Annotated in this window: 63 protein-coding genes (2 of these 63 running past the window's edge); 54 read left to right on the top strand and 9 right to left on the bottom strand. The window is 41.9% G+C overall.

Annotated features, from left to right (window positions below):
* On the top strand, positions 1-965 hold the 3' portion of the coding sequence (gene pyc, locus KYJ26_RS19300; RefSeq protein ID WP_219169101.1) for a pyruvate carboxylase. The gene continues 2,476 nt to the left of window position 1, outside the view; only the last 965 of its 3,441 coding nucleotides appear in the window; its start codon lies beyond the left edge, outside the window; its stop codon occupies positions 963-965.
* A gap of 40 nt (positions 966-1,005) precedes the next feature.
* Here pyc and KYJ26_RS19295 read toward each other — a convergent pair whose 3' ends face one another.
* Positions 1,006-1,923 carry a COX15/CtaA family protein gene (locus KYJ26_RS19295; protein ID WP_374939777.1) on the bottom strand — a complete coding sequence of 306 codons (918 nt, stop codon included), beginning with the start codon at positions 1,921-1,923 and terminating at the stop codon, positions 1,006-1,008.
* 479 nt (positions 1,924-2,402) lie between these two features.
* On the opposite strand from KYJ26_RS19295, the gene cyoE reads away from it, so the two are divergent.
* The 7 genes from cyoE (at position 2,403) to KYJ26_RS19260 (ending at position 9,131) form a co-directional block, all read left to right on the top strand.
* Positions 2,403-3,317 (top strand): heme o synthase, encoded by a 915-nt coding sequence (cyoE, locus tag KYJ26_RS19290; RefSeq protein WP_219169099.1) that lies wholly within the window; start codon positions 2,403-2,405, stop codon positions 3,315-3,317.
* Between the two features lie 102 nt (positions 3,318-3,419).
* A complete protein-coding gene (coxB, locus tag KYJ26_RS19285) occupies positions 3,420-4,496 on the top strand; it encodes a cytochrome c oxidase subunit II (RefSeq protein ID WP_219169097.1) in 1,077 nt (358 codons plus the stop codon).
* A gap of 80 nt (positions 4,497-4,576) precedes the next feature.
* Positions 4,577-6,394, top strand: a complete 1,818-nt coding sequence (gene ctaD / locus KYJ26_RS19280; RefSeq protein ID WP_257475149.1) for a cytochrome c oxidase subunit I — start codon at positions 4,577-4,579, stop codon at positions 6,392-6,394.
* Complete coding sequence (locus KYJ26_RS19275) at positions 6,394-7,023, top strand: cytochrome (ubi)quinol oxidase subunit III (RefSeq protein WP_219169095.1); 630 nt, start codon at positions 6,394-6,396, stop codon at positions 7,021-7,023. Before ctaD ends, KYJ26_RS19275 begins: the two co-directional genes overlap by 1 nt.
* A 4-nt stretch (positions 7,024-7,027) precedes the next feature.
* Complete coding sequence (gene ctaF, locus KYJ26_RS19270) at positions 7,028-7,360, top strand: cytochrome c oxidase subunit IVB (protein WP_159361829.1); 333 nt, start codon at positions 7,028-7,030, stop codon at positions 7,358-7,360.
* Positions 7,361-7,648: 288 nt separating this feature from the next.
* Positions 7,649-8,557 carry a cytochrome c oxidase assembly factor CtaG gene (gene ctaG, locus KYJ26_RS19265; protein ID WP_219169093.1) on the top strand — a complete coding sequence of 303 codons (909 nt, stop codon included), beginning with the start codon at positions 7,649-7,651 and terminating at the stop codon, positions 8,555-8,557.
* Between the two features lie 112 nt (positions 8,558-8,669).
* Positions 8,670-9,131, top strand: a complete 462-nt coding sequence (locus tag KYJ26_RS19260; protein WP_219169091.1) for a DUF420 domain-containing protein — start codon at positions 8,670-8,672, stop codon at positions 9,129-9,131.
* A gap of 120 nt (positions 9,132-9,251) precedes the next feature.
* On the opposite strand, the gene ytvI is transcribed toward KYJ26_RS19260, so the two are convergent.
* Positions 9,252-10,310: a sporulation integral membrane protein YtvI gene (gene ytvI, locus KYJ26_RS19255; protein WP_219169089.1), complete on the bottom strand. Its 1,059-nt coding sequence runs from the start codon at positions 10,308-10,310 to the stop codon at positions 9,252-9,254.
* Between the two features lie 192 nt (positions 10,311-10,502).
* Positions 10,503-10,862 carry a YugN family protein gene (locus tag KYJ26_RS19250; protein ID WP_219169088.1) on the bottom strand — a complete coding sequence of 120 codons (360 nt, stop codon included), beginning with the start codon at positions 10,860-10,862 and terminating at the stop codon, positions 10,503-10,505.
* 250 nt (positions 10,863-11,112) lie between these two features.
* Here KYJ26_RS19250 and KYJ26_RS19245 point away from each other — a divergent pair, with 250 nt between their 5' ends.
* Together KYJ26_RS19245 and KYJ26_RS19240 are read left to right on the top strand one after the other, a co-directional pair.
* The gene (locus KYJ26_RS19245; protein ID WP_219169085.1) at positions 11,113-11,547 is read left to right on the top strand and encodes a CBS domain-containing protein; all 435 of its coding nucleotides are present in this window, start codon (positions 11,113-11,115) and stop codon (positions 11,545-11,547) included.
* A 218-nt stretch (positions 11,548-11,765) separates the two neighbouring features.
* On the top strand, positions 11,766-12,809 hold the full coding sequence (locus KYJ26_RS19240; RefSeq protein ID WP_257475126.1) for a CAP domain-containing protein: 1,044 nt from the start codon (positions 11,766-11,768) through the stop codon (positions 12,807-12,809).
* Between the two features lie 48 nt (positions 12,810-12,857).
* Here KYJ26_RS19240 and KYJ26_RS19235 read toward each other — a convergent pair whose 3' ends face one another.
* Positions 12,858-13,355, bottom strand: coding sequence for a PaaI family thioesterase (locus tag KYJ26_RS19235; RefSeq protein WP_219169083.1), 498 nt, complete (start codon positions 13,353-13,355; stop codon positions 12,858-12,860).
* Between the two features lie 162 nt (positions 13,356-13,517).
* Here KYJ26_RS19235 and KYJ26_RS19230 point away from each other — a divergent pair, with 162 nt between their 5' ends.
* The 4 genes from KYJ26_RS19230 (at position 13,518) to KYJ26_RS19215 (ending at position 15,259) form a co-directional block, all read left to right on the top strand.
* Positions 13,518-13,940 carry a YlbD family protein gene (locus tag KYJ26_RS19230; RefSeq protein ID WP_219169081.1) on the top strand — a complete coding sequence of 141 codons (423 nt, stop codon included), beginning with the start codon at positions 13,518-13,520 and terminating at the stop codon, positions 13,938-13,940.
* A gap of 13 nt (positions 13,941-13,953) precedes the next feature.
* On the top strand, positions 13,954-14,196 hold the full coding sequence (locus KYJ26_RS19225) for a YlbE-like family protein (protein WP_219169079.1): 243 nt from the start codon (positions 13,954-13,956) through the stop codon (positions 14,194-14,196).
* Positions 14,197-14,300: 104 nt separating this feature from the next.
* Positions 14,301-14,693 carry a lipoprotein gene (locus tag KYJ26_RS19220; protein ID WP_219169078.1) on the top strand — a complete coding sequence of 131 codons (393 nt, stop codon included), beginning with the start codon at positions 14,301-14,303 and terminating at the stop codon, positions 14,691-14,693.
* 119 nt (positions 14,694-14,812) lie between these two features.
* Positions 14,813-15,259 (top strand): YlbF/YmcA family competence regulator, encoded by a 447-nt coding sequence (locus KYJ26_RS19215; protein ID WP_219169077.1) that lies wholly within the window; start codon positions 14,813-14,815, stop codon positions 15,257-15,259.
* Between the two features lie 59 nt (positions 15,260-15,318).
* Here KYJ26_RS19215 and KYJ26_RS19210 read toward each other — a convergent pair whose 3' ends face one another.
* Positions 15,319-15,633: a hypothetical protein gene (locus tag KYJ26_RS19210; protein WP_219169075.1), complete on the bottom strand. Its 315-nt coding sequence runs from the start codon at positions 15,631-15,633 to the stop codon at positions 15,319-15,321.
* Positions 15,634-15,772: 139 nt separating this feature from the next.
* Between KYJ26_RS19210 and KYJ26_RS19205 the strand changes: the two genes are divergently transcribed.
* The gene (locus KYJ26_RS19205; protein WP_044337505.1) at positions 15,773-16,048 is read left to right on the top strand and encodes a YlbG family protein; all 276 of its coding nucleotides are present in this window, start codon (positions 15,773-15,775) and stop codon (positions 16,046-16,048) included.
* Positions 16,049-16,108: 60 nt separating this feature from the next.
* On the opposite strand, the gene KYJ26_RS19200 is transcribed toward KYJ26_RS19205, so the two are convergent.
* The gene (locus tag KYJ26_RS19200; RefSeq protein WP_219169073.1) at positions 16,109-16,498 is read right to left on the bottom strand and encodes a DUF7147 family protein; all 390 of its coding nucleotides are present in this window, start codon (positions 16,496-16,498) and stop codon (positions 16,109-16,111) included.
* Positions 16,499-16,663: 165 nt separating this feature from the next.
* On the opposite strand from KYJ26_RS19200, the gene KYJ26_RS19195 reads away from it, so the two are divergent.
* The 3 genes from KYJ26_RS19195 (at position 16,664) to coaD (ending at position 19,411) form a co-directional block, all read left to right on the top strand.
* Positions 16,664-18,073: a hypothetical protein gene (locus tag KYJ26_RS19195; RefSeq protein ID WP_219169071.1), complete on the top strand. Its 1,410-nt coding sequence runs from the start codon at positions 16,664-16,666 to the stop codon at positions 18,071-18,073.
* A gap of 264 nt (positions 18,074-18,337) precedes the next feature.
* Positions 18,338-18,907: a 16S rRNA (guanine(966)-N(2))-methyltransferase RsmD gene (gene rsmD, locus KYJ26_RS19190; protein ID WP_219169069.1), complete on the top strand. Its 570-nt coding sequence runs from the start codon at positions 18,338-18,340 to the stop codon at positions 18,905-18,907.
* Between the two features lie 18 nt (positions 18,908-18,925).
* Complete coding sequence (gene coaD / locus KYJ26_RS19185; protein WP_219169067.1) at positions 18,926-19,411, top strand: pantetheine-phosphate adenylyltransferase; 486 nt, start codon at positions 18,926-18,928, stop codon at positions 19,409-19,411.
* A gap of 87 nt (positions 19,412-19,498) precedes the next feature.
* Here coaD and ylbJ read toward each other — a convergent pair whose 3' ends face one another.
* A complete protein-coding gene (ylbJ, locus tag KYJ26_RS19180; RefSeq protein WP_307514104.1) occupies positions 19,499-20,716 on the bottom strand; it encodes a sporulation integral membrane protein YlbJ in 1,218 nt (405 codons plus the stop codon).
* A 175-nt stretch (positions 20,717-20,891) separates the two neighbouring features.
* Between ylbJ and KYJ26_RS19175 the strand changes: the two genes are divergently transcribed.
* Together KYJ26_RS19175 and KYJ26_RS19170 are read left to right on the top strand one after the other, a co-directional pair.
* Positions 20,892-21,671 (top strand): patatin-like phospholipase family protein, encoded by a 780-nt coding sequence (locus KYJ26_RS19175; RefSeq protein WP_219169065.1) that lies wholly within the window; start codon positions 20,892-20,894, stop codon positions 21,669-21,671.
* Positions 21,672-21,676: 5 nt separating this feature from the next.
* On the top strand, positions 21,677-22,720 hold the full coding sequence (locus KYJ26_RS19170; protein ID WP_219169064.1) for a SepM family pheromone-processing serine protease: 1,044 nt from the start codon (positions 21,677-21,679) through the stop codon (positions 22,718-22,720).
* A 54-nt stretch (positions 22,721-22,774) separates the two neighbouring features.
* On the opposite strand, the gene KYJ26_RS19165 is transcribed toward KYJ26_RS19170, so the two are convergent.
* Positions 22,775-23,986, bottom strand: a complete 1,212-nt coding sequence (locus KYJ26_RS19165; protein ID WP_219169063.1) for a nucleotidyltransferase — start codon at positions 23,984-23,986, stop codon at positions 22,775-22,777.
* 237 nt (positions 23,987-24,223) lie between these two features.
* On the opposite strand from KYJ26_RS19165, the gene KYJ26_RS19160 reads away from it, so the two are divergent.
* The 4 genes from KYJ26_RS19160 to KYJ26_RS19145 all read left to right on the top strand — a co-directional run bounded on the left by KYJ26_RS19160 (position 24,224) and on the right by KYJ26_RS19145 (position 26,634).
* Positions 24,224-24,766, top strand: a complete 543-nt coding sequence (locus KYJ26_RS19160; protein ID WP_206851033.1) for a YceD family protein — start codon at positions 24,224-24,226, stop codon at positions 24,764-24,766.
* Between the two features lie 64 nt (positions 24,767-24,830).
* On the top strand, positions 24,831-25,004 hold the full coding sequence (gene rpmF / locus KYJ26_RS19155) for a 50S ribosomal protein L32 (RefSeq protein ID WP_044337494.1): 174 nt from the start codon (positions 24,831-24,833) through the stop codon (positions 25,002-25,004).
* Between the two features lie 130 nt (positions 25,005-25,134).
* The gene (locus KYJ26_RS19150; RefSeq protein WP_219169057.1) at positions 25,135-25,896 is read left to right on the top strand and encodes an enoyl-CoA hydratase/isomerase family protein; all 762 of its coding nucleotides are present in this window, start codon (positions 25,135-25,137) and stop codon (positions 25,894-25,896) included.
* Between the two features lie 126 nt (positions 25,897-26,022).
* A complete protein-coding gene (locus tag KYJ26_RS19145) occupies positions 26,023-26,634 on the top strand; it encodes an RsfA family transcriptional regulator (RefSeq protein ID WP_219169055.1) in 612 nt (203 codons plus the stop codon).
* Between the two features lie 45 nt (positions 26,635-26,679).
* On the opposite strand, the gene KYJ26_RS19140 is transcribed toward KYJ26_RS19145, so the two are convergent.
* Positions 26,680-27,156 carry an N-acetyltransferase gene (locus tag KYJ26_RS19140; RefSeq protein ID WP_219169053.1) on the bottom strand — a complete coding sequence of 159 codons (477 nt, stop codon included), beginning with the start codon at positions 27,154-27,156 and terminating at the stop codon, positions 26,680-26,682.
* Positions 27,157-27,385: 229 nt separating this feature from the next.
* Here KYJ26_RS19140 and KYJ26_RS19135 point away from each other — a divergent pair, with 229 nt between their 5' ends.
* From KYJ26_RS19135 to KYJ26_RS18990, 30 genes are all read left to right on the top strand, one after another.
* Entirely contained in the window at positions 27,386-28,735 is a 1,350-nt protein-coding gene (locus tag KYJ26_RS19135) for an acetyl-CoA carboxylase biotin carboxylase subunit (protein WP_219169052.1), read from the top strand.
* Positions 28,736-28,795: 60 nt separating this feature from the next.
* The gene (locus KYJ26_RS19130; protein ID WP_219169050.1) at positions 28,796-29,011 is read left to right on the top strand and encodes a biotin/lipoyl-binding carrier protein; all 216 of its coding nucleotides are present in this window, start codon (positions 28,796-28,798) and stop codon (positions 29,009-29,011) included.
* Positions 29,012-29,094: 83 nt separating this feature from the next.
* Positions 29,095-30,636, top strand: a complete 1,542-nt coding sequence (locus tag KYJ26_RS19125; RefSeq protein WP_219169048.1) for an acyl-CoA carboxylase subunit beta — start codon at positions 29,095-29,097, stop codon at positions 30,634-30,636.
* 136 nt (positions 30,637-30,772) lie between these two features.
* Positions 30,773-31,669 (top strand): 2-dehydropantoate 2-reductase, encoded by an 897-nt coding sequence (locus KYJ26_RS19120; protein ID WP_219169046.1) that lies wholly within the window; start codon positions 30,773-30,775, stop codon positions 31,667-31,669.
* Between the two features lies 1 nt (position 31,670).
* Positions 31,671-32,057 (top strand): DUF3397 domain-containing protein, encoded by a 387-nt coding sequence (locus KYJ26_RS19115; protein WP_219169044.1) that lies wholly within the window; start codon positions 31,671-31,673, stop codon positions 32,055-32,057.
* A gap of 87 nt (positions 32,058-32,144) precedes the next feature.
* On the top strand, positions 32,145-33,764 hold the full coding sequence (gene bshC / locus KYJ26_RS19110; protein ID WP_219169042.1) for a bacillithiol biosynthesis cysteine-adding enzyme BshC: 1,620 nt from the start codon (positions 32,145-32,147) through the stop codon (positions 33,762-33,764).
* 219 nt (positions 33,765-33,983) lie between these two features.
* Complete coding sequence (mraZ, locus tag KYJ26_RS19105) at positions 33,984-34,415, top strand: division/cell wall cluster transcriptional repressor MraZ (protein WP_219169041.1); 432 nt, start codon at positions 33,984-33,986, stop codon at positions 34,413-34,415.
* 38 nt (positions 34,416-34,453) lie between these two features.
* Positions 34,454-35,389 carry a 16S rRNA (cytosine(1402)-N(4))-methyltransferase RsmH gene (gene rsmH / locus KYJ26_RS19100; RefSeq protein WP_219169040.1) on the top strand — a complete coding sequence of 312 codons (936 nt, stop codon included), beginning with the start codon at positions 34,454-34,456 and terminating at the stop codon, positions 35,387-35,389.
* Between the two features lie 25 nt (positions 35,390-35,414).
* Positions 35,415-35,783, top strand: coding sequence for a cell division protein FtsL (gene ftsL / locus KYJ26_RS19095; protein ID WP_219169039.1), 369 nt, complete (start codon positions 35,415-35,417; stop codon positions 35,781-35,783).
* Positions 35,783-37,978: a penicillin-binding protein gene (locus KYJ26_RS19090; RefSeq protein ID WP_219169038.1), complete on the top strand. Its 2,196-nt coding sequence runs from the start codon at positions 35,783-35,785 to the stop codon at positions 37,976-37,978. The genes ftsL and KYJ26_RS19090 overlap by 1 nt, the downstream gene beginning before the upstream one ends.
* 219 nt (positions 37,979-38,197) lie before the next feature.
* Positions 38,198-40,114, top strand: a complete 1,917-nt coding sequence (locus KYJ26_RS19085; RefSeq protein ID WP_308807574.1) for a stage V sporulation protein D — start codon at positions 38,198-38,200, stop codon at positions 40,112-40,114.
* A 194-nt stretch (positions 40,115-40,308) separates the two neighbouring features.
* Positions 40,309-41,769 carry a UDP-N-acetylmuramoyl-L-alanyl-D-glutamate--2,6-diaminopimelate ligase gene (locus tag KYJ26_RS19080; RefSeq protein ID WP_219169034.1) on the top strand — a complete coding sequence of 487 codons (1,461 nt, stop codon included), beginning with the start codon at positions 40,309-40,311 and terminating at the stop codon, positions 41,767-41,769.
* A 2-nt stretch (positions 41,770-41,771) separates the two neighbouring features.
* The gene (locus KYJ26_RS19075) at positions 41,772-42,197 is read left to right on the top strand and encodes a hypothetical protein (RefSeq protein WP_219169032.1); all 426 of its coding nucleotides are present in this window, start codon (positions 41,772-41,774) and stop codon (positions 42,195-42,197) included.
* Positions 42,198-42,199: 2 nt separating this feature from the next.
* Positions 42,200-43,174 carry a phospho-N-acetylmuramoyl-pentapeptide-transferase gene (gene mraY, locus KYJ26_RS19070; RefSeq protein WP_219169030.1) on the top strand — a complete coding sequence of 325 codons (975 nt, stop codon included), beginning with the start codon at positions 42,200-42,202 and terminating at the stop codon, positions 43,172-43,174.
* Positions 43,175-44,524 (top strand): UDP-N-acetylmuramoyl-L-alanine--D-glutamate ligase, encoded by a 1,350-nt coding sequence (gene murD, locus KYJ26_RS19065; protein ID WP_219169028.1) that lies wholly within the window; start codon positions 43,175-43,177, stop codon positions 44,522-44,524.
* 105 nt (positions 44,525-44,629) lie between these two features.
* The gene (gene spoVE, locus KYJ26_RS19060; protein ID WP_219169026.1) at positions 44,630-45,730 is read left to right on the top strand and encodes a stage V sporulation protein E; all 1,101 of its coding nucleotides are present in this window, start codon (positions 44,630-44,632) and stop codon (positions 45,728-45,730) included.
* Positions 45,731-46,371: 641 nt separating this feature from the next.
* Positions 46,372-47,157, top strand: a complete 786-nt coding sequence (locus KYJ26_RS19055) for a cell division protein FtsQ/DivIB (RefSeq protein ID WP_219169024.1) — start codon at positions 46,372-46,374, stop codon at positions 47,155-47,157.
* Positions 47,141-47,842: a DUF881 domain-containing protein gene (locus KYJ26_RS19050; RefSeq protein ID WP_257475147.1), complete on the top strand. Its 702-nt coding sequence runs from the start codon at positions 47,141-47,143 to the stop codon at positions 47,840-47,842. The genes KYJ26_RS19055 and KYJ26_RS19050 overlap by 17 nt, the downstream gene beginning before the upstream one ends.
* A 72-nt stretch (positions 47,843-47,914) precedes the next feature.
* The gene (locus KYJ26_RS19045) at positions 47,915-48,643 is read left to right on the top strand and encodes a DUF881 domain-containing protein (protein WP_219169020.1); all 729 of its coding nucleotides are present in this window, start codon (positions 47,915-47,917) and stop codon (positions 48,641-48,643) included.
* Between the two features lies 1 nt (position 48,644).
* Positions 48,645-49,007: a small basic family protein gene (locus KYJ26_RS19040; RefSeq protein WP_206851012.1), complete on the top strand. Its 363-nt coding sequence runs from the start codon at positions 48,645-48,647 to the stop codon at positions 49,005-49,007.
* Positions 49,008-49,122: 115 nt separating this feature from the next.
* Complete coding sequence (gene ftsA / locus KYJ26_RS19035) at positions 49,123-50,421, top strand: cell division protein FtsA (protein ID WP_219169018.1); 1,299 nt, start codon at positions 49,123-49,125, stop codon at positions 50,419-50,421.
* Between the two features lie 41 nt (positions 50,422-50,462).
* Entirely contained in the window at positions 50,463-51,626 is a 1,164-nt protein-coding gene (gene ftsZ, locus KYJ26_RS19030) for a cell division protein FtsZ (RefSeq protein WP_219169016.1), read from the top strand.
* Positions 51,627-51,881: 255 nt separating this feature from the next.
* A complete protein-coding gene (gene spoIIGA / locus KYJ26_RS19025; RefSeq protein WP_219169014.1) occupies positions 51,882-52,808 on the top strand; it encodes a sigma-E processing peptidase SpoIIGA in 927 nt (308 codons plus the stop codon).
* A gap of 53 nt (positions 52,809-52,861) precedes the next feature.
* A complete protein-coding gene (sigE, locus tag KYJ26_RS19020; RefSeq protein WP_219169012.1) occupies positions 52,862-53,581 on the top strand; it encodes an RNA polymerase sporulation sigma factor SigE in 720 nt (239 codons plus the stop codon).
* 725 nt (positions 53,582-54,306) lie between these two features.
* Positions 54,307-55,083 carry an RNA polymerase sporulation sigma factor SigG gene (gene sigG, locus KYJ26_RS19015; protein WP_219169010.1) on the top strand — a complete coding sequence of 259 codons (777 nt, stop codon included), beginning with the start codon at positions 54,307-54,309 and terminating at the stop codon, positions 55,081-55,083.
* A gap of 279 nt (positions 55,084-55,362) precedes the next feature.
* Positions 55,363-55,650, top strand: coding sequence for a YlmC/YmxH family sporulation protein (locus tag KYJ26_RS19010; protein WP_219169009.1), 288 nt, complete (start codon positions 55,363-55,365; stop codon positions 55,648-55,650).
* A gap of 51 nt (positions 55,651-55,701) precedes the next feature.
* Entirely contained in the window at positions 55,702-56,523 is an 822-nt protein-coding gene (gene pgeF, locus KYJ26_RS19005) for a peptidoglycan editing factor PgeF (protein ID WP_308807573.1), read from the top strand.
* 1 nt (position 56,524) lies between these two features.
* Positions 56,525-57,199 carry a YggS family pyridoxal phosphate-dependent enzyme gene (locus KYJ26_RS19000; RefSeq protein WP_219169007.1) on the top strand — a complete coding sequence of 225 codons (675 nt, stop codon included), beginning with the start codon at positions 56,525-56,527 and terminating at the stop codon, positions 57,197-57,199.
* Positions 57,200-57,215: 16 nt separating this feature from the next.
* Positions 57,216-57,659 carry a cell division protein SepF gene (locus tag KYJ26_RS18995; protein WP_060669857.1) on the top strand — a complete coding sequence of 148 codons (444 nt, stop codon included), beginning with the start codon at positions 57,216-57,218 and terminating at the stop codon, positions 57,657-57,659.
* 8 nt (positions 57,660-57,667) lie between these two features.
* Positions 57,668-57,671, top strand: partial view of a YggT family protein gene (locus KYJ26_RS18990; protein WP_219169005.1) — the 5' portion only. 260 nt of this gene lie beyond the right edge of the window; 4 of the gene's 264 nt are visible here — the first part of the coding sequence; its start codon is at positions 57,668-57,670; its stop codon lies off the right edge, out of view.

The raw sequence follows: 57,671 nt of genomic DNA, 5'->3' as shown, positions 1-57,671 counted from the left end.
AGGTATACAAGCATGAAATGCCTGGCGGTCAATACAGCAATCTTCAACAGCAGGCTAAAGCCGTTGGACTCGGTAACCGTTGGGAAGAGGTAAAAGAAATGTACGCCAGGGTGAATCACATGTTTGGCGATATCGTCAAGGTGACACCTTCCTCTAAAGTCGTGGGGGACATGGCTTTATTCATGGTTCAGAATGATTTATCCGAAGCGGATGTAATCGAAAAAGGTGAGAAGATCGATTTCCCGGATTCTGTTGTGGAATTATTCGAAGGGTATTTGGGACAACCGCATGGCGGTTTCCCGAAAGATTTACAGAAGGTGATCCTGAAAGGACGAAATCCCCTCACCGTACGTCCGGGAGAGCTGTTGGATGATGTAGACTTCACTGCCTTGAAAGAGAAGCTCTTCGAGGATCTTGAACGCCCTGTAACCAGCTTTGACGCCCTGGGATATGCCTTATATCCTAAAGTGTTCATGGAATATGCAAACACTATGGACCAATTCGGGGATATTTCCGTTCTGGATACTCCGACATTCCTATTCGGAATGAGACTCGGTGAAGAAATAGAAGTGGAAATCGAAACGGGCAAAACCCTCATTGTGAAACTGGTTTCCATAGGTCAGGCACAGGCGGATGGTACGCGGATTGTTTACTTTGAATTGAATGGACAGGCGCGTGAAGTTGTCATCAAAGATGAAAGCATCAAGTCTACTGTGGCTGCAAAAATGAAGGCAGATATGAAAAATGAAAACCATATCGGGGCTTCCATGCCAGGGACCGTCATAAGGGTCATTGCAGAAAAAGGGGAAACGGTTGAAAAGGGAGATCATCTCATGATCACAGAAGCCATGAAAATGGAAACGACCGTTCAAGCGCCTTTCGCAGGAGTGGTTAAGGACATCTATGTTCAGAATGGTGATGCCATTAGTCCAGGAGATTTATTGATTGAAGTGAATAAAGCATAATTAAAAAGGATTCCGGGGATGACCCCTGGAATCCTTTTTTTTATGCTTTCCGCTTGCTCCTTGAAGCAAGTAGGTTGAAGTAACATAATAACCCAAACAGACAAGCGATTATCAAGGCGTGCATTAACGCAATCGCCAGATTCAATCTTGTGAACACTACGAGTGCGCCACTCATCACTTGCAGACAAACGAGGGTGAATGCTATGATCCAGCCCCAGTAAATCACTTTCTGATGCTTATGCTCTTTGATGGCAATATAGGTAATGTATGCAATCCACAAGAAAATAAAACCTGCTGCAGCCCTATGCCCCATCTGGATCCATTCATACATATTCGTTGGCAGACCGGGGGAAGAATTGACACATAGTGGCCAGTCCTTACACACCAAACTCGATTCAGTATGTCGTACGAGAGCTCCCGTATAAACAACAAGATAACTATAAATCGTCACACCAACCGTATGGAATCTCATTCTTTTGTCGATAACCAATGAATTCGCATCGAACTTCTGATCGACTTCAAATATCAGAAGCGTCAATAATAATATGGAAGCAAAGGAAATAAGGGAAATACCGAAATGCAGAGCAAGGACGAAATCAGATTGTCCCCATAGTACAGCTGCAGCTCCGATCAAGCCTTGTAATACCAAGAAAAAGAATGATAGTGCCGCAAGGAATTTTGTTTCACGCTTATATCCAATCGCTTTCCATGACCATATTGATAATGCGAGAACTAATAATCCCACACCGCCGGATACAACGCGATGTGCTAACTCTATAACAAGTTCAAATGTAATATCACTTGGAATTAACTGTCCGTTACAAAGGGGCCAAGATCGCCCGCAGCCCATGCCGGATTCTGTTTTCGTTACCAGGGCACCGCCTAATAGAACAAATAACATACCCAATGTAGTTAAAACGGCAAGCCACTTTAATCCTTTGTGAACACCTTTATGCAATCTATTCACCTTCTTAATTAATAGACTCTACACACTTTCTATAAATAAATATAGTAGAAAAATATATATGCCTCTACGATATTACATAAAAGGGTTGAAAAACTCAACCGATAAAATGTTACAGAATTATGAGCATTTATCTAGGGAGAATAGAGAATAGTAATAGTAGGGAAGGACTAATTTACGTAAAAACAAAATCTGTAAGCGCTTTGACATGATTTGTGGTATGATGGGATTAAAATGTTTGTAGAAATTTGAAGAAACCTGTGTGTGTTTCTTTCTTCACAATTTCTTCACATAATTGTCTAATTCTCCCCCAAAAAGGAAAAAATATATGGTTTAATATAATATTGATAGCATATATACTATTTCTTATCTGTGAATGAATTTACAGAGGAATATAGAAATAGTTAATCATTTCCTATATAGTATAGAGGTGGAAGCAAACCTCTTTGCTTTTTATAGAGAGGAGAGAGAAAATGTCTAACAGTCGAATCATGACAGACGTTGAGAAAGCAGATGTGACAGCTTCAACTGCTTGGAAAGATTTTTTGGCACTCATTAAAATCGGGATCGTTAATTCAAATTTAATTACAACCTTTACAGGTATGTGGTTAGCTTTTTATTTTACGAATACACACTTTCTGAATTCCCTGGATATCATGTTTCTTACGTTGATAGGTTCTTCCCTTATTATTGCGGGGTCCTGCTCCATCAATAATGTGTATGATCGGGATATCGATCACTTGATGGAACGAACGAAAGAAAGACCTACCGTAACAGGTAAGATCAATGGACCAAAAGCATTGACCCTTGGGTTAATCATGATTGCAGTCGGTCTCATCATGTTATTCATGACGACCATCACTGCAGGAGTCATTGGGCTGATCGGGGTATTTAGTTATGTTGTATTATATACAATGTGGTCAAAGAGAAAATATGTGAGTAACACGATTGTAGGAAGTATCTCAGGTGCGGTTCCGCCATTAATCGGTTGGGCTGCTGTTGATGCAAACCTCGATGTGATTGCTTGGGTATTATTCCTGATGATGTTCATCTGGCAGCCTCCCCATTTCTATGCTTTGGCGATGAAGAGAGTGGAGGAATACAGGGCAGCGAATATTCCTATGCTTCCAGTAGTGAAGGGGTTCGCCACTACGAAGCATCATATCGTAGCCTGGGTTGCGGCACTATTACCACTCCCGTTCTTCTTGATGGACCTCGGGATGTTTTTCTTTGTCCTTGCAACAGCCTTTAATATTGGCTGGCTGGCACTTGGATTGGCAGGTTATAAGATGAAAGATGATATTAAGTGGTCAAAGCTTATGTTCGTTTATTCATTAAACTACTTGACTATCTTGTTCGTAGCGATGGTCATCGTTACGGTACTTTAAGATTAGTGGGAATTCTTTCTGATAAGAAATCCAAATAGATATTTTTATGGGTCCTTGTTTTATTCCAAAGTACATTACATGAAAGAGGGGTTTGATTAAGCTATGAAAGCAAGGCTATCTAAGTGGCGCTTATTCTCAATTCTAGCAATGTTAGCGCTGGTTCTTTCTGGCTGTGGAGAGCCATTTCTCTCCACATTGCAGCCAGCCGGTGAAGTTGCACAGACACAATATGATTTGATGATACTTGCAACATTAATTATGGTATTGGTCATCATTGTAGTCATCGCTGTCTATATGGTTGCGATTGTTCGTTTCCGTAGAAAGAAAGGGGATACAAAAATCCCTAAGCAAGTAGAAGGAAGTCACACACTTGAAATCGTGTGGACCGTTATTCCGATCATTCTTCTTATTATCCTGGCCGTCCCTACTGTTACAGCAACATTCGAGTTAGCGGATACAAAGGCAATGGATAAAAAGGATGCAGACGGCAATCGTGATGCATTAGTCGTGAATGTACGTGCCAACCTTTACTGGTGGGAATTCGAATATCCTGATGAAAAGATTATCACATCTCAAGATTTAGTTGTCCCAACAGATCAGAAAGTATATTTCAATGTGACAGCTTCAGATGTAAAACACTCATTCTGGATTCCTGCTGCAGGAGGAAAGATTGATACAAACGTTGATGGTGTGAATACATTCTTCCTTGAGTTTGACGGGGATAAGTCTAAAGAGGCAGGCGGATTATTCTATGGTAAATGTGCGGAGCTTTGCGGTCCTTCACATGCTTTAATGGACTTTAAAGTTAAAGCGCTTCCTAAAGAAGAATTCACAGCATGGGTTGAAGATATGAAAAATGCAGGGGAGCCGAAACCGACTTCTGATGTAGCACAACAAGGACAAGAAATCTTCAACAAAAAATGCTTAAGCTGCCATGCAGTATCACCACAGGATGGAAGACCTGAATCAGCTCGACTGGCACCAAACTTATCTAACTTCGGTGAGCGTTCCCGTATTGCCGGAATATTAGATCATAACGAAGAAGAGTTGAAAAATTGGATTTCCGACCCTGAGCAGTACAAACCAGGCAATAAGATGACAGGTACATATGGAAACCTGCAGGAAGATGAAATCGATGCACTTGCAGAGTATTTAATGGGCTTAAAGGTTCAAGATTAATTGGGGATTAGTAAAAGGGAGGTTTAATCGTGAGTAGCTATGCACAGAAAAAAGGCTTCGGCGCGACTGTATGGGACTACATGACAACAGTGGACCATAAAAAGATCGCCATCCTTTACCTAATGGCAGGAGGATTCTTCTTCCTTGTCGGTGGTTTGGAAGCTCTTATCATTCGTATACAACTTGCAGTTCCTAACAATGATTTTGTTAGTGCGGGTTTATACAACGAACTATTAACCATGCACGGTACAACGATGATATTCTTGGCTGCAATGCCACTAATATTTGCGTTCATGAATGCAGTCGTACCATTGCAGATCGGCGCTCGTGACGTTGCGTTTCCTTTCGTGAACTCATTAGGGTTCTGGTTATTCTTCTTAGGAGGGGTATTCCTGAATCTTTCATGGTTCATGGGAGGAGCACCAGATGCAGGATGGACTTCATATGCATCTCTATCCATGGCATCACCCGGTCACGGAATCGACTTCTATGTACTCGGGTTACAGATAGCCGGTGCAGGTACGCTGATAGGTGGTATCAACTTCCTTGTTACCATCATTAATATGCGTGCTCCAGGAATGACATATATGCGTATGCCATTATTCACTTGGACAGTGTTTGTTACATCTGCACTTATTCTTTTCGCGTTTCCGGCATTAACGGTAGGACTTTTCCTAATGTTATTTGATCGTATGTTCGGAGCGAATTTCTTCGATGTAGCGAATGGAGGGAATACAATTATCTGGGAGCACTTCTTCTGGATCTTTGGTCACCCTGAGGTATACATCCTAGTATTACCGGCATTCGGAATTTTCTCTGAGATCATTCCACATTTCTCTAGAAAACGCTTATTTGGTTACTCATCCATGGTATTTGCGACCGTATTGATCGGTTTCTTAGGATTCATGGTATGGGCTCACCATATGTTCACAGTAGGATTAGGACCAATCGCGAATGCTATTTTCGCTGTAGCGACTATGGCCATCGCCGTCCCAACAGGTATAAAGATCTTTAACTGGGTCCTTACCATGTGGGGAGGAAGTTTAACATTCACGACTCCGATGCTTTATGCTGTAGCTTTCATTCCTACATTCGTAGCGGGTGGGGTAACAGGAATCATGCTGGCTTCTGCAGCGGCAGATTATCAGTTCCATGATACGTATTTTGTAGTAGCCCATTTCCATTACGTTATCGTAGGTGGAGTAGTATTTGCCCTATTGGCAGGTACACACTATTACTGGCCTAAAATGTTTGGAACGATGTTAAATGACTTCTTAGGGAAGATTGCTTTCTGGTTGTTCTTTATCGGATTCCATTTGACTTTCTTCATTCAGCATTTCCTTGGACTTATGGGAATGCCTCGCCGTGTTTGGACGTTCTTGCCTGGTCAAGGATTCGAAACGGCAAACTTAGTAAGTTCCATCGGTGCCGGATTCATGGGCGTAGCCGTCATCGTTTATGTGATTAATATTATTGTCACTCAAGTTAAAGGAGTGAAGGTAGCCAATGACCCTTGGGGAGATGGACGTACCATCGAATGGGCGATCCCGTCACCACCACCATTCTACAACTTTAAGCAAACTCCGCTTATCCGTGGTCTGGACGCTTATTGGTTAGAGAAAATGGAAGGCAACAAAGGATTAACTCCTGCTGAGCCTATCGGTGATATCCATATGCCGAATAACTCCATTCTTCCTTTCTTCATCTCACTTGGATTGTTCATTGCAGCATTCGGTGCAATGTACCACGTTGATGATAAAGCATGGGCACTGCCGGTACTAGTCATCGGTATGTTGATTACATTGGGATCCATGTTCCTGCGTTCTGTATTGGACGATCATGGGTATCATGTACACAAAGAAGATTTAATGGATGACGATAAAGGGGGTAAGGCATAATGCACGCTGAAGAAAAGTTCACGCCAAAGACCTGGCCGGCCTCCCCTGAAAAGGCTACCCTTGAGGGGAAAAATAAATTTATGGGCTTCTGGTTTTTCCTTGGTGGAGAAACAGTACTTTTCGGATCTCTATTCGCAACGTACTTAGCTCTTAAAAATAAAGTTCCAAGTGACAGTCATGCACTTACAACGGATTTATTTGATTTACCGCTATCGTTTTTAGCAACGATGCTTCTTTTAACAAGCTCACTGACAAGTGTGTATGCGATGTATCATATGAAGAACTATAATTTCCAACGGATGCAGGCCTGGTTATTGATTACTGTTCTCCTCGGTGCCGGATTCCTTGGATTGGAGATTTACGAGTTTAATCATTACGTACATGAATACGGGCATACTTTTACTAGTAGTGCATTTGGTTCAGCCTTTTACACTCTTGTAGGTTTCCACGGGGGACACGTTGCTTTCGGTCTTCTATGGATTGTAAGCTTGATGCTTCGTAATGCAAAACGTGGTTTAAATCTATACAATGCTCCGAAGTTCTATTTAGCTTCACTATATTGGCACTTTATCGACGTTGTATGGGTATTTATCTTTACAGTAGTATACTTAATGGGAATGGTGGGATAAACTGATGGCGAATCAACAATCAACTTCAGGTAACCCAAGTGTAGATTACGAATACCGTCGTAAGAAGAATGCAGAAGACATGAGAATGCAGTTAACATCATTCATGTTAATGATTTTCTTAACATTGGTGGCCTTTATTGCAGTGGCAGGGGATTTTGATAAGTACTTCGTGGTACCATTCATTCTCTTACTTGCCGTCGTTCAACTGGTTTTTCAACTTTATTACTTCATGCACATGAGTCATAAAGGTCATGAAGCACCATCATTGTTCCTGTATTCCGGTGCACTTGTTGCATTTATCACAGTGTTAACATTTTTAACAATTGTATGGATCTAAAGAAAAAGTCAGCCTTTTGGCTGGCTTTTTTTCGTGCTTGTCGGGCCAACCCAGTCGGCTCCGCTTTTCATTGTCCAGCTCCGGCGGCTAGTCCCTCGAGGTCATAAGTCAAATCAACCAAAATGGCAAAGAGCGCCATTCCGGTTGATTCGACTTATGCTTGTCGGGCCTGCCCAAGCCGCCTTCGCTTTTCTAATTGTTCATGAACTTGTCATTACCTTAGATTGAAGTGGGGGAGGGTTGTCAGTATAATGGGGGTAGGTGTTAATTGTGAAATGAGGTGAGAAGATGCATTTGGCTATTTTTGGGTTTATGGCGTTATGGAGCCCTTTTTTTCTCATGACGTTGGTGTTTTTGACTGTACTCTACTTTTTGATCACGATCAAGTGGAGGGACAGTTTTAAGGATAATAGAAAATTGACGGGAAAAGAAGCGGCATTTTTTATAGTATCGATGGTTTTGCTTTATGCGATTAAAGGCTCTCCTGTAGAGGTACTTAGTGGGATATTGTTTTCTGCTCATATGACACAGATGGCATTTTTATATCTAGTCTTCACGCCATTATTGATTTTGGGTATACCAACTTGGGTTTGGAAAGCCACGATTGAACTGCCGGTTGTCAAGTCGGTATTCAGCTTTATGACAAAGCCGCTGATCTCCTTATTGTCATTCAACTTGGTTTTTTCCATCTATCATATCCCGTTAGTCTTTGATAACGTACGAACGGATGTGACTCTCCATGGATTGACCACTTTCATATTATTCCTTCTAGCGGTATTTATGTGGTGGCCATTGATCAATCCAGTGGATGAAGATATTGAATTAAGTGGATTAAAACGCATTGGTTATATATTGGGTAGTGCCGTATTATTGACACCGGCATGCGGGTTAATCATTTTTGCGGAAAATCCGATGTATGCAACGTACTATGATCCAAATGAATGGCTTAAAGCGTTGTCTCTTTGTGTACCGGTGAATACACTTGAAGGCCTGACACTGACAGGACCGGAATTATTTACTTCCATGTCAACACTTAATGATCAACAGCTTGGTGGAGTGTTGATGAAAATTGTTCAGGAAATCGTGTTTGGTGTGGTTCTTTTCAATTTATTCTTCCAGTGGTACAAAAAGGACCAGGAGCAGCAGGAGAAGCATTCCTATGAACCTGTAGCAGATTCACCCTTACAGGAGCAATGAAATGATACAGGTGTAGCCCAGGTGAAGTTATGCCTGTACATACATAGCGTTCAACTATCCGGGTTTTAAAATTAACTCATGCTAGCATTTTTTAGAAAAGAGAGGAAAAGAGATGGATTTACCTATATTACCTACAATAAGCACGAGCTTTATCGTGTTAAGTGCTGTCACTGTGGCGATAGGATGGTGGCAGATTAAACAGAGAAAGATTGAACAACATCAGAAAACGATGACACTCGCGGGAATCTTTGCCCTTATCTTTTTCGTTATTTATCTGAGCAGGACGATTTTTGTCGGAAACACATCGTTCGGTGGTCCTGACGACATAAAGCTTTATTATACGGTCTTCCTGGTCTTTCATATTACATTGGCCACGGTTGGCGCCGTATTTGGTATCCTGAGCCTATGGACAGGGTATAAAGACCAGCTTAAAAAGCATCGTAAGCTTGGCCCGATTACAAGCTTCATCTGGTTCTTCACGGCCATCACGGGTGTCGCGGTCTATATGCTTCTTTATGTTTTTTACAAGGGCGGAGAGACGACATCAGTCATCAGAGCCATTCTCGGTTATTAAACCAAAACCTATTATGTGGTTGCACATAGTAGGTTTTTTATTAGGGATATTTGCGTTCGAAGACAGATTCTCCAAGAAGATATAAAAAGGACAAATCCCAGAACCCCGGGATTTGTCCTTTTATAATTTAAAGTTGGTTTTGATGATACCTGCTTCTTTCGCTGAGTTAAACACAATGAGTAATAATGGACCTATGATGAATCCTAATACCCCAAAGAGTTTCAGGCCGAGATACATGGCGATCAGTGTAGCAAGTGGGGATAGTCCGATATGGCTTCCCATCACCTTTGGCTCGACGGTTCTCCTGATGATCAGAAGGATGGCGGCCAAAACGGCCAATTGAGTTCCGAGAGCGATGTTTCCCGTCAACAGATGGAAGATTGCCCAAGGACCCAACACGACGATTGATCCGATCAGTGGGATGAAATCAATTATCCAAATAATGATCGACATGACGATTGCCACGTCAGGAGAAATGAAAAGAAGTCCGATCAAGGATACGATAAAGATGATGATGCTTACCAGAAATTGCGCTTTAAAGAATCCGAAAATGACGTATGTAAGTCTTGACGTCATAAAGGTAACTTTTTCAGCAGTTCGTTCTGTCAAATGACCATAAATGGATCTCTTGATCCGGGGTAAGTCCAGCATGAATAGAAATAGAGCGATCAAATAGACGAGAAAGCTTACAAGATAATTCGGGATATACGATAAAAAAAGGCTGATTCTTTCAATATTGAAAGAATTAAGGATTTTCGTTTTCCCGCTGTTTAGAAAGCTTTGGACGTCTTCACTAAAGCTCTTGACGAGTTCATCGGGAAGATCTTCTGTTGCATTCAGCAATCGGTCTTCATAATCGAGCCATATATCGCTTAATTGATTAACGTATTTGGGTGCATCTTCGATAAGCTTGATTCCTTCTCCAACCACTTTAGTGGTGACGAAAAATGAGGAAACGCTAATGAGGAGCAAAAATAGAATAAAAACGGAAAGAACCGCGAACCTCCGTTTAGTTGAAAATCGTCTTTGAATAAAGCCCACAGCAGGCTCGAGAAATAGTGCGGTGATGATCGCAGTAATCAAAGTTACGGAAACCGGAAGTATAAAAAAGGCGATTAATGCTATCAGTAAGATGATCAAGGTGATCATTAATACTTTTTTAGTGAAAAACTTGGACAATTGTGTACCCCTTTCTAACAGGAACCTCTTACTTATCATTATATTAGAGTCAGAGAAGAATGAACAGTGGGAAGAAAGTGAAATTTTGAAGGTTTTGTAACCATTCTTCAAGTTTGATGGATGGTTGAGGAACATGATAAAGAGAAGACAATAAAGAAAAGACTGTCTGCAGGACAGACAGTCTAAAGCAAATTACCATGCGAAGTTCGTTGCATCTTTCTTAACATCTGCTAATAGCTTTTCACATGTAGTGACAAGATGTTTAGGGAATTCTTCACCTTCACCATATTCCACTCCATGTGGGTAGTAATGTTTACCAAGCAGAGGTGTCATTAATTGAATAACGGCGTCATGCTTCCCCACATCGCCTTCCACTGCCAGTCCCTGGATGCGTAAATAAAAGATGCCTTCTCTTATTTCGAATTTGCGATCATAAGTCACGCGCTCATAGTCCCACTGTCCTGCACGGACCAATCCATGAGATTCCATGATTTCATCTAATCGGTTTAAATCGACTTTTAAGCTTTCAAATTCAGTTGCTTCAAAACGCATAATCTTTTCCTCCTATATTGGCTTGCATGAAGAATCCTCCTCATGCTTTCCGTATGGTAGAAGCATTTATATCGGTGTATGTACATTGATACTAAATGCAGTATTTCTCATTCTTTATAATAGTGGAAAAATCTTTATCTTGCAATGTCTTGAATCATTTGAATAGGGTGATTTTTTTTAAGGTGAATATCTTCTTACAGAAAGTATAAAAATAGAAGAGCAAATGTTCATGTGTAGGAGGATGATGAATTTGAGTAAAATCAAGGATATAATGACCAAAGAAGTTGAAACCTGTACGTTACTCGATAATGTGTTTGAAGTTGCTCTTAAAATGAAAGAACACAATATTGGATCCATTCCCATCGTGGATGGAGAGAAAATCGTGGGAGTGATGACCGACAGGGATATCGTCCTCAGGTGCATTGCAGAAAAGCATCCGGCTTCCTCAAAGGTGGAAGATATTATGAGCACACATTTAATTGTTGCAGGACCTGAGACATCAGCAGATGAAGCTGCACACATCATGGCTGAAAATCAGATCAGGAGGCTTCCCGTCGTTGAAGGGGAACGATTAGTGGGAATGATTTCTCTTGGTGATCTGGCCATTAGGGAATCGTTAGGGAAACAGGCATATGTGGCATTAGAGAATATTTCTGAGTCCAACTTCAGGAATAAGCCATTTTAACTGCGGGGGTGGTCATGTTATAAACATGGTCATCCCTTTAATCGTTTACAAGAAAGGATTGAAGAGTGCGCAGTTTTAGAACGATGGGAAATATGCTATTCTTGATTGTAGATATTTCGAACTTCAACTTTAATGGTATACTGTTCCTAGGAGCGACAGCATATAACGTAAAGAGAAAGTAGAGAGGAGGGAAAATTCTGAGAACGGTTTTACGTATTTTGATCATTCTTGTCATTATTTTAATTATTGGTATTTATCAGGGTCAAAAGCAGGAAAACGAACCATTAAAAGGTCCAGAAACCCAAACTCTAAAGGAAAACAAAGACAATCAGCTGAATCAAACGATCGAGACACCAGGGGAAAGACCATCATCAGGCTTATCTGTATGGATAGGCAAGGACACGAAAAAAGTAAAAGAAGCATTCGGTGAACCTGAAAGAGTAGAGCCGAGTTCCTATGGGTATGAATGGTGGGTGTATCCGATTTCAAATAAACAATACATACAAATGGGCGTTGTCAATCATAAAGTAGTCACCCTCTATGCAATCGGAAACCAGGTAGATGTTGCCCCCTACAAGCTTGGTCAGCGTTTGGAGGACATCTACCGTTTTACAATCGTCGATTCTGAAATCGTGGTGAACGATGAGTCAGGTTCCTATCAATTTGAATTGAACGAAGAAGACCTGAACACACGTCTGCTCGTCCCACTTGGAAATATTTATGCTCAGCTTTATCTGGATAAATTCACTGGCAGGCTGACGAGCATCCGCTTTCTGGACAGTCCGACATTGATTGAGATGCATCCTTATGAAATGATGTATCGTGGTGAACTGGCGGAGGAAATGGAACCGAGTGAAGATGAATGGGATAAAGTTAACGCTGCCAGTGAACAGCAGATTTTTGAAATTACAAATGTTATCAGGAATCAGTTTGAACAAGGTACCCTTCTGTGGGATGAGGAAACGGCCAAGGTAGCGAGAGGACACAGCAAAGAGATGTATGACGAAGATTATTTCTCACATGATTCACCCACCCTGGGTGATCTGACGCATCGCCTGGAAGAGAAAGATGTGCGGTTTAAGGCAGCAGGAGAAAATATTGCCTCGCAATATACTGATGCCCCTGAAGCTGTGCACGGATGGCTCAATTCAGAAGGCCACCGTAAAATCTTGTTGGAGCAAAATTTTACGCATCTAGGTGTAGGAGTATACAAAAGGTTTTATACCCAGAATTTTATTGAGAAAGTCGAAGACGAAGATTAAAATAGGTGGGTTCCCAAGTTTGACATGGGAACCCACCTATTCTTTTTTTTATACTTTTTCCTGCTGCTTTTTAAAGATAAAAAAGGAACCAGTCGAGTGTGCCACGATTTTTCCTTCTGAACTGACAACTTTTCCGTCCACTACAATGGTTTTGCTTCCTTGATGAACGATTGTCGCATGGGCAGATAGTCGTTCTCCTACACCAGGTGCCAGGTAATGCACGTTTAAGTTCGTTGTGACAGCACCATATCCTTCAGGAAGCATCATATTCGCCAAGGTTCCCATAGCCGTATCAACTAAAGTGGCCGTCACACCTCCATGAACAATCTCCAATGAATTATATGTAACCGGTGTGATCGGGATGCTTATCTCGAGGTTTCCGGCTTCCATTTCCCTATCCATAGCGAAAATCCCGCCGATGATTGATTCATTTTCGTTATTTTGTTTTCGTTGCACGCCTTCTAGGAGCTGTTTAATGATTAGGAGATCTTCATCAGAAGCTCTTAAAAGGCATTCATTGAATAAATTTTCTACTTGTTCTTTCATGATCATACATCCTTTTTAAGTATTCACGGGGCAATGGTGACTGTTAAGTAAATAAATGCCCAATATACATGTAAATATTACTACAAAAAGGAATGTATCACCATTCTTTTCATTTCTTCATAAAGTGTAATAGGTAGATGCCTGTAATGGAGGTGTTCATAGATGGGTAAATCATTACACCCTAAAGTCAAAGAATTTAAAGGATTTGTGAAAAGGCACCCGAAAATCGTTAAAGATGTCCGGAACGGCGATGCTAATTGGCAAGATCTATTTGAAGACTGGTATTTGCTTGGGGAAGATGACACAAGATGGGATAAGTATAAGAGTGAAGCGGAAAAAGAAAATGAAAGGCCATCTACAAATGCGGAAAGCAAAGGGGGATGGATGGACCAAGTGGGAGAAATGGTGAAGAAAATGGACGCCAATCAGCTGCAGCAACATATTAACAGCTTGAGTGAAGCACTTGGGACGGTTCAGGGTGTGCTCAGTCAATTCCAATCAAGTAACAGCAGGGGATCAGGAACAGCGACTAAATCAGAAGCCCCCGCCAAACCTTCACACCCATTCTCCTTCAGAAAAGATTAGGAGGTAAACGAAGATGAGGCCTGACATCATTGAATATATTTATGCTAAAGAAGATCTGAAGTTATTCTTGAGGGATCAACCCATGTGGTACCGCACACTTTCCCGAAATCCAAATGAATTAGAGAAGTTCGAGATTGCGTCTATTAATCATTTCCAAAAAACGATTCCACACCGCGTTCAAAAATTCTCTAATGGAGTCCAAATGGCTTCCATGATGATCAGTATGTTTCAATCAATGAATAGTGCCGATGCTTAAGGTACTATTTTTTTTGCCGTAAAGCAGTAAAAGCGGACCTTTCATTATTTTGAGTAAAAAAGGAAGCGGTTGGGCAAGGCTAAAGGTAAGGAGTGGTGTAGACAATGAAAAAAATCATTTTTACCGTCGGATTGGTAATTATATTAAGCGGCTGTAAGGAAAAAATGCCTGAACCGGAAAGTTTCTCTTTCACACAGAAAGTTGAAGCTGCCAATCCTGAGCAAAAGGCCCTGTCCGTTAAACATATGGTCCAAGGAAATCAGGTGTATATAGAATGTATCGTGCCGGGTGTTACCTTTACTGCAGATAAAAAAGGTGCAAAAAAAGGGAAAATTGTCGTCCGTTCTACTGCGGGGAATTTGTATAAAGAATACCATACGGCTGCCTTTGTCGTTAAAGGGTTACCAAAAGGTGTGCATCTTCTCAATATTGAAATTGTAGGAAAGAATAACAAATCATTGGGAATGAAAGAGCAGTTCTATGTAACGATTCAATAAAATGCGTATTTCCTCAAATTCCTGGGTACAGGCAAATGGGGTAGGAAATAAAAAAATGAGTAAGCCTATTCGCTTCCATCCGTTAAACATGTTAAAATACTGTTACGGAGGTGGGCATTATGCTTGCTACTATAGAAAGAATGGAAATATTGGATTCAGCTGACGAATTATCTCAGTGGATATTAGAGTCTGATGTGGCAGAAAATTATCGTAAGTCTTTATATAAACTGCGTAATAACTCTGAAACTCAACGGAAGGTACAAACCTTTTCCCGCATGAAAGAGAGTTACGAAGAAGTCCAGAGATTTGGCCGTTATCATCCTGATTACAAATCGATCATGAAAGAAATCAGGGAAGTAAAAAGAGAAATGGATCTTGATGATAATGTGGCGGAATTCCGCAGAGCTGAAAATGAGTTACAAGATCTCCTTGATCAAGTAAGCTTGTTAATTGGCCATTCTGTATCTAAAAATGTAAAGGTCCCTTCAGGTAATCCTTTCTTCAGCGGAGGAGGATCTTGTGGGGGAGGATGCGGTTCAGGCGGAAGCTGTGGCTGTTCGGCGTAAACCATATAAAAAGAGCGGACATGCGTGTCTGCTCTTTTTCATGTTTTAGCATGAAGAAACTACTGCTTTAATCGAACACAATCCACGCAGAGATTTCCGCAGCAGAACATTTTTTCCTGGGGAACATAGAATCGGTGCCGATAGACATATAATGATTCTTTTTCTCTGAAGAAAATGGTATCAGAATGCAGTCTCTTTCCCCTCATGGCCTTAGCCGACCATTTTTTAATGGAGTACTCAATATCACTTTTCCCTTTATTGGAATGGACATAGATGAAGGGGATTCCAGCGCTCCGTTTAACATAAGCCCCATCAATCCCGTCCTCCTCATTCAGGTGTTCAATGAAAAAGTCCCATATCACATTCAAGTCCATGGTGGCCCTCCGTTCTTTACTTCATTAGGTAGTATTCACTGTAAGCTCTATTTAATGAAAGTTCATACCATTACGTATTGCTTACCCCTGCATGATTATGCTAGACTTATAAAAAAGTGATTCCTAGAGGGGAAACTATATGTTAACAGAAAGACAAGGTTTAGTGGTTTGGTTACATAGTTTGAAGCATGCCAAGTCCCTAAGGCGATTCGGAAATGTCCACTATGTATCCAAGAAAATGAAATATGTTGTGCTGTATTGTAATCAGGATGAAATTGACTCTGTGATGGAGAGAATATCTACGTATTCTTATGTGAAAAAAGTAGATCCTTCCTTTAAGCCATTTATCAAGTCCGTTTTTGAAAATTCCCGACCGGATAAAGCGAAGGAATATGATTACAAAATGGGATTTTAGTGATTGCTGCCAAAGACAAATGTTTGGCAGCTTTTTTCATTGGTGAAGGGCAATTCACATCTACTGTAACGGCAGGATATAATGATTTAATCGCAGAATCGCAATAAGGTGTTGATAATACAATACGTTTTCCGGAAAAAGAGTCGAGGGCTTCACATCCATCTGGATAATAACTTTATCAAGCGAAGCGGCGGTTTCCTCGAATAAAGAGTAGCGCTGGTTTGGTTTAATATGAGGGTTTGGTATCCCTTCTCTACATATATAAATCGCTTGGAATTTCCCTTCCTCTGTAGGTTTCATCGCAAGAGCGATAGAGGTTACCTCACGGTTATTCACAACGGTATGGAAAGCGAGCATATGCTGTAAACGCTCTTTATTCGCTTTTGCAAGCTCCAAAAGCTCATAAATATCTGAATAGCCTTCTCCTAATTCAATAAATCGTTGAATCATTATCTCATTCCCCTTTTCTTCCCTGGTTAATCAATTTCTTATTATTTCAGACATCCAGTCATAAGTAAAGATGTGTATTTCACTTATAGAATTCATAAATTTGTAGCACCATTTTCCATTCATATCTGCTATTCTTTAAGTAGCTTACACGGTAAGGGGTAGAGTATGAAGCGGTTTTTAATTACATTGTGTTCCATCATGATTCTGACTAGTTCAGGGATTCTCTTCTTTCAATGGATGGGCTTTAGTACTGAAAGTGCCGGAGATTCCGGTATTGTAAAAGTCAATCAATCTTACTCCATTATTCATAATGAAGGCAAATTTGAGATAACCCAAACCATTCATTTTCCGCCGGGAATATCTGATCCCATTCCGATATTATGGCCGGAGAGGGCAGGGAATTTCACGTGCAAAGATACAGAAGGAAAGAATTGTCTGACGAAAGAAAACGGAGTATTTCAATTAAGGGTACCTAAACAGGTTCCACAGGAAATCATCATTACGTATTCTATAAACCAATCCCCCGATGCGGGTTATCTATTATTAGGGAACTGGTTTCCTGTACTTTCTGATGTTTCGACTTCCAGTACCTCAATTCAGTTATCCGAAAAGAGCCTTAGAACTGGAAAATGGGTAGCAGGGTATTCATCTGCAAACGTTAAAAAAATGAATTATATCGATTATTATTCCTTCAGTGGTAAAGGTGGTCCCTCAGCCTTACTGTGGACAAAAGAAGCCTGGAAAGCAAAAGACTATTCATCTGTAAGGGTGTTGGGGAAGGACATTGACCGATCCGGCTTAACCGATCAACTGGCTTCTTTCGACTCCGATAATGGTTTTGTCACCGTCATCTTATCGAAGAATATCAAACCCTTTTTCTCTTCTAACCTGATCATCATGGATGATGCATCTGGAGGAGAAGCCGTGAGAAATATCAGGAGAAGTTTGTTATATCAAACATTAAATGCGGGAGACGACATGATTTGGTTAAGGGAATTGGTAGTAGGCCTTCTTCTAAACGAGGTTCCCCCCGCTGGTGAATCTGCCTGGGCATATAAACAGTTAAAAGACGGTTTAAGTCTGTCTGAATGGAATGATCTCAGGCGAATGGTCAAAAATCAAACAGTTGAACCTTCAATCCTGGATAATGCCCTCAGCAGAGTGACAGGGCTTACGACCACATTTTTTGAAGAAAATGTGAACAGAGATGAGAAGCAACCTTTCTTCCTGAAAGGAAATAAAACGATCTTGATGAATCAGGAACCGAAACAACTCTCGTATGTAGCATATAAACAAAAAGAGTTCATTCAGTTCACCGAAACCATTAACGATTTAGGAATCGAGTTGAAAGAAGTGGAGCCCGGTGAGTATTTCACATCATTAAGTGGAAATACATTAAGGTTCTATGTGAATGAAGACTTTTTCATATACAATGAAGAAATCTACGGTGCTCACGAGAATCCGGTTCAAAAGATAGGGAGTTCAGTTTATATAGATATCGATTGGTTGGAGAAGTTGTTCAAGGTGAATGTGTCGGAAGAAAAGAATGTTATCAACATTTCGAATGGAACATAAAAAAAGCCCTGCAGAATATTCTGCAGGGTCCTTCTATATCCATCACTGGAAAGAAGGCAAAGGGAGAGGAGAAACCGGAGGAAGAACTTATGGGGAATCGTAAGTCTTCTCCGCGGTTGGCAACAACATCAGTTAGGATGCTGTTACTTTCATTATCACCTATCAAAATGATTTTATACATTTTTCAAGCAAATTTAGAATGTGGCGATATGTGTCGAGATATGATAGGATAGTGAAGAAAAAATACATATATGGTGGATGATTATGAGAGTCATATCAGGTACGTTAAAGGGCAGACCGCTGAAGGCTGTACCAGGAAGTGGGACAAGGCCCACAACAGATAAGGTAAAAGAGTCAATATTTAATATGTTAGGACCCTATTTCGATGGAGGGACCGGACTGGATTTGTTTGCTGGTAGCGGTGGACTGGGAATCGAGGCGTTAAGTCGAGGACTTGATTCCGTTATCTTTGTGGACCGTGATGCAAAAGCATTTCAAACCATCAAGGCCAATCTTGAGGATTGCCAATTATTGGATCAGAGTGAACTGTATCGTAACGAGGCAACAAGAGCGTTAAAGGCAATCGTAAAAAGAGAAATTGTCTTTGATTATATATTTCTGGATCCTCCATACAAACAGCAAAAGCTTCAACAACTCCTCGAATTCATCGATGAACACAACCTTCTAAATGAAAGCGGTTACGTCATGTGTGAGCATGGCTCTGAAATTACTCTGGATGAAAGTACGGGCAGGTTGAGAAAGGTGAGGGAAGAAACGTATGGGATCATACGGATTTCTATTTTTTCAAGAGGAATGAATGAAGAAAGTCATTAATAGACAGGAGGCAGTGATATGCCAAGCATAGCAGTTTGTCCGGGGAGCTTCGATCCTATTACGTACGGACATTTAGATATTATTACAAGAGGGGCTAAGGTCTTCGATCAAATCTATGTAGTAGTATTGAATAATTCTTCAAAAAAACCACTATTTTCTGTTGAGGAAAGAATTGAGTTAATTAGGGAAGTCACCAGGGACATCCCTAATGTGGTAGTCGATTCATTTCAAGGATTATTGGTAGACTACGCTAAGAATGTAAACGCCAAAGCAATCATCAGAGGGTTACGGGCGGTTTCGGACTTTGAATACGAAATGCAGATTACGTCTATGAACCGGGTCCTTGATGATGAAATCGAGACGTTCTTTATTATGACAAATAACCAGTATTCTTTCTTAAGCTCAAGTATTGTGAAAGAAGTGGCCAAATACGGTGGCGATATCTCTGAACTGGTACCTAAACGAGTGGAAGAATCATTAAAGAAGAAATATGAGAGCAAATAATCAACCAGGGTTGTTTCTCGCTATGGACCTCGAACTTCCACACAAGGTGGCAAGATGGTGGGTCAATGTGGAACAACCCTATTTTCTTTAGGTACTTCTTGTCTTTAGACAAAGGATGATATATACAATTAAGCTTAGGATGGTAATGACAGGACCGACTGACTTCAACCAGTAAAGCATGTCGGTCCAAAATGCGTCATTATGTCTGGCGAAAACCGGTATGGCATTGGAAAGCTGGTCATCTGAGAACCTGCCATAAATCGGCTTCCATAGGAGGATGGTAGCCATCGATGCCGCGAGCCCGTGAATAAATCTTGCGTAGAAGAACGGCTTGAACCGTATATCCGTCTCTGCCAGGATGCTTGCCACCTGAGCCTGGACACTAAATCCTGAGAACCCCAAAATGAAACTCGTTATAATCGCCTGTTGTAGCAGAGTTGCCTCTGTAATTCCACTGGTGAGCTTGGATCCCAAAGTGATTTCAAATAGTCCTGAGATAAAAGGTATGCTTAACAGTTCAGGTAATTGCAGCAGGATAAATAAAGCCGATAACCCTTCTGCAAAAAAGGTCGTGATGTGAAGGTGATACAGCATTTTATTAATAACCGAGAATAAGATGATAAAACCGCCTATCATCAATAAAGTTTGGATGGATGAAGTGACAGAATCACCGAGGAGTTTCCCGATTGGCCGTTTATCCTCAATCCTGGTTTGATGAAGTGCCGAGAATGCTTCCTTGATGATGAATCCTTTTTTCTTCGTTTTGCTCCTTATCATCTCTTGGTCCTCTTTCCTTCCATAGAACCTCATGACGACCCCGACGCATATATTCCCAATATAATGAGCAGCGGCTAACACAATTCCAAGGGTCGCATTTTGAAAGAATCCAACAGAAACAGCACCGAATATAAATAGCGGATTGGAAGAGTTCGTGAAGGAAACGAGTCTTTCCCCTTCAAGTTTTGTAATCTGATCCTCTTGACGCAAACGGGCAGTCAATTTAGCCCCTGCGGGAAAGCCTGATGCCATTCCCATCGCCCACACAAATCCGCCCACTCCCGGGACCCGGAAGATTGGCCTCATCAAGGGTTCGAGCATGACTCCTATAAATCGGACAACACCAAACCCGATTAACATCTCCGATACAATGAAAAACGGTAATAGAGAGGGAAAGACGATCTCCCACCACATATCAAGACCCCTGATGGATGCCTCGAGAGATTCCCCGGGCATCAAGATGAGAGAAGCTGCAAATATCGTCACACCTATGGATAAAGCCAAGGTTTTCATTTTAGATTTGTACAACCGGACTTCCTCCCCTAAGAATATAGTTCCTTCTATTTCAATCCCTTGTGAAACAGGAAAAGAATGATAAAATGAGATTAATTCAACTTGTCCTCATATTATTCAATATACTCATACATAATTGAAATAGACCATATGATGACTATACCGATAGCTCGGGAAAAGGGGGAAGGGCATGGATAGACCAAAAATCGGATTGGCCCTTGGCTCGGGTGGAGCAAGGGGATTTGCTCATTTAGGTGTTTTAAAGGCATTTGATGATGCGAAAATACCGATCGATATGATTGCAGGAAGCAGCATGGGGGCTCTTGTTGGCTGCTTCTATGGGGTGGGGCATAAGATGGAGGATCTATACAAGCTTTCCACCACCTTCAGAAGGAAGTATTATATAGACTTTACCGTGCCCAAGATGGGGTTTATTTCAGGGAAAAGAATAAAAGAATTCATTCAACTATTTACTCATAATAAGAATATTGAAGATTTGAATATTCCGGTCAGCGTGGTGGCAACGGATATAACAAACGGTGAGAAGGTTGTGTTCACAACAGGCCCCATTTCAAGTGCTGTCAGGGCGAGCATTGCCATACCTGGAATCTTTGTACCTGAAAAGATAAATGGCCGTTTATTGGTGGACGGAGGCGTCATCGATCGGGTTCCGGTCTCGGTTGTAAAAGAAATGGGAGCGGATATCGTCATAGGGGTGGATGTATCACACGTAAAACGAAATGCAGAAATCACTACCATTTATGACGTCATCATGCAAAGCATTGATATCCTACAATTAGAAATCGTCGCCCACCGGGAATTTGCTTCTGATTTCATGATCAGACCCCATGTCGAAATGTATAGCACCAGGGCTTTTAAAAACATTGAGGAAATCATCGATATGGGAGAAGAAGAAGCAAAGAAGGTTATTCCTTCAATTCAGGAAGCTTTAGACAATTGGAAGGAGTAAAGAGTATGAAAACGAAAACGTTAATAAGAACACTCGTCATCATGACCATTATCATGGTTGCCAGTTCCTTTTACTATCTCCCTTATTATGTGACAAAACCCGGCAGTGCTCATGAACTTGATCCAATTGTTCATGTGGAGAATGGGTATCAGGATGACGGAGAATTGATGCTGACAACAGTGCGGATGGGAAGAGCGAATATTTATGCTTATTTGATGGCCAGCATAAGAAAATATGAATATATCTTTCCTGTCGACGAGATCAGAAGTCCTCATGAAAGTGATGAGGAATATAATTTACGTCAACTGCAACTCATGAACAACTCGCAAAGCCATGCGATTGAAGTAGCATATAAAAAAGCCGGGAAACCTTATAAATATAACTATAAAGGGATTTATGTATTGAACATATACCCATCCATGCCTGCTGAAGATGTCCTGAAACCAGGGGACCATATCACGGCCATCGATGGTCAAACGTTTCAGTCATCTCAGGAATTCATCGACTACGTAAGCGGTAAGGCGAAAGGGGATAAGGTGGAAATCACATACGTTCGGAATAAGAACAAAAAGGTTGAAACGATCCCATTGGAAGCATTTCCCGATGTACCTGATAAGGTGGGTCTCGGCATCACGTTAAGCGATGATAAAGAAATTGTGACAGACCCCCCTGTAAAGCTGGAGACTGAGGAAATAGGAGGACCCTCTGCCGGTTTGATGTTCAGTTTGGAAATTTATGACCAGCTAACGGAGGATGATCTGCCTAAAGGTCATAGAATCGCAGGCACCGGGACTATTTCTGAGGATGGGAAGGTCGGGCGCATCGGCGGCATCGAACAAAAAATAATCGCCGCTGACAAAGCTGGAGCGGAATATTTCCTTGCCCCCGATGAAACGATCACAAAAGAAATGAAGGAAAAGTACCCTGATCTTGAGTCGAACTATGTTGCAGCTAAAAGGACCGCAGAAGATATTGGAACAGATATGAAAGTGGTTCCGGTTAGGTCATTTGAGGAGGCCCTGGCCTTCCTGCAAACAATCGATAAATAATGAAAGAGACTGCCCTTCCGGGGGCAGTCTCTTTCGCAATTATAAGATGGTCGTCTAAATCATGATTGGTGGTTGTGACCACTCCTGATAGAGGAGTTTTTTTCTAGCGGACGAATTCTGTAGCCCCAATGAATAAATTTCTGCTGCCTTGACGTCCAAACTTATGGCTTGTTGATCGGCGCTTGAAAGTTTACTGATCAGTGGAAGAGACAAACTCTTTTTCTGTTGGTGGATGAATTCCCTGCCTTTCTTATTCATCCCCAAGAGGCGGATATACTCCGGGGTGGCGTGCCTATTCCTCATATTCTCTTTATGTGTATCGGTCAATATGTGAAGAAGCATTCTTTGCAGACGTGTCCATGTATAGCGCTTCGTCTTTAGATTAGACATGAAGTCTTCAAAGTACATAGAGGATTTGGCGTATTCTACCATTCGATTCTCGATCCCTTCTTCTACTTCATATATATCCTGAAGCTCGGCTTTTGAAGAAGAAAGAATTTTGTATTGGAGAAGGGTCCAGTAATTCTCCCACCTGTGAAAACTCCCGTACTCTTCTTTATAGCTATAGAGTTCTTGGACGGAACTGTCAGGTAGATAAGAATTGATTGCGTGATTTTCGCCGTCGCCGAATATACTTTTTCGGATGCTGGTCGCACTGGCGATTGAAGGTGATGCGAAATGTTCATCATGGTACCCGGCCGATTCACGTGTAATGGTATATGCCTTCAAGGATGAAGAGAGTCGATTTCTCGCCTCAACATAATGGAATCCCAGAATATTATTAGGCTTACTTAGATCGATCAGGGATCCCTCCTTCTCTAATTTTTGATATGCGCCTGCAAGGGCAGAAGGGTAGCTCATCCCTTCCTGAATAAAGTCCCGTATGTACTTATCATATTGCTCTTGATTGGTATGGATAAATTGAATCGTTTTGTCAAAGGCGTGAATATCCCCATCTTCGCTACCAAAACAAAAGCTCTCACACCCAATCCTGTCAAAGAGCGTAATGGCTCCTTTTGAAAATATTTCAGCATGCTGTGTGGCAAAGCTGTATGGAAGCTCGATCACCACGTCCACCCCGGCCTCCAAAGCCATTTTGGTGCGGGACCATTTCGAAACGAGTGCCGGTTCTCCACGTTGGAGGAAGTGACCGCTCATCACTGCCACTACAATATCAGCCCCCGTTGCTATCCGAGTCTCCCTTAAATGATGTAAATGCCCGTTATGAAAGGGATTGTATTCTACAACCACACCTGTCGCTTTCATAATTCTCCCACATCCTTTCTAATCTTCATACGTGCCTCTGATGTTCATTATATAAGGAAATAATCCAAATACTCCGCTTTTTTGGAAGAATCATAACGAATTTAATAAAATATTTGAAAGACCTTATATTTAAACGTTATAATTACTACACTATGGTTGTAAAGAGTGTAAAGAAAAAATATTGACAAACGGTATTATGAAAGCTATAATTACTTTTGTTGCCTTGAGGTGATGACATTGAAATGGTCAATAATACAATTACAAAAATTTAGAGACAAGGGACTTTCCATAGACGAAACGATTAATTTGGATGAACTTAAAGAAGTAGATCCCCAAATTATAGAAGTCTCTCCTATCCGAGTGTCTGGAAAGGCAGATATCGGTTCAAACCGTGTCACTTTCCATCTTCATATAGAAGGGAAGTTAGTATTACCTTGCTCAAGAACCCTTGTGGATGTTGATTTACCAGTTGACATTCATACGATTGAGACGTATCTTCTAAATGAGGCTGATTATGATCAGTATGAGGAAGAGGAAGTACATCGTATACAAGGTGATGTTATTGATTTAAAACCAGCTATCAGAGAATTGCTGTTACTTGAGATTCCGATGCAAGTGATCAGTGATGAAGCGAGAGAACAAGATGAGATGCCTTCTGGTAAGAACTGGGAAGTGATGACAGAGGAACAAGCTTATCAAGTCGAAGAAGAGGAAGAGAAGAAAGTAGACCCTCGACTCGCTGACTTAGCAAAACTTCTTGATCAAAACAAGAACTCTTAAAAGCGAAGTACCAGTCCGACTGGCTTCATAATGAGTATGAATCTCTTTTAAGGAGGTGGGAAGAATGGCAGTACCTTTTAGAAGAACTTCTAAAACAGCAAAAAGACAACGTCGTACACACTTCAAACTACGTGTACCTGGTATGGTAGCATGCCCAAACTGTGGTGAAATGAAATTGGCACACCGTGTTTGTAAAGAGTGCGGAACGTATAAAGGAAAAGAAGTTGTAAACAAATAATCGTTTACACCGCATAAAAGCGTGAAGAGACCATGGCTCTTCACGCTTTTTTTGATCGTTTTGGAAGAAAGGCCTGTTCATCCCGATCAGAACACCATACACTATAAGTAAGATATTAGGGGGGGTTCTTTTGGGAGAATATTTAATACATATGAATGAAGAAGGAATATTGACATTTACCATCAATCGACCTGAAAAACGAAATGCAATAAGCTATGAAGTGATGAATGGGCTGGAGGTGGCCATGGAAGAGAGCGCTCACAATAACCAGGTGAAAGCTTTGGTTATAACTGGGAGTGGGGATTCTGCTTTTTGTTCCGGCGGGGATTTATCACAGTTCCATAACCTTAAAACAGAAAGTGAAAGTTATGGGATGCTAAGTCGTATGGGTGGCATCCTTACAAGGCTCGCCTTTTTACCGAAGCCTACAATTGCTTTCATCAATGGCACTGCGATTGGAGGAGGATGTGAGATCGCCACCGCATGTGACTTCAGAGTGGCGAAGAGAACCGCTAGGATGGGGTTCGTTCAAGGGAATCTTGCCATTACCACCGGGTGGGGAGGAGGCACATTGCTCCTTGAGAGACTTCCTGCGTCCCTTGCCCTTTCGCTCTTGATGACTGCAAGGCTGGAAACAGCGGAGGCCTTATATGTAAGTGGTTTTATTGACGAAGTAGTGGATGATAGTGTGCCTTTGCAGGATATTCAGCTCATCAATATGATCTCATCGAAATCTGGGGGAGTATTAGAAGCTTATAAGCATCAACTTCTAGCCAAGTGGGATAAAGAAAGAATAAAAGACAATATTTTAGAGGAAATAAAAAGATGCTCGGTACTATGGGCGCGTGATGAGCACCATGAAGCAGTAGACAAGTTTTTTAACAAGGAATAGAATATGGCAAGAGGGAACAGGCAGAAGCCTGTTCTTTTTTTTGTGGATTTAAAATAGTGATGATGATTCTATCTTCTCTAGTAAGAGCATATGTATGGAGAAACTGATTAAACAGGGGGGATTCAAATGTCTTCAAATAGACAGGATGCCTGGAGCCAGGATGAAGATGTATTGTTAGCCGAAGTGGTACTGCGTCATATCCGTGAAGGGGGCACACAGCTGCAGGCGTTTGATGAAGTAGGAAAAAAACTATCGAGGACTTCCGCGGCATGTGGCTTTAGATGGAACTCGTTTGTACGTAAACAGTATAAGTCAGGTATCGAACTCGCCAAAAAACAAAGAAAGCATTCCAAGAAGCACTCAGCATTATCTAAGACGCTTGAAGGAAAGCCGGAAACCCCCAAGGCAGTGAGCACGCAGGATGCCCCTGAAGCATTCTCAATGGGGAGTATGATCCAATATCTCCAAAAAGCGGAAGAAGCCGTTAGGAATGAAGAGAGAGTCAGGAATGAAAACAGTCAGCTTACTGAACAAATCTCACAGCTTCAGGATAAACTTCAAGGAGCAGAAGAAGAGTTAAGAGAATATGAAGAGAAGTACACCCTCCTCGAAGAAGATCATAAATCTTTATTGGCGATCTTTGAGAAAGCGAGAAAAATGGCTCTCCTCCAAGGAAATGAAGATAAGGTGAAGTTTCAAATGGATAAGAATGGGAATCTGCAAAGGCTGAATAAATGAAGAGAAAAAAGGCTGACTCAAAAATTTGAGCAAGCCTTTTTTGTGTTAACTGATTTTCTGTTCTTTGACACCTGCAGGGAACCAGACATAAGGATTTTCTCCTAGATCTCTTTCCACCTCGTATGTTACAGCTTCAAAGCCCATTTTCTCCCAGAAACCCTGTGATTTGATACGGGAGTTTGTCTTGATCGGTAAGCCAAACTCCTTGGCGAACTCCACCAATGCTTTTCCGTAGCTTTTGTTCTGGTATTTTGGCAATACTTCAAGTTTCCACAACTCCAAATAATTTTGTGGAGGATCGAAATATTGATCAAAACGGGCATTCCGTTGATATAAGCTCATTCTAGCAATTAGGGTATCACCGAAGTAAATTCCATAAAAAGGAGATTCACTATCGTTTTCGATTATATTTGCCTGTAAGTCTTCGAGCATGGAAAGTTCCTGAACACCATATTCTTTAAATTTCTTAAACTCTTCCAGAGTTTTATAATTTACTTTTAGTTTTTCTACTTTAACTGCCATAGTACAACCTCCTATAATGCTTAAAAAATCTGCGGATACGTGACATATCATGTATCCGTTTGCAATGACTCTAAACGTAGAGCACATATTTATTATTATTATATAACAAAAATACAAAAAATTCTGCACTTATTTTAGAAAACGTTTACAATGGAGAAGAAGGAATTCGACGATTTTTGTAGAATTCGTATATTGAACAGATGTGTTCTGTGAAGAAAGGGGAGAGATTGTGCAGAAGATACTAATTGCAAACAGGGGAGAAATCGCTTCGAGGATCATCAAAACATGTAAACAATTAAATATTCAAACAGTCGCGGTTTATTCAGATGCAGATCAGGATATGCCCTTTGTAAAAGACGCGGATGTTGCATACCGCATAGGTGAATCACAAGTGAATCGTTCATACTTGGTAGTGGACAATATACTGGAAATCGCAAAGAAGGAAAAGGTGGATGGCATTCATCCCGGATATGGTCTCTTGTCTGAAAACGCGGACTTTGCCCGTAGGGTGACTGAAGAAGGGATCACCTTTATTGGTCCCGCTCACGACATCATTGACAAGATGGGAGATAAGGTCGAGGCGAGGAAGGTGATGCAGGAAGCATCTGTTCCGGTAGTACCGGGAAGTGCCGGTGGAGTGGAAACGATTGATGCAGCCAAAGCCGTTGCGCTCGAAATAGGCTATCCTGTCATGTTGAAAGCGAGTGGTGGAGGCGGTGGAATCGGTATGATTCGCTGTGAAAATGAGCAAGCGCTCGTTCAAAGCTTTGACTCTACTAAAAACCGTGCTAAAGCTTATTTCGGAAAAGAGGAAGTCTTCCTTGAAAAATGTATTGAGAATGGGAGACACGTAGAGGTGCAAATCTTCGGAGATCACCATGGGAATCTGGTTCATCTTTACGAGCGTAACTGTTCCGTTCAGCGAAGAAATCAGAAAGTGATTGAAGAGTCACCTTCTCCTTCATTATCTCAAGAAACCAAGGAGAAAATGTTTGCATCAGCCGTACAAGCCGGTAAGGCAGTTGGATATACCAATGCAGGAACGGTGGAGTTTATCGTTGACGAAGACGAGAATTTTTATTTCCTTGAAATGAATACACGTCTCCAGGTGGAACATCCCGTCACTGAATCGGTCACCGGACTGGATCTTGTGAAATGGCAGCTGCTCGTGGCGGAAGGGAAACCTCTCCCGTTATGCAAACAGGAGGAAATCCAGAACAACGGCCATGCCATTGAGTTTAGAGTATATGCAGAGGACCCGAAAACCTTCTATCCTTCCCCAGGCCAATTAACAACACTGCAATGGGCAGAGGGTGAGGGGATCCGTATCGACAGCGGATATGAAGAGGGCAACAAGGTTACCCCGTTCTATGATCCGATGATCTCCAAATGTATCATTATGGGTAATGACCGATCGGATGCATTGAATAAAGCAAAGATCTTCTTTGATGGCGTAAAGATTGAAGGGGTCAAGACGAATGTCAGCCTATTCAAGGATATTATTGAAGACAAAGGATTTATTGAAGGATCTTATACCACAAAATGGTTGCAGGACTTTTTAACAGCCAACCACACATAATGAGGGGCGAAATGCTCCATAATCAATTCATACTTAAGAGGAAAACTGGAGGAATCAATCATGAAAGAAATCACATCAACAATGGCCGGAACTGTATTAAATGTATTAGTGGAACAAGGTGGGGAAGTGTCAACCGGTGATACTGTTCTTATGCTTGAATCGATGAAAATGGAGATTCCCGTTGAAGCCGAAGCGGCAGGGAAAGTAACCGAAATAAAAGTGAATATCGGTGACTTTGTTAACGAAGGCGATGTATTACTCGTTATCGAAGGATAAGCGTTTCAACAAGTCAGAAGATCTATTGATCCTCTGACTTTATCGATTTTTATACATTTACATAAAACGACGGAGGGGATATTATGTCGACATCCAAAACGATCATCAATACTCTTGAAGAAACTAGAGACAGAATTGCGTCTGGCGGTCAGCCTAAATATCATGAGAAATTAAAAGAACAGAACAAAATGTTTGTTCGTGATCGTCTTCAACAATTGTTTGATAATGGGGATTATCAAGAAGATGGGATGTTTGCCAACAATAAGGCGGAAGATTTACCTGCCGATGGGGTTGTCACCGCCATCGGGAAAGTGGGAGGGCAGACTGTTTGCGTCATGGCCAATGATTCCACTGTAAAGGCTGGTTCCTGGGGTGCGAGAACGGTAGAGAAAATCATACGGATCCAAGAGACTGCTCTTAACTTAAAGGTACCTATCTTCTATTTGGTGGACTCTGCGGGGGCGCGTATCACCGATCAATTGGATATGTTCCCGAATCGACGCGGTGCAGGAAAAATATTTCATAATCAAGTTAAGATGTCCGGAATGGTTCCACAAATCTGTGTCCTGTTCGGACCATCTGCTGCCGGTGGGGCGTACATTCCTGCTTTCTGTGATATCGTCATCATGGTGGATGGCAATGCGTCCATGTATCTTGGATCCCCGCGGATGGCAGAAAAAGTAATCGGTGAGAAAGTGACACTCGAAGAAATGGGTGGTGCAAGAATGCATTGTACCGTCAGTGGTTGCGGGGACCTTCTTGCAGCGTCCGAAGAAGAAGCGATCGAGGAAGCGAAGAGATACTTAAGTTATTTCCCGGCGAATTATCAGCACAAGCCACAGGTGGTAGATGGAGTTGCTCCTAAACATGAAAAACTGTTGGAAGATATCATCCCGGAACATCAAAATGCGCCATTCAACATGTATGATTGCATCGACACTTTGATTGATGAAGGAAGCTTCTTTGAGATGAAGAAACTCTTCGCTCCCGAACTGATCACAGGTTTCGGACGAATGGACGGGAAGGTAGTAGGGATCATTGCCAACCAACCGAAAGTGAAAGGTGGGGTCCTTTTCCATGACTCGGCCGACAAGGGCGCTAAATTCATCCAATTATGTGACGCGTTCCATATACCGTTACTATTCCTCGCTGATGTGCCCGGGTTCATGATCGGGACAAAAGTGGAAAGAGCGGGGATTATCAGACATGGTGCCAAGCTGATAGCCGCCATGAGCTCCGCAACCGTTACGAAAATTTCTGTCATTGTCAGAAAGGCTTATGGAGCCGGTTTATATGCCATGGCTGGCCCGGCATTCGACCCTGACGTGTGCATCGCCCTCCCGACTGCACAAATCGCTGTAATGGGACCTGAAGCAGCGGTGAATGCTGTTTACTCCAATAAGATTCAGGCCATTGAAGATCCTAAGGAAAGAATTCAGTATGTCCAGGAGAAACAGAAAGAATATAAAGAGCATATAGACATATACAAGTTGGCATCTGAATTAATAGTAGATGAAATTACAGCTCCGAATGAATTACGTTCTGTATTGATTCAGCGTTATAAACTTTATGAATCAAAGGATGTACGTTTCAGTGAAAGGAAACATCCTGTATATCCTGTCTAATGTAGTGAAAGAAAGGGTCCGTTCTTTTTGGAACGGGCCCTTTTTATAAAGGTGATTGATTCTTTTAGCCTATACGTTTTCTTCATGAGGGAAATTTGGTAAAATGTTCATAAATGAAGCAGGAGAAGGGGTCTTTATGAGAATAGGAATCTTAGGAGGAGGAGCGGTTGGTCTTTTGATTGCCGGGTATTTGGGCCAATCATTCGATGTCACCCTTATTGTGAGGAGAGAATCACAGGCTCGCTCGCTGAATCATAACGGAGTAACTATACTTAAAAATGGATCTACCATCAATACCAGGGTCACTTCGGTCAATCAGATCGAGTCAGTTCAGGAATTTGACCTTGGGATTGTAGCTGTTAAGGGGTATGATCTCTTCTCACTTAGAGAGACTCTCTTCAAATTTAGTGCAGAACGTCCCCTTATGTTTGTCCAAAATGGGATAGGACATATCGAGTGGGTGAAATCATTACCCCATCATCATTTGATAGCGGGTTCGGTCGAGCATGGGGCAATGAAAGAAAATGATGTCACTGTACATCATTTAGGGGAAGCAGGGATTAATATTGCATTAATTAGAGGGAATTGGGGTGTGATGCAAGAAGTAGTATCACAGAGTGTCCATTCATTTCCCTTTTCAATCCAACCTGACTTCGAAAAAATGCTCCTGACCAAATTATTCGTCAATGTATGTATCAATCCATTGACAGCCCTGACCGGTGTAACGAACGGTAAACTGGTCGAAAATTCATTTTTTCAGCATTTACAAAGGGATGTATTCAAAGAGTTGATGCTCTTGTTCCCTCAAATGGACGAAGTCATATCGTTTAATAAAGTAGTCGATATCTGCAGGAATACATATTTGAATAAATCTTCCATGTTGAAGGATATTGAGTCGGGAAGAGAAACGGAAATCGAATCGATCTTAGGCGTACTTCTGGATAAAGCAGAAGAAGAACACCATTTTGTACCCAACATGAATGTACTTTACAGATTAGTTAAAGGAATAGAAAGAGAAGGTCTGGGGGGATAAAATGGCGTCCGTTTTTTCTACAATCATAGCCATTTTCGTTATGATTCCATTTTTGGGATATTTCATTAGTTTTATTCTTGCAAAGGAGATCATGAAGAGTCATCGGAAAGCGGTGCATATCGCCATCGATATAACCACCTTTCTATTAATTGTCTCTGTTCACTTTATTGTCATAGCCATTTGGCAGACATCGTACCTGTGGCTCATTTTTATAGTGGTTTGTTCCATCGGGGTACTGTTTGCCCTTATGTATTGGAAGGCAAAAGGTGAGATACATTATCCCAAAGTATTGAGAGGCTTCTGGAGAGTCAACTTCCTCTTGTTTTTCACTGCGTATATCACATTGATGATCACCGGCCTCATCCTTAGAATTCTTGAATTGAATTAAAATTAACAGGCAGGATTTTTCCTTTTCCTTATGTGGAATGATATACTCATCGTTAGGATATAAAGAGCTAGAAAAGGAGTCAATCACATGGATTTGGAAAGCTTAAACATTCCTGCAATCAATCTGTTTGCATCTAAATATTTAAACCAAGAAGAGCCTGTCACTTCTTTTTTTCACTATAATATCAACATGCCCTCAGTTTACCAGGACCGTATGAAAGACCTTCAATCGCGACAATTCCCTAGAGAAGGACTGACAACCTGTATTTCCTCTTATATGGAAGGGTTGCCTACGTCCGATAAAGTGGAAGAATCCCTTGGGAAATTGAGGGATGATGCAGTTACCGTCGTAGCCGGGCAACAGGCTGGCCTTATGAGCGGTCCCCTCTACACGATACATAAAATCATTTCAGTCATTCAATTAGCGAGGCAGCAGGAAGCAGAATTAAAACATCCGGTTGTCCCGGTTTTTTGGATTGCCGGAGAAGATCACGATTATCAAGAAGTGAATCATATATTCGTTGAAAAAGGAACGAAGCTTGAGAAGGTTGGGTATCCTGAAAGGGTACTGGAAAAAAAGATGACCTCTCACATCACGTATACAAAGTCGGTGATGAAGGATTGGGCTGGTGACATCATGACCGTTCTAGGTGAGACGGAGTATTCAAAAGAAATGCTGAAAGAACTCAATAAGATGATAGACGAGGAACAAACGATCGTTCGCTTTTTTGCGCATTTTGTCATGAGTTTATTTAAAGATTTCGGACTGCTGGTCATTGATTCGTCTTATCCTCCCCTCAGAAGACTTGAAGGGTCGCATTTTCATCATTTGATTGAAAGCAGTAAGTCAATAACAGATGCTGTACTGGAACAACAAAGAGTCATTCAGGAGAGTGGATTCGGCACTCAATTGGAAATATCCCCTGATGCCGCCAATCTTTTTCTACAGATTCAGAACGAAAGGGCGCTGCTGGATAGAGATGGTGAAGTGTTCATTGAGAAAAGTAGCAATAAGATATTTTCTTCAGCCGAGTTGCTGACCATTCTAGAGAATAATCCTGAATCATTTAGTAATAATGTCGTTACAAGGCCATTGATGCAGGAGTGGTTATTCCCGAGTCTCGCATTTATTGCAGGTCCGGGCGAAATTGCATACTGGGGGGAATTGAAGAAGGCATTTGAACATGTGGATTTAAAGATGCCTCCTGTTGTGCCCCGATTAAACATCACGATAGTGGAAAGGGACATCCAAAAAAGGATGCAGGAACTCCAGTTGACGCTTGAAGGAGTCCTTACAGAAGGAGTAACGACTGCCAGGGATGCTTTTTGGAAGACTCTTGAACGTCCGGGACTTGAGAAGGAAATGAACGAAATCCAGGAGGAACTCACTCGTAAATATGAGGAAATCTTGAAACAATCCATTTCGATTGATCAAGGGCTGGCCCCCATTATCGAAAAGAATCTGGAGTTCCATCATAATCAGTTCAATTATTTACGCAAAAAGATAGAGAAAGCGCTGAAAGATAAGCACTCATTAACGTTCTCTCAATTTATGAAAGTAGAAAACAGTATCAGGCCCAATGAAGGACCTCAGGAAAGAACCTGGAATATCCTCTATTTCTTAAATAAGTACGGCCCAGATTTCGTGAAAGATCTGACTCTTCAAGATTTTACGTTTGATGGAGCGCATAAAGTGATATATATATGATCCATTAATATAAAAAAGGACCCAATTCGTTGTAAAGTGCGAATTAGGTCCTTTTTCTGTTGGATATTGACAAATTATTCAACCGGAAAATTGTCTGGAAAAGCAGGAAAAAGACTAATGAAAAAAAGAGGGAATATTATGCAAGAAAAGAATATAGAAAAGAGTGGAGAAAAGTGGGGGGATGTGGTACATTTGTGTTAGAAAGTGGGGGCAGTGCATATGTTCATGGGCGAATATCAACATAACATTGATAATAAAGGCCGTTTAATTGTACCTGCCAAGTTCCGTGAACACCTCGGTGATTCATTTGTCATCACCAGGGGGCTTGACCAGTGCTTGTTTGGTTACCCTATGGATGAATGGCGTTCATTAGAGGAAAAGCTTAAAGCCCTGCCACTGACTAAGAAAGATGCCCGTGCCTTCACCAGATTTTTCTTCTCGGGAGCAACAGAGAGTGAACTGGATAAAACGGGCAGGGTGAATATTCCTGCTACACTTGTGAATTATGCACATTTGGATAAAGAATGCATTATTTTAGGAGTTTCCAATCGAATTGAGATTTGGAGTAAATCATTATGGGAAGACTATTTCACACAATCTGAAGATTCATTCGCTGAACTTGCAGAGAATATGGTAGGGTTCGATATTTAGCCCGCCACAAAACGTTCGATTGGAAAGGTGAATTCAACATGTTTAAACATACAACTGTATTATTGAAAGAGACCGTAGACGGTCTGGATATTAAAAAAGATGGAGTATATGTAGATTGTACGCTAGGCGGTGCAGGGCACAGTGAATATCTTGTCAGTCAGCTATCGCCAGAAGGTCGTCTGTATTGCTTTGATCAGGATGAAACAGCCATCAACCATGCGAAAGAAAAACTTTCTGCTTATCAGGACAGAGTGACATTCGTCCAATCAAATTTCAGGCATATCAAAGAAGAACTTGAACAACTCGGAGTACATAGTGTGGATGGGATTTTATACGATCTTGGTGTTTCATCACCTCAACTGGATACTCCAGAAAGAGGGTTTAGTTATCACCATGATGCGCCTCTTGACATGAGGATGGATTTACAAGGGGAAGTAACGGCCTTTGATGTGGTTAATCATTGGTCCTTTGAGGATTTGGTCCGGATCTTTTATCGATATGGAGAAGAAAAGTTCTCGAAGCAAATCGCCAGAAAGATCGAAGCGGCCCGTGAAGTGAAAGCGATTGAAACCACTGGGGAACTTGTGGAATTGATCAAGGATGGGATTCCGGCACCCGCTAGGCGAAAGGGTGGCCATCCAGCCAAGAGAGTGTTTCAAGCAATCCGTATTGCCGTGAATGATGAGCTTGGAGCTTTCGAAGATTCCTTGGAGCAGGCAATAGGGCTTCTGCATAAGGGTGGAAGGGTGAGTGTCATTACGTTCCATTCCCTGGAAGACAGGATTTGTAAGACGATGTTCAAGGAGAAAGCGTCAGGACCTGACCTGCCTCCAGGTTTACCTATTATTCCTGAGGGTTATGAAGCGGAACTTAAACTGATTACGAGAAAACCGATCCTGCCTGGCGAAGAAGAATTAGAAGAAAATAATCGTGCCAGGTCAGCTAAATTGAGAATCGCAGAAAAAAATATATAAAAAGAAGGAAACAGGAGGGAGAATTTTGAGTAACTTAGCCAGAAATTACGAGCAGCAAAAAGTGGAGAAATCTTATCAGTCCGTTCAAGCCAAACCACAAAGACTGAATGAGGGAAGAAGGTCCGTTGTCACACCGGGTGAAAAAATCCTTGTGGCCATATTCGCCATGGTGTTTTGTTTCTTGGCCGTTCAAATCGTATCGACACAGGCCGCCATCTATGATGTCAACAAAGAGGTTCAGCACGTTGAAACCACCATTGAAAAACAGGAAAAGGCCAACAATGACCTGAAACTTCAAGTGAGTGAATTGAGTACGTATGAACGTATTCTTGAAAAGGCGAAGGAACTTGGACTTAACTTGAAAGAAAAGAATGTTAAGGTTGTTGAACAATAATGAAAAAGAGACCAAGTATGAACATAGGGGCAGCCATCCTTTTCGGGATTTTCGGCTTGCTCTTTTTTGTATTAATGGTCCGCTTTGTCACCATTCAGGTCACTGGGGAAGCGGAAGGAAAAGTCCTGGCATCACAGGCGGCAAAAAAATATATTAAAAGTCATATTCTAGAAGCGCATAGAGGAACAATCTTTGACGGTAAAGGGGAGGTCATTGCAGAGGATACATCTGCGTATACCCTGGTTGCTATACTTGACCCAAGCATCACGAGTGATCCGAAAAAACCGAAGCACGTGACCGACCCGGAAAAAACGGCCAAAGTTCTCGCTGAATATCTTGATATGAAGGAGAGCGAGATTTATGACCGTTTAAATAAAAAAGGACCTTATCAAGTAGAATTCGGTGCTCCCGGGAGAGACCTATCACATCAGAAAATGCTTGAAATCAAGGAAGAAGATCTTCCAGGTGTAACGTTCAGGAAGGAAGCGAAACGATTTTATCCTAACGGCTCTTTTGCTTCACATCTGATCGGATTCGCACAAAAAACGACGGACGATGACGGTGATTCCACAACAATTGGGAAAATGGGAGTCGAAGCAAGCTTCAATGATGTGTTAAAAGGGAAAGATGGTTCTGTTGCATATAAGAGTGATGTATGGGGATATCTCCTGCCGAATGCAGATGAACATGTGACTCCACCCGAGGATGGGGATGACCTTTATCTGACCATCGATAAGAAGATTCAAACATTTCTTGAAGAGGCAATGAATGAAGTCCAAAAAAAATATAAGCCGAAGAAAATGTTTGCGATCGTATCCGACCCGAAGACGGGAAAGATTCTCGCTATGTCACAAAGACCTACTTTTCACCCGGACACAAGAGAGGGACTCTTGGATAACTGGACCAATATCATCGTTGAAGACACCTATGAGCCCGGGTCGACGATGAAATCCTTCTCTCTGGCTGCAGCGGTGAATGAAGGAAAGTTCAATCCCAATGAAACCTATGAATCTGGTAAGTTCTATGTGGAAAATGTTCCAAATCCAATCCGGGATCACAATGGCGGAGAAGGGTGGGGGACAATTTCGTACTTGGAAGGCGTCCAAAGGTCCTCCAATGTTGCATTTGCGAATCTCCTTGATAAAATCGGCTTTAAAAAATATGAGGATTACCTACATGATTTTGGATTCGGTGAGGCGACGGATGTAGGGTTACCAAACGAAGCTTCAGGTTCTATCCTTTATCATTATCCGATTGAAAAATACACGACCATCTTTGGTCAGGGAACAACTGTGACACCTCTTCAAATGGTACAGGCTGAGTCAGCGATTGCGAATAATGGGAAAATGATGAAACCTTATGTCATTTCCAAAATCGTGGATCCCAATACGAAAAAAGTGATCAAAGAAACAAAGCCCGAAGTTTCCGGAAGTCCCATTTCGAAAGAAACAGCGATCAAGACGAGGGAATACCTGGAGACGACTGTCACATCTGAACATGGTACAGGGCAAAAGTTTGCGATAGAAGGATATCGAGTTGGTGGAAAATCGGGATCAGGACAAATCCCTGATCCCGCAAATGGCAGGTATATGGTGGGTAAAGAAAATTATCTCTTCTCCTTTATGGGGATGGCTCCCATCGATGATCCTCAGTTAATTGTTTACGTAGGGGTACAGCAGCCTGAGTTGGAGCCGACTGAAATCGGCTCTGATCCGGTATCGGCGGTTTTCAATCCTGTCATGCAAAACAGCTTAAAGTACCTGAATATCAAACCTCAGGAAAAAGTGAGCCTGAAAAAACAGTCACTGCCTGATACGAGGGAAATGAGCCTGGAAGAAGCGAAAAAAGATCTTGAAAAAGCAGGGGTCACTCCTATCGTAGTCGGGAATGGTTCCCAGGTGGTCAAACAGCTGCCTCAAGGTGGAAACGCCATCCTTGAAGGCGAAAGGGTCGTCATTAAAACAGACGGCGACATGACCATTCCGGATATGAAAGGGTGGTCTGTGAGAGATGTCTTCAAGGTAGCCAATATCGCCGGTTTAAAGATGAATATGGTCGGAAATGGTTTTGCTGTCAGTCAAAACATTCAGCCTGGGGCAAAGGTTAAGAAAAATGAGCCCCTTGTCATCAACTTCAAGACTCCTGAAGAAGAATCTGCCCAGGTAGCGGATGATGAACAGCCAGTAAACGAATAATGAAGGGATGACTAATGCATGAGACATCCCCCACCTTAGCTGCGTGCATAATTGAGGCTAGGGATATGGGGGTTGCTCATCAAAGTCACCCTTTTATTTTTTCTTCTCTCCCCGCAAGTAGAACTGCCTACACCATCACGAGTCTTTCATTGATTTCAAACATACCCCAATAAGTCCAAGCATATAATGGAACGAGCCATAGAAGGGGAGGTTCCATTTGTGAAAAGAGTATCCAATGTAACGGTAAGGAAAAGGTTGGCTGCAGCGCTTATAGTAGGAGTCCTTGTTTTCTCCATCATAGATATAAGGCTTGGGTATGTTCAGTTTTTTAAAGGGGACTGGCTTACCGGCTTAGCGAAAGACTCTTGGAGTCGAAATATCCCATTTCAACCTGAACGGGGAAAAATAGTAGACCGTAATGGAGTTGAGCTTGCCGGGAATCAAAGTGCACCGACGATCTTTGTCGTTCCACGGCAGATCACAGACCCACAAGGGACAGCAGATAAACTGGCGGCCGTCCTTAATATTTCAGTAGAATCTGCATATAAATATGTAACACAGAAAGCCAATATGGTGTTGATTAAGGAAGCCAGAAAGATTTCATATGATAAAGCAAAAGAAGTAAGGGACCTCAATCTAAAGGGAGTCTATTTAGGAGAGGATTCTAAGCGTTATTATCCTTACGGAAGCTATTTATCCCATGTCCTTGGATTCGCAGGGATTGATAATCAGGGACTGATGGGACTTGAACTTTCATACGATGAAGAGCTTAGTGGAGATAAAGGGTATGTTAAATTTTTCTCAGACGCAAAAGGAAAGAGAATGCCAGATATGGCGGATGACTTTGAAAAACCTGAAAATGGATTGGATCTGAAATTAACGATTGATACCAAAGTGCAAACCATCGTGGAGCGGGAATTGGACATCGCCGAGGCGACTTATAATCCCGATGGCATCATCGCCATCGCCATGAATCCAAACAATGGTGAAATACTGGCCATGTCGAGCAGGCCGACGTTTGACCCGGCTAACTTTCGAAATGTCCCCCAAGAGATTTATAACCGGAATCTGCCGATTTGGAGTACCTATGAGCCGGGCTCCACGTTCAAGATCATTACTCTGGCAGCGGCGCTGGAAGAGAAGAAGGTCGACCTCTATAAAGAAACGTTCCATGATCCTGGTCACATTGAAGTGGCTGGATCGACCCTTCACTGCTGGAAGCGCGGTGGGCACGGCACGCAAACATTTCTGGAAGTCGTACAGAATTCATGTAACCCGGGATTTGTCGAACTGGGACAGAGGCTAGGGAAAGAGAAACTCTTCGAATATATCCATAATTTTGGATTTGGTGAAAAGACGGGCATCGATCTTCAAGGAGAGGGAAAGGGTATTCTGTTCAATCTTGATCGGGTGGGACCAGTAGAGCAAGCGACGACAGCATTTGGTCAAGGTGTGGCTGTTACCCCGATTCAGCAAGTAGCAGCGGTATCTGCAGCTGTAAACGGAGGCGTATTGTATCAGCCTTACATTGCAAAAGAGCTAATTGATCCTGCAACGGGAGAAGTTGTGATGAGAAAGACACCGCAAATCAAGGATAGGGTCATTTCAGAAGAGACTTCCAAGCAGATCCGCGAAGCGCTGGAAAGTGTCGTTGCCAAAGGCAGCGGTAAGAAAGCATATGTAGATGGTTACCGGGTAGGGGGAAAGACAGGAACAGCCCAGAAAGCCAAAGATGGTAAATATCTTGAAAATAATCACATCGTTTCCTTTATGGGAGTAGCACCTATGGATGATCCAGAAATTGTCGTGTACGTAGCAGTGGATAATCCGAAGGGGACGATTCAATTCGGTGGTGTCGTCGCCGCCCCGATTGGTGGAAGTATCATTGGTGATAGTCTGGAAGCAATGGGAGTACCGAAACGAAAAGGTCAAATTGAAAAAGAAATGACGTGGACGGACACTCCTCTGATTGAAACACCTGATTTGGTGGGGTTGACGAAAAATGAACTTCAGGAGCAACTCGTTAACCTTGACCTGGATGTAAGCGGAAACGGGGAAAAAGTGGTAAGTCAGTCTCCCGATCCCGGGGTGAAAATCAAACAAGGATCCAAAGTGAGGGTTTATCTTTCAGAATAGTCATGCGGAAAATCTACATGTGCTACCCTTGTCATCTATCCCGGGGATTTGATTTGAAAATGTCCCCGGGAACTTATAAGGCAAGTACGTAAATCAATAAAGTTATCGAACTAAGTTAAAAGGTTGATAGCTTTCATACGTATTTTTTTGTAAAATATAAAAAGGTTGCTTTCTACCTGTGAGGAGTTGAAAAGATGAGATTGCACACTTTGCTGGAAGTACTACCGTTTTTCTCAGTACAGGGTGAAGGGAATCCAGCTATTTCAAACATCGCGAACCACCATAAAAAAGTGAAGAATGGTGATTTATTTATCTGTATCAATGGATTAGAGGTTGATAGCCACTCGCTTTCCGGGGTGGCCGAAAAAAATGGTGCAGCAGCCATCCTTGCAGAGAGGACACTTGATGCAGACATTCCCGTCATTATTGTTCCTGATACGAAGAAAGCGATGGCCATATTAGCAGACTATTTCTATAAACAACCCTCCCACCAGCTTCTCTTGGTCGGGGTGACAGGAACAAACGGAAAAACCACGACCACCCATCTAATTGATCAGGTTTTCACCCAGAGCGGGATGAAGACCGGTTTAATCGGAACCATGCATATTAAAGTGGGTGATGAGTTGGAAGTCAGCCATAACACGACTCCTGACAGTTTAACCCTTCAACGGACATTTAGGCGATTTTGTGATAAAGGGGTGCGATCCGCCATCATGGAGGTTTCTTCCCATGCACTGGATCAAGGGCGTGTACACGGCTGCGACTATGATATCGCAGTGTTTACAAACCTCTCCCAGGATCACCTGGATTATCACAAGTCCATGGATGATTATCGGAACGCGAAAGGCTTATTGTTTTCCCAATTAGGGAATACTTATTTTAAGAAATCCCCTAAATACGCCATTATTAATAAGGATGACGAAGCAGCAGATTACTTTATCCGGTCCACAGCCGCCCACGTACTTACATATGGTCTCCATTCTTCGGCTGACTTTTTTGCTAAGGATTTGGTGCTCGGGGCAACCGAGTCCGTATTCACACTTGTGTCCCCATTCGGGGAATGGGAGATGGTTTTAAAGTATGCTGGGAAATTCAATGTTTACAATGCACTTGCTGCCTTAGCTACAGCGTTCGCTGCGGGCATACCGATCGAAGATAGTATAAGGAGCCTTGAGAAGGCAAAAGGGGTCAGGGGGCGATTTGAAACGGTTTCTGAGGGTCAGCCTTTTTCAGTCATCATTGATTATGCACATACCCCGGATGGATTGAAAAACGTACTCGAAACCACCCGGACGATCACAAACGGCAAAGTGATAGTAGTCGTCGGTTGTGGAGGGGACAGGGATAGGATCAAAAGGCCTATTATGGCGGAAATCGCGTGTGATTACGGAGATTATGCGATTTTCACCTCTGATAATCCCAGGACAGAGGATCCCGTGAGTATATTAAAAGATATGGAATCGGGAGTGTTCGGTAAACAATACCAATTGATCATTGATCGTAAAGAAGCGATCAAGGAAGCGTTGAATCTTGCACAACCTGGAGATGTGGTGTTGATTGCCGGGAAGGGTCATGAAACGTATCAGATCATAGGAAACGATGTGTTCGATTTTGATGATCGGGAAGTTGCGAGAAACTTCATCAAGGGGATGTGAAAATGCTTTTTTATGATGAAGTGAAGAGATTGTTTCCAGATACCAAAGGAATTCACTTGCCGGGATTTACGTTTTTAATAGTTTCTAATTCAACTAGTATGACGATGGAGAAGGGACTTTATGTCCCTTTTAGTGATGAAATCGATCTTTTAAAGAGTATTGAAATGGGTGCGATCGCTTCCCTATGGCGGAAAGATGATCCCATTCCATCTTATGTTCCGAATCACTTTCCATTATTTATGGTTGATGATGTATACCTGGCTTATGTACACTTACTAGAGAATTACAAACAAAATTACAATCAAGAAAAGTGGGAAATTATGACGAAGTTTATATTTACTAATGAATCTAATTATCAAGCAGTGGATTTATCCTTGAACGAATCCTCTCATGAGCTGGATACGACAAAAGAAAAAGGAGGGGAATAGCCATGATGGAACAAGTGATACTTTTTACGATAATCATGTCATTTTTAATAACCGTACTGCTTGCCCCTGTGTTTATTCCTTTCCTCAGAAGATTGAAGTTTGGACAAAGCATCCGGGATGAAGGTCCGCAGTCACACCAGAAAAAGACCGGAACACCGACGATGGGCGGGATCGCGTTCCTGGTTTCGATTGTCATTACAACATTTGTCATGACTGGGAAATACTCTGATCCTGGCCCCGAGACATATTTAATGATCATGGTCACCGTAGGTTTCGGATTATTGGGATTTTTGGACGACTTTATTAAAGTCGTGATGAAACGGAATTTGGGATTGACTTCCAAGCAGAAACTGCTCGGTCAAATTATTATTTCGGTTATTTTTTATCTCATCTTTAAGCAGAATGACTTTCCGACCACGGTGTCGATTCCATTAACGGATTTTTCCATTGAATTAGGATGGTTTTACTGTGTATTTATCATCTTTTGGCTGGTCGGATTCTCAAACGCTGTCAACTTGACGGATGGTCTGGACGGACTCGTATCCGGAACGAGTGCGATTGCCTTTGGAGCACTGGCCGTGCTTGCATGGAGCCAATCGCAATATGATGTTGCCATCTTCGGTGTGGCGGTTGTGGGAGCGGTCCTGGGCTTTCTCGTATTTAATGCCCATCCTGCCAAAGTATTCATGGGGGATACTGGATCTCTTGCACTGGGTGGGGCGATCGCAGCGATTGCCATCCTGACCAAGCTTGAAATCATTCTAATCCTTATTGGAGGGGTTTTCGTAATCGAAACTCTTTCCGTGATCTTACAGGTCGCATCCTTTAAAACAACAGGAAAGCGGATCTTCAAGATGAGCCCTTTGCATCATCATTATGAATTGGTCGGATGGAGTGAGTGGCGTGTCGTCGTTACTTTTTGGACGGTGGGATTGCTGTTTGCCGTATTGGGAATCTATATCGAGGTGTGGTTATAAATGAAAAATACAACGAAATTCAAACATAAAAAAGTATTGGTATTAGGATTGGCAAAAAGTGGGGTAAGTGCTGCCTCTCTCCTACATAAGTTAGAAGCATTTGTAACGGTGAATGACCAAAAGCCTTTGTCAGAGAACCCTGAGGCGCAGGGACTCCTGCAGGAAGGGATCAAAGTCATATGTGGAAGTCACCCCATAGAGCTGATGGATGAGGGGTTTCAATATGTAATCAAGAATCCTGGAATCCCATACCATAATCCATTGATAAAAAAAGCAATGGAAAAGAATATTCCTATCTTAACCGAGGTGGAACTCGCTTATTTGATTTCTGAAGCAGAAATGATCGGGATCACGGGGACAAATGGAAAAACGACAACGACCACTCTCCTATTCGAAATGTTGAGGGAGGATAACCAAAAGCCACTAATAGCAGGGAATATTGGTACCGTCGCTTCTGAGGTTGCACAGAAAGCAAAAAAAGACGAGAAAATGGTAGTTGAACTTTCTTCCTTCCAACTGATGGGGATAGAGGAATTCGCTCCTCATATTGCGATTATTACAAATCTCTATGATGCTCATCTTGATTATCATGGGGACTTGACAGAATATTGGAAAGCGAAATCCAATATTACAAAAAATCAAACCGAAAATGATTATCTGATCATCAATGGGGACCAGGAGCATGTACATAAAGCGATAAGCTTTACAAAAGCTCAGGTGATACTCTTCTCAACACAAAAAGTAGTACAAGGAGGAGCCTATATTAAAGATCGGGCGATTTATTTCAAGGAGGAACGTGTCGTTGAACTGGACTCAATCGTCCTGCCTGGCGCTCATAACCTTGAAAATATCCTTTGTGCCGTTGTGGCTTGTAAAATCTATGGTGTATCCAATGACAGTATCAAGAAGGTACTGAGTACGTTTGGAGGAGTGAAACACCGCACCCAATTCGTCAAGGAAGTAAAGGGGATTAAATTCTATAATGATTCTAAAGCAACGAACAGCCTGGCGACGAAAAGCGCCCTTGATGCATTTAACTCTCCTACCATATTGCTGGCGGGAGGGTTGGACCGGGGGAATGAATTCGATGACCTGATACCTTACCTGTCCAATGTTAAAACGTTGATCACCTTTGGGGAAACGTCAGCTAAGCTCGTGAAGACAGGAGAAGCAGCAGGGATACAAACCATCATTCCTGTCGATAATGTTGAAAAGGCAGTTCCGGTTGCTTATGAGCACGCAAAGGAAGGGGATATCGTATTGTTATCCCCGGCATGTGCGAGTTGGGATCAATATCGTACTTTTGAACAACGTGGTGACATTTTTATCGAGGCCGTGCATAAGCTTTAAAGAGGGCTTGTCTATATAGAGCATCGATACTTAACCATTTTAGACATCAGGATTAGATTTCATTGCTCGAACGGCTCTAAATTTGTCAATTCGAGGTGTTTACGCTTGCCTTTAAAAAAATCGACTCCCGATTTTATTCTCATTATGGTTACACTCACTTTACTTGCCATTGGTTTGATCATGGTGTACAGTGCCAGCGCCGTTTGGGCCGATTACAAATTCGATGATTCCTTTTTCTTTGCAAAAAGGCAGGTGCTCTTTGCTGGTGTGGGATTAGTTGCCATGTTCTTCATCATGAACGTAGAGTACTGGACATGGAGAAAATGGTCAAAAGTCATTATTATCGTTTGTTTCGTTCTTCTTGTCCTGGTATTAATACCCGGTATAGGCGTATTGAGGAATGGTTCAAGAAGCTGGATAGGGGTCGGTGCCTTTTCAATTCAGCCTTCCGAGTTCATGAAACTGGCCATGATTGCTTTCCTGTCAAAGTATTTATCTGAGAATCAAAAGTACATTACTTCTTTTAGAAAAGGAGTCCTGCCTGCACTGTTGCTCGTCTTTACAGCTTTTGGAATGATTATGCTGCAGCCGGATTTAGGAACAGGTACTGTAATGGTCGGGACTTCCGTTGTAATGATTTTTATATCAGGGGCAAGGATAAAACATTTCGTAGGCCTTGGAATGATCGGTTTGTTGGGGTTTGTGGGGCTCGTCATTTCTGCACCCTACAGGATTAAACGGATAACCTCCTTCTTGGACCCCTGGCAGGACCCGTTAAACAGTGGATTCCAAATTATTCAATCCTTATATGCAATAGGGCCGGGAGGTTTATTCGGCTTAGGACTGGGTCAGAGCAGACAGAAGTTTTTCTACTTACCGGAACCACAAAATGACTTTATATTTGCCATTCTGGCAGAGGAACTCGGATTTATTGGGGGAACTTTGGTACTGATCCTATTTTCATTAATCTTATGGAGGGGTATCAGGATCGCGTTGGGTGCACCCGACTTGTTTGGAAGCTTTCTCGCTTTAGGAATCGTATCCATGATTGCCATACAGGTGATGATCAATGTAGGGGTAGTAACAGGGCTGATGCCCGTGACGGGAATCACATTGCCATTCCTTAGCTACGGGGGATCATCTTTGACGCTTATGCTCATGGCTGTTGGAGTCCTGTTAAATATCAGCCGCTACACGAGGAATTAACGTTTCATAATAGAGATTGACGAGAGAAACAGAATGGTAGAAGTGGAGAGCGATCCATAAAGATCGTTTTCTTGCTCCTCCCGTTGTACTCGTCGGTCTCTATTTTTCTGATTGTGAAATAAAACAAATAAATTCCAAGTATTTAAAGAAATAACGATAGGATATTCAAAGAAGGGATGTTACAATAAATTACATATACGTAATTCATAATAATCATACCTTTTCAAAATAAAGGAGAGTTTGTTACTTTTGTTAACCAAAACTTTTACAATTCAATGACATGCATTCATAATGCTTCAATTGTTGTTTAAAATAGGGTCCAAGAGTGAATTACATAAGGTGGCCATCTTTTTAGAAAGTGAATAAACGTACATATGCTAAAAGTGGTATGAACAATCCATCTTAGCGAATCCTGTCATCAGAGGATAAGAAGACTTGTTGTCACCGGGTAACACTTATTAACAATTATTCTGTTTCAAACAAAGGTTTATGGCAGAAAACGTTCTGTTCCTCTTTCAACAAGTGATGCCTTCGTATAAAATAGGGGGTATCCCAATATAAAGAGTACTTTCATTATAAGACGAGATGAGTATATCTTATCCATGACATAATGAATCAAAAGTGAAATTGAGGAGAACGAAATGAAAAAAGAAAATGTTGTTTCCATTGAAGATCGAATTCCTAAATTAAAACAACACCGAAAAAAGAAGGCAAATCGCAGACTTATGTTATTACTTTCTTTATTCTTCCTGATGATTTTGTCGGTTGTTTATTTTCAATCGCCCCTTAGTCATGTGAAGACGGTGGATGTTAATGGGAATGAACTGATTTCTAATAAGAAAGTTCTTCAAGAAAGTGGAATTGACAGTGGCATGAATGTTTGGAGTGTAAACAAAGATAAGACCGTGGAACAATTAAAGAAGCTGCCCGAAGTGAAGGATGCGAAGGTTGAACTGACATTCCCGAATTCTTACGAAATAACCATTCATGAATATGATAAGAAAGCGTACCTCTCTAAGGGGAACAAATTCTTTGTCATATTATCGAATGGAAAGGTCCTGGATAAAGGGACCGGGGCGGTACCCGTCGATGCTCCCCTATTAAGGGGATTCGAAGAAGATAAAGTCCTGGTCAAAATGGTGAAGGAATTAGGCGAGCTACCAGATGAAGTTCAACATCTCATTTCAGAGATCAATCTCGTCCCTAAGAAAACAGATCAATATCATTTGACTCTATTTATGAACGATGGGTTCGAAGTGAGTGCAACCATTCGAAGTTTCTCTGAGAAAATGGTGCATTATCCTTCGATTGTCAGTCAATTAGATCCTGAAGTTAAAGGGGTCATTGATTTAGAGGTTGGTTCTTATTTCAGAGCATACGAAACGGAAGGTGAACAAAGCAATGAAGAGGATGAGGGTGAGAGGTAAGCACGTGATCCTCTCTCTTGTGTGTCTGGTTTTGGGTTTCATCCTTGCTTTTTCATTCAGTCTGGCAAACACAGAACAAGCAGAACTTGGGAATCGGACGAATGGTCAATGGAAACAGGAAGAAGCATTAAGAGATCAAATCCTGGAGTATCAGCAGAAGAACAATCAGCTGCAGGAAAAGCTTTATGAGAAACAGGAGAAGATCGGGAATATGGAGAAAGAATTTTCTAAAGAGAAACAAATTTATTTTAATTTGGCAGAAGATGCCGAGAAGTATCGAATGTACCTGGGCAAGACGAAAGTGAAAGGTCCGGGTGTAACCGTTACTTTATCAGATGCCCAGTATGATCCTGAAGAAGAGAACGCCAATAATTATATTGTGCATGAACACCATGTATTCAAGGTCATTAACGAATTATATATAGCAGGGGCTTCTGTGGTTGCCATTAATGGGCAAAGGCTGAAGCATGATTCATACATACTTTGTAATGGTCCAGTCATACAGATTGATGGGATCGATTACCCTGCTCCGTTCAAAATCACGGCAATCGGTGATCCGGACGTACTATCCTCTGCCATGAATATCAATGGCGGAGTGAAAGATCAGCTAGTGAATGATAATATCATCTTTGAAATGAAAAAAGAGAATACGGTCATCCTGGAACCTACGATTGGTGAATCGTAATCCTGCTTGCATAAAAGCGGATGATAGACTTTATTCAGGATGAGGGTCAGTTTTGAAAGTAAGGTGCACTAAATGGATAACAAACTGAAAATCAGCTTTACAGTCATTACGGTGATAATCGGATTTATGGTCGCCATTCAGTTTCAGACTGTAAAAGAGCCGGTGGTCCGGGATACACGGGATATTTGGGAGCTGAGGGAAGCTCTTTTGAAAGAGAAGGAAGTTAACTCCAATTTATTGTCTGAAACGCGTTCCGTAGAAGCAAAGCTTGAACAATACAAGACAGAGCAACAATCAAGTCCCGAACAGGCACTGAAGCAGACGCTGGAGGAATTAAAGACTGAAATGGGACTGACTGAAAAGACTGGCCCCGGACTCATCCTGACCATTGAGCCTTCAATGGAGGAAATCCTTCTCGGAGAAAAGGTTCAGAACGTTTCCCCGGAACTTTTGGAAAGGCTTGTAAATGAACTGAATCAGTATGATGCTGTTGATATTGCGATTGATGGTCATCGATTGATCAACACTTCAGTCATAAGGGATATTAACGGAGATACGAAGGTAGATGGCAATACGATAAAAAAAATCCCGTTCGAGGTACGAGTGCTGACCAAAGATGTAAAAGCAGCCAAGGATTTGTATAACCGCATGCAGGTTTCCAGGTCAGTGGAAGATTTCTTTATCGATAACCTTCGGGTGAACATTTCAAAACCTTTAGAAAAGCTGGTGCTTCCGGAATATAAGGATACAATCCGGGTCCGTTTCATGGAACCGGTTAAGGAAAGAGGAGGGAACGAGTAATATGTGGCTTCCCGTTTTAGGGTTGCTAGTAGGGGTCTTCCTTGGGCTTCTCACAGATATTAGGATTCCAGAAGAATATTCCAATTATTTATCGATTGCGGTTTTGGCAGCCTTGGATACATTATTTGGCGGTATTCGTGCCCACCTCCAAAATATTTATGATGATAAGGTCTTTGTTTCTGGATTCTTTTTTAATATTTTACTAGCAGCAAGTTTAGCTTTTCTGGGGGTACATCTTGGTGTAGACTTATATTTGGCGGCTGTTTTTGCTTTTGGAGTAAGATTATTCCAGAACATAGCAGTGATTAGACGAATAATGATTAGCAATTGGTCAAATAATCAAGAAAAAAGAGAAAAAAATTAGAATTTTAAAAGGGAATCGTTTTTGTTACGACGAATATCATATTAAGATATACTTAGAATCATGTTTTTCTAGGATTGTTGTTCCAAATAAACATTCTTTAAGGAGGTGCCATAGAGTGAACAGCAATGAAATTTACGTTAGCCTAGACATCGGTACATCCACAGTGAAAGTAATCATTGGTGAAATGACGAATGATTCCTTAAACATAATCGGTGTAGGAAATGTGAACTCAGAAGGAATCAGAAAAGGTTCCATCGTAGATATAGACGAAACTGTTCATACAATCAAGAAGGCAGTTGAACAAGCTGAAAGGATGGTCGGTTTATCAATAAGTCAGGTCATCGTAGGCATTACAGGAAATCATGTTTCACTTCAATCCTGTCATGGAGTTGTGGCAGTATCGAGTGACAACAGGGAGATTGGCGATGAAGACGTTCTGAGAGTGATGGATGCAGCCCAGGTTGTTTCGATACCTCCAGAAAGGGAAATCATCAATGTGATCCCAAGACAATTCATTGTTGATGGGTTGGATGAGATTACAGATCCACGTGGAATGATCGGTGTTCGGCTGGAAATGGAAGGGACCATCATTACTGGATCTAAGACGATTTTACATAATACTCTCAGGTGTGTAGAGAAGGCTGGACTTGAAATTGTCGATATCGTCCTTCAGCCACTAGCTGCAGGTACGGTTGCTTTATCCAAGGATGAAAAGAACCTTGGGGCTGCCTTGATCGATATCGGTGGCGGTTCTACAACCATCGCTGTTTTTGAACAGGGGCACCTGAAGGCTACGACTGTGCTTCCCGTTGGCGGAGAGCATATCACAAAAGATTTGTCGATCGGTTTACGGACATCGACGGACGATGCGGAAAAAATCAAAACGAAATATGGACATGCTTTTTATGACCACGCGTCAGAAGATGAAGTGTTCAGTGTGCCAATTATTGGCAGTGATCAACATCAGCAATTTAATCAATTAGAAATTTCTGATATCATAGAAGCAAGGCTGGAAGAGATCCTGGACCTCATAAGCCATGAGTTGAAGCGATTGGGAATCAGGGATCTGCCAGGTGGATATGTACTGACTGGTGGTGTAGCAAATCTTCCAGGTGTGTTAGAATTAGCACAAATCGTTTTCCAAAATCGTGTACGCGTGGCAATTCCTGATTATATCGGAGTAAGGGAACCCCAGTATACGACAGCAGTTGGATTGATCAAATATGCTCAGAAGAATGCTAGATTGCAAGGAAGATCTGTAAGCGCAGAACCGGTGCCCGTAGAGGCCGCCGAGAAGCGTCAATCAAAACCCGCTAATAAAAAGCCAAAGCCTGCAAAGGTAAAAGAAGAAGAACATGAAGATGAAAAGGCCATGTCAAAAGTGAAAAAGTTCTTTGGATACTTCTTTGAATAAATAAAGGAATCCATAGATTCGACGAGTTAGGAGGATTTGTCATGTTGGAGTTTGATACAAATTTAGATTCATTAGCGACAATAAAAGTTATTGGTGTCGGTGGCGGAGGAAACAACGCCGTAAACCGCATGATCGAACATGGTGTTCAAGGTGTTGAATTTATCGCAGTCAATACGGATGCACAGGCTTTGAATCTATCTAAAGCTGAAATAAAGATGCAAATCGGTGGCAAATTAACCAGGGGATTAGGTGCAGGTGCCAATCCTGAAGTTGGTAAAAAGGCTGCTGAAGAAAGTAAAGAGCAGATCGAAGAGGCCCTTAGAGGGGCGGACATGGTCTTTGTTACGGCCGGAATGGGCGGAGGAACAGGTACTGGTGCAGCACCGGTAATCGCTCAAATCGCCCGTGAAATTGGCGCGTTAACAGTCGGTGTCGTGACACGACCATTTACATTTGAAGGCAGAAAGCGTTCAAACCAAGCAAGCGGTGGTATCGCGGCCATGAAGGAAGGCGTAGATACCCTTATCGTCATTCCAAACGATCGCCTGCTAGAAATCGTGGACAAGAGCACTCCAATGCTTGAAGCTTTCCGTGAAGCTGATAATGTTTTACGTCAGGGTGTGCAAGGTATCTCGGATCTCATCGCTACACCTGGTCTGATCAACCTGGATTTTGCAGATGTTAAGACGATCATGTCTAACAAAGGATCAGCGCTAATGGGTATCGGAGCAGCATCAGGTGAAAACCGTGCCACTGAAGCAGCGAAAAAAGCAGTCTCAAGTCCATTGCTTGAGACATCCATCGACGGTGCTCAAGGTGTCCTGATGAACATTACAGGAGGAACGTCATTGAGCCTATACGAAGTTCAGGAGGCGGCTGACATCGTAGCATCTGCTTCAGATCAAGAAGTAAACATGATCTTCGGTTCAGTCATCAATGAAGATTTAAAAGATGATATTGTCGTTACCGTCATCGCAACAGGTTTCAATGAAGAGGTCATCCAGCCTCCAAAACAAACACGACCAACATTTGGTGGAATGAAACCAAATCAAAGTCCAAACCCAAGCCCATCGGTTAAAAGGGAACAGCCTAAACGGGAAGAGCAGCCTCAACAACAAGAGCCTGTGAGAACTTCTTCCAATCAAGGTGCTGAAGAAACATTGGACATCCCAACATTCCTTCGCAACCGTAACCGTCGGAGATAATTACCGATTATAAACAAAAACCCCCAAGGTATCTTACCTTGGGGGTTTTTGCTTTCGCTTTCATTATTCCCCTCTAAAATCATAGCGAGAATCCCCTTATATTTAATGACATTTTTCGTTTATATCTCCGAAAAGTTTTCCTTCTAAGCATACAAAAAATGACAACCTTTAAAAGGTATGTACGATATACTTCTGATAAGTCATTCCTCTGGTGACTTTTAGCTGCTGGGTGAAATGTGAAAAGGAGGGTAGAGATTGACTTTATATTTGGATGTCATCTGGTTGTTGAATCTGTTAGTAGACTTTTTCCTTCTATGGTTAACAGGGATCATCTTAAAGAGACAATATGCCCTCTGGAGAATCGGGGTCGGCAGTTTGATAGGCTCTATCATTATTCTCCTGGCTTTTTCACCATTTGCTCATTTTACTGGGAACCCTTTTGTAAAATTATTATTTTCCGTTGTCATGGTATTTTCAGCTTTTGGTTATAGAAGATTGCGCTATTACTTATCTAATCTTTTTATGTTCTATTTCGTCACCTTCTTTACCGGTGGAATTTTAATAGGGACTCATTATTTTATAAGCTTTGATCCAAGCAGGGAATCATCCATGCTGCTTGCAAGCATACGCGGATTTGGTGACCCGATAAGCTGGGTATTTGTAATGCTCGCACTGCCGCTTGCCTGGTATTTTTCAAAAGGCAGGGTGGAGAGCATTGAGCATGTGAAGCTTCAATATGATCAGCTCCTGGAAGTGAGTATTAAGATTGAAGATTTTCATTGTACGGTCTCAGGACTTGTAGACAGCGGAAACCAGCTTCAGGACCCAATCTCCAAAAACCCTGTCATGATCTTATCCATTGCAGGAATCGAGGGTGATATCCCTCATGATATGCGAGCACTTTGCCATGAAGTTGAAGAGATTTTTTCTGGTGAGAAAGAAATCGGCGCCTGCTGGTCTGACAGGATGCGTATAATACCGGCACAATCGGTAGGAAGGAAAAGTCAGCTTCTCGCTGCCATAAAGCCTGATTCATTAGTATTGAAAGATCATGAATCTGAATGGGCCATACCCAATGGATTGATTGCTTTTAGGGAAGAGCCTCTTTCAGCAGACGGGAATTTTCAAGCGATCGTCCATCCGAAAATGGCTTCACGGAAACCGGTACTCAATGTTTCTTGATTCAATTATTACTACTATACTCACAATTTAAAGAAATAGAAGGGGGAGCAACAATGAAAAAATTCAAATTCAAATTTTTATACTACTGGTACAAACTGTTAATCAAACTTGGACTGAAAACAGATGAAATTTACTACATAGGTGGTAGCGAAGCGCTTCCTCCTCCATTGTCGAAAGAAGAGGAAGAGGTACTACTCAATAAATTGCCCAATGGAGATAAGGCAGCAAGATCATTATTAATTGAACGAAACTTAAGATTAGTCGTTTATATTGCCCGGAAATTTGAGAATACCGGGATAAACATTGAGGACCTGATCAGTATCGGTACTATCGGCCTCATAAAAGCGGTGAATACCTTTAATCCAGAGAAAAAAATCAAGTTGGCGACTTATGCATCAAGATGCATCGAGAATGAGATTCTGATGTATTTAAGACGGAACAATAAGATAAGGTCTGAAGTTTCATTTGATGAACCCCTTAATATCGACTGGGATGGAAATGAATTACTATTATCCGATGTACTTGGTACGGATGAGGATATCATCACCAAAGACCTTGAAGCTACCGTTGATAAAAAGTTGCTTTTCAATGCCCTTCATCAGCTTTCGGAACGGGAAAAACAAATCATGGAGCTTCGTTTCGGCTTGATGGGAGAAGAAGAAAAAACCCAGAAAGACGTTGCGGATATGCTCGGTATTTCGCAATCCTATATATCCCGCTTAGAAAAAAGAATCATTAAGCGCTTAAAGAAAGAATTTAATAAAATGGTTTAACGTTTAAAGCCGAACTTTTCCATGGAAAAGTTCGGCTTTTCTTGTTCCATTGATTCTTAAAAAAATGGCTGCTTTCGCAAAGATTGTTGCTAACCGCATACGTTGCTCTTCCATTTAAGATCTGGTGCAGGAGGGTGAAGGGAACAGTCCCGCTTTCCACGGACGTTCGGCCGAGCCTCCTCAGCAAAAACCGCTTCCGGGGTCTCAGCACGCCCGTTTTCCGTAGGAGTCTACGCAAGTTGCCTTCACCCTTTTACGTAGTAAGTTGCTGACAGAGCAAAATGGTTTGTGACCATTATGCCACTGCTATCTCATGCATTGCAGTGGCTTTATTATTTTATAGTCCTTTATTCTTTTTAAACGGAGCAATCTCTACATTTCCTTTGTGTTTGTTAAACACTTCTTCTGGATAGTTGATTGTTCCGGAAGGTGCTCGACTCCTGCGGGAATAGCGTGAAAGTTGAGACCCCACAGGGCAAAGCCCGAGGAGGCTCAACTCACGCCCCGCGGAAAGCGAGCACCTGTAGCGGAAATCAACCGCCACTCGCCACATCCAAAAGCAACAATGTTTACGAAAACAGCCAAAAAAATTTACCACTCATTTAACCAGATGGCAGAAGGGATTCGGAATATGTCGACCACAGCTTGTCAGATTGAAATGCATATTTTTCCTCTTCAAGGAAATACTGAATTTTGTACAGCAGCTCCTACAAGGAGGGGAAAGAATGACACGTAATAAAGTCGAGATTTGTGGTGTGGATACATCCAAATTGCCAGTACTCAAAAATGATGAAATGAGAATACTTTTTAAAGAAATGCAGGCGGGGGACATCTCCGCACGTGAAAAACTGGTCAATGGTAATCTGCGCCTCGTCTTAAGTGTAATTCAACGCTTTAATAACCGTGGTGAATATGTTGATGATTTATTTCAAGTAGGGTGCATTGGATTGATGAAGTCCATCGATAATTTTGATTTAGGTCAAAACGTCCGATTCTCTACATACGCGGTTCCAATGATTATTGGTGAAATCCGTCGGTATTTGAGGGACAATAATCCAATAAGAGTGTCCCGTTCACTACGAGATATTGCGTACAAGGCTCTACAAGTAAGAGAGAAATTAATGGGGGAGACATCCAGGGAACCGACTGCAGAAGAAATTGCAAAAGTGTTGGATGTATCACACGAGGAGATCGTCTTTGCACTCGATGCCATTCAAGATCCTGTTTCACTGTTCGAACCGATCTACAATGATGGTGGAGACCCTATCTTTGTAATGGATCAATTAAGCGATGAAAAGAACCGTGATTTTCACTGGATTGAAGAAATTGCCCTTCAAGAAGGGATGAGACGTTTAAATGATCGTGAAAAACTCATCATCAGCAAACGCTTCTTCCAAGGAAAAACCCAAATGGAAGTCGCAGACGAAATCGGCATCTCACAAGCCCAAGTATCAAGACTCGAAAAAGCAGCAATCAAACAAATGAACAAAAATATTCAATGAAATAAGAAAAGCGGAGGCGGCTCGTTCAGCCCCGACAAGCACAATGAAAAATCCCCAAAAGGCGCTCTTTGCCTTATGGGGAATTTTCATTGTGACCTCGAGCCTCTAATCCCTGGAGCTGGAGAATAGAAAAGAAAGGCAGATATCCTTCGGGAAGGTCTGCCTTTCTTTTTGCTGCATACACTATAAATAACTAATATAAATAGGTGGAATGGTGTCTTAATGCCTTTTCACCATTATCAACCCATATGGATCAACTTGAAAAGAGGGTGAAGAAAGATGGTACGTATATCTGAGTTTCAGGTAAAAGATGTGGTGAGCATTTCAGACGGGCGGAAGTTAGGGAATATTGGAGATATTGAAATCAACCTGGATACAGGAAGGATCGAGGCTATTGTAATTGGCAGCGGTGGGAAACTATTAGGCTTTTTTGGCAAGGATGAAGATATTGTGATCCCCTGGAGCAGTATTGTGAAAATCGGCGAAGATGTGATACTGGTCAGATACAAAGACAGCCACTATATTCAAGGACAACTACAGGAACCGAAACAATCCCCCGAAACATGACGAATCTTCAAAGACTATGGTACACTTAATTAAAAAAGAAGGAGATTCAACGTGTTGAAAGAGCCTTTTGTATATGAATCAGAAGCTTATTACTCCATCGGTGAATGGACGGAAGGAAACCCAAAACTAATTGCAGGTATTACCACAAGAAGAGGCGGGGTAAGTTCCGAACCATTCGATACATTGAATATGGGGCTTCATGTAGGTGATGAGGAAACATCTGTCATTCACAATCGCCAACGGCTGGCAACAGATCTTGATATGCCTCTCTTTAGCTGGGTAGTGGCGGAACAAACACATGGGAACAACATTTATTCTCCATGCTTAAAGGACGCGGGGCAAGGTGCAACAGATTATAAGAGCAGCATTAAAGATACCGACGGATTCTTGACAGGGGAAAGGGATATTCTGTTAACCATGTGTTATGCAGACTGTGTTCCCCTTTATTTCCTGGACAGGGAAACAGGGATGGTCGGATTGGCTCATGCAGGATGGAAAGGGACGGTTCTTGGTATTGGTCCGAAAATGGTCAATGAATTCGTCAAGAAAGGGTCCTCCATTTCTTCATTGGAGGTCGTGATTGGTCCCTCGATATGCAGTGATTGCTACGTAGTGGACGATTATGTAATCGATAAAGTGAAAAAAACACTAGAAGATGAAAACAACTTACCCTATAATTTAAAGGAAGAGGGACAGTATAACCTCGACCTTAAAAAGCTTAATCAAAAGCTCTTGATTCATGGCGGGTTAAATCCTGATCAAATCCGTACTTCCAGTTTTTGTTCGTCCTGTCACGAAGAATTTTTCTCTTATCGTAGAGATGGTGGTAAAACGGGGAGAATAATGAGTTTTATTGGCTGGAAGGAGAAATAGAATGAAGGTAACAGAAAATCTTAAGGCTATCAAGGGACATATTCAAAGTGCCTGTGAACGAAGCGGAAGAACCTCAGAAGACATAACAATTGTCGCAGTCACCAAATACGTATCGATTGAACGGGCAGAAGAGGCGGTCGAAGCAGGTATCCTCCACTTAGGGGAAAATCGCGATGATGGACTGAGCTCCAAGTGGGAAGCACTTTCGGACAAGCCCTATTGGCATTTCATCGGTTCCCTGCAATCAAGGAAAGTCAAAAACATCATTGATAAAGTGTCATACATACATTCCCTGGATCGTTTGTCATTGGCGAAAGAAATTCATAAAAGGGCTGAAAAGCCTGTCTCTTGTTTCGTTCAAGTGAATGTATCCGGAGAAGGCTCCAAACATGGTATTCCACCCCATGAAGTAAAGGGATTTATTGATAGTTTAAAAAACTATTCCAATATTAAAGTGGTAGGATTAATGACGATGGCTCCACATACAGATGATGAAGCATTTTTGCGCTCTTGTTTCAGGCAGCTGAAGACAATTCAAGATGACGTGCAATCACTGAAGCTTCCTTACGCCCCTTGTACAGAATTATCCATGGGGATGAGCAATGATTACAGGATTGCAATCGAAGAAGGTGCCACGTTTATTCGTATTGGAACTGCATTAGTTGGAAATGACTGAGAGGGGATGAATAAAAATGGGTATTAAGTCAAAGTTCAAGACATTCTTTTTGCTGGATGAAGATGAATATGAATATGAAGAAGAAAAGTACGAAGAAGAATACGAGGAGAAAAAGCCTATGAAGTCGCAGCTGTCTAATTCAAAACAAAATGTTGTGAGCCTTCAAAGTGTACAGAAATCTTCAAAAATGATTCTTGTTGAACCAAGAGTTTATGCGGAGGCCCAGGAAATAGCAGACCATCTGAAGAATCGCAGGTCTGTACTCGTTAATCTTCAGCGGATACAACATGATCAGGCAAAGCGGATCGTCGATTTTCTCAGTGGCACAGTTTATGCCATCGGAGGCGACATTCAGCGTGTAGGCGATAATATTTTTCTGTGCACACCAGACAATGTAGAAGTAAGCGGTAATATTTCTGAGTTCTTGAAAGAGGAAGACCTATCAGATTCGAGGTGGTAATGTAAATTATGT

Origin of the sequence: Rossellomorea orangium (genome assembly GCF_019334305.1) — a bacterium.
GTDB lineage: Bacteria > Bacillota > Bacilli > Bacillales > Bacillaceae_B > Rossellomorea.
The sequence above is the reverse complement of the archived record's forward strand: the minus strand, read 5'-3'. Positions and strand labels throughout refer to the sequence as shown.

Bases quoted from the DNA above. Each gene is read 5' to 3' on its own strand.
- cyoE (WP_219169099.1), top strand. From the start codon at position 2,403: ATGTCTAACAGTCGAATCATGACAGACGTTGAGAAAGCAGATGTGACA.
- coxB (WP_219169097.1), top strand. From the start codon at position 3,420: ATGAAAGCAAGGCTATCTAAGTGGCGCTTATTCTCAATTCTAGCAATG.
- ctaD (WP_257475149.1), top strand. From the start codon at position 4,577: ATGACAACAGTGGACCATAAAAAGATCGCCATCCTTTACCTAATGGCA.
- KYJ26_RS19275 (WP_219169095.1), top strand. From the start codon at position 6,394: ATGCACGCTGAAGAAAAGTTCACGCCAAAGACCTGGCCGGCCTCCCCT.
- ctaF (WP_159361829.1), top strand. From the start codon at position 7,028: ATGGCGAATCAACAATCAACTTCAGGTAACCCAAGTGTAGATTACGAA.
- ctaG (WP_219169093.1), top strand. From the start codon at position 7,649: ATGCATTTGGCTATTTTTGGGTTTATGGCGTTATGGAGCCCTTTTTTT.
- KYJ26_RS19260 (WP_219169091.1), top strand. From the start codon at position 8,670: ATGGATTTACCTATATTACCTACAATAAGCACGAGCTTTATCGTGTTA.
- KYJ26_RS19250 (WP_219169088.1), bottom strand. From the start codon at position 10,862: ATGCGTTTTGAAGCAACTGAATTTGAAAGCTTAAAAGTCGATTTAAAC.
- KYJ26_RS19235 (WP_219169083.1), bottom strand. From the start codon at position 13,355: ATGAAAGAACAAGTAGAAAATTTATTCAATGAATGCCTTTTAAGAGCT.
- KYJ26_RS19230 (WP_219169081.1), top strand. From the start codon at position 13,518: ATGGGTAAATCATTACACCCTAAAGTCAAAGAATTTAAAGGATTTGTG.
- KYJ26_RS19225 (WP_219169079.1), top strand. From the start codon at position 13,954: ATGAGGCCTGACATCATTGAATATATTTATGCTAAAGAAGATCTGAAG.
- KYJ26_RS19220 (WP_219169078.1), top strand. From the start codon at position 14,301: ATGAAAAAAATCATTTTTACCGTCGGATTGGTAATTATATTAAGCGGC.
- KYJ26_RS19215 (WP_219169077.1), top strand. From the start codon at position 14,813: ATGCTTGCTACTATAGAAAGAATGGAAATATTGGATTCAGCTGACGAA.
- KYJ26_RS19210 (WP_219169075.1), bottom strand. From the start codon at position 15,633: ATGGACTTGAATGTGATATGGGACTTTTTCATTGAACACCTGAATGAG.
- KYJ26_RS19205 (WP_044337505.1), top strand. From the start codon at position 15,773: ATGTTAACAGAAAGACAAGGTTTAGTGGTTTGGTTACATAGTTTGAAG.
- KYJ26_RS19200 (WP_219169073.1), bottom strand. From the start codon at position 16,498: ATGATTCAACGATTTATTGAATTAGGAGAAGGCTATTCAGATATTTAT.
- KYJ26_RS19195 (WP_219169071.1), top strand. From the start codon at position 16,664: ATGAAGCGGTTTTTAATTACATTGTGTTCCATCATGATTCTGACTAGT.
- rsmD (WP_219169069.1), top strand. From the start codon at position 18,338: ATGAGAGTCATATCAGGTACGTTAAAGGGCAGACCGCTGAAGGCTGTA.
- coaD (WP_219169067.1), top strand. From the start codon at position 18,926: ATGCCAAGCATAGCAGTTTGTCCGGGGAGCTTCGATCCTATTACGTAC.
- KYJ26_RS19175 (WP_219169065.1), top strand. From the start codon at position 20,892: ATGGATAGACCAAAAATCGGATTGGCCCTTGGCTCGGGTGGAGCAAGG.
- KYJ26_RS19170 (WP_219169064.1), top strand. From the start codon at position 21,677: ATGAAAACGAAAACGTTAATAAGAACACTCGTCATCATGACCATTATC.
- KYJ26_RS19165 (WP_219169063.1), bottom strand. From the start codon at position 23,986: ATGAAAGCGACAGGTGTGGTTGTAGAATACAATCCCTTTCATAACGGG.
- rpmF (WP_044337494.1), top strand. From the start codon at position 24,831: ATGGCAGTACCTTTTAGAAGAACTTCTAAAACAGCAAAAAGACAACGT.
- KYJ26_RS19145 (WP_219169055.1), top strand. From the start codon at position 26,023: ATGTCTTCAAATAGACAGGATGCCTGGAGCCAGGATGAAGATGTATTG.
- KYJ26_RS19140 (WP_219169053.1), bottom strand. From the start codon at position 27,156: ATGGCAGTTAAAGTAGAAAAACTAAAAGTAAATTATAAAACTCTGGAA.
- KYJ26_RS19130 (WP_219169050.1), top strand. From the start codon at position 28,796: ATGAAAGAAATCACATCAACAATGGCCGGAACTGTATTAAATGTATTA.
- KYJ26_RS19125 (WP_219169048.1), top strand. From the start codon at position 29,095: ATGTCGACATCCAAAACGATCATCAATACTCTTGAAGAAACTAGAGAC.
- KYJ26_RS19120 (WP_219169046.1), top strand. From the start codon at position 30,773: ATGAGAATAGGAATCTTAGGAGGAGGAGCGGTTGGTCTTTTGATTGCC.
- KYJ26_RS19115 (WP_219169044.1), top strand. From the start codon at position 31,671: ATGGCGTCCGTTTTTTCTACAATCATAGCCATTTTCGTTATGATTCCA.
- bshC (WP_219169042.1), top strand. From the start codon at position 32,145: ATGGATTTGGAAAGCTTAAACATTCCTGCAATCAATCTGTTTGCATCT.
- mraZ (WP_219169041.1), top strand. From the start codon at position 33,984: ATGTTCATGGGCGAATATCAACATAACATTGATAATAAAGGCCGTTTA.
- rsmH (WP_219169040.1), top strand. From the start codon at position 34,454: ATGTTTAAACATACAACTGTATTATTGAAAGAGACCGTAGACGGTCTG.
- KYJ26_RS19090 (WP_219169038.1), top strand. From the start codon at position 35,783: ATGAAAAAGAGACCAAGTATGAACATAGGGGCAGCCATCCTTTTCGGG.
- KYJ26_RS19080 (WP_219169034.1), top strand. From the start codon at position 40,309: ATGAGATTGCACACTTTGCTGGAAGTACTACCGTTTTTCTCAGTACAG.
- KYJ26_RS19075 (WP_219169032.1), top strand. From the start codon at position 41,772: ATGCTTTTTTATGATGAAGTGAAGAGATTGTTTCCAGATACCAAAGGA.
- mraY (WP_219169030.1), top strand. From the start codon at position 42,200: ATGATGGAACAAGTGATACTTTTTACGATAATCATGTCATTTTTAATA.
- murD (WP_219169028.1), top strand. From the start codon at position 43,175: ATGAAAAATACAACGAAATTCAAACATAAAAAAGTATTGGTATTAGGA.
- KYJ26_RS19055 (WP_219169024.1), top strand. From the start codon at position 46,372: ATGAAAAAAGAAAATGTTGTTTCCATTGAAGATCGAATTCCTAAATTA.
- KYJ26_RS19050 (WP_257475147.1), top strand. From the start codon at position 47,141: ATGAGGGTGAGAGGTAAGCACGTGATCCTCTCTCTTGTGTGTCTGGTT.
- KYJ26_RS19045 (WP_219169020.1), top strand. From the start codon at position 47,915: ATGGATAACAAACTGAAAATCAGCTTTACAGTCATTACGGTGATAATC.
- KYJ26_RS19040 (WP_206851012.1), top strand. From the start codon at position 48,645: ATGTGGCTTCCCGTTTTAGGGTTGCTAGTAGGGGTCTTCCTTGGGCTT.
- ftsZ (WP_219169016.1), top strand. From the start codon at position 50,463: ATGTTGGAGTTTGATACAAATTTAGATTCATTAGCGACAATAAAAGTT.
- sigE (WP_219169012.1), top strand. From the start codon at position 52,862: ATGAAAAAATTCAAATTCAAATTTTTATACTACTGGTACAAACTGTTA.
- sigG (WP_219169010.1), top strand. From the start codon at position 54,307: ATGACACGTAATAAAGTCGAGATTTGTGGTGTGGATACATCCAAATTG.
- KYJ26_RS19010 (WP_219169009.1), top strand. From the start codon at position 55,363: ATGGTACGTATATCTGAGTTTCAGGTAAAAGATGTGGTGAGCATTTCA.
- KYJ26_RS19000 (WP_219169007.1), top strand. From the start codon at position 56,525: ATGAAGGTAACAGAAAATCTTAAGGCTATCAAGGGACATATTCAAAGT.
- KYJ26_RS18995 (WP_060669857.1), top strand. From the start codon at position 57,216: ATGGGTATTAAGTCAAAGTTCAAGACATTCTTTTTGCTGGATGAAGAT.